This is a genomic window from Pseudomonas sp. GM21 (assembly GCF_000282215.1).
In the GTDB taxonomy this organism is placed as follows: Bacteria; Pseudomonadota; Gammaproteobacteria; order Pseudomonadales; family Pseudomonadaceae; genus Aquipseudomonas.
The window spans coordinates 1-40,603 of the sequence record NZ_AKJS01000188.1; the positions used below are offsets into that span (position 1 = coordinate 1).

Genomic DNA, 40,603 nt, shown 5'->3' on the forward strand with positions numbered 1-40,603 from the left:
TCGGCGGCTGCCACGGCGCCGCCGTTCGAGCTGGCGCGTTTCCTGCAAGTCCCCTGAAAATCGCCATAAATCTAGCATGTGCGACGCCCTCAGACGCTGATGGGGGCCGCCGCATGCGATTTATCCAGATGGTCGCAAAGCCTTTTCAGGCTTGGGCTGGCCCTGTGACGAACAAGAGGGGAAAAGATGAAGGCAGTTATTCTGGCGGGTGGTCTGGGCACGCGTATCAGCGAAGAGTCACACCTCAAACCCAAGCCAATGATCGAGATCGGTGGCAAGCCAATTCTCTGGCACATCATGAAGCAATATTCCGCCCACGGGATTCACGACTTCGTGATTTGCCTTGGCTACAAGGGCTACGCAATCAAGGACTTCTTCGCCAACTACTTCCTGCACACCTCCGACGTCACATTCGACATGTCCAACAACCGCATGGACGTTCACCAGAACTACAGCGAGCCGTGGCGCGTGACCCTGATTGACACCGGTGAAGACACCATGACCGGTGGCCGCCTGCGTCGTGCCGCGCGTTATGTCGAAGGCGAGCGGGCGTTCTGCTTCACCTACGGCGACGGTGTTTCGGACCTGAACATTGGCGCCCTGGTGGACTTCCACCTGACCCACGGCAAGCTCGCGACCGTGACTGCCGTGCAGCCACCCGGACGTTATGGTGCTCTGGAGCGCGACGGTGACAGCGTCAAAGGGTTCGTTGAGAAGCCACGCGGTGACGGTGGCTGGATCAATGGCGGCTTCTTCGTGCTGTCGCCCAAAGTGCTGCCATACATTGCCGACGACCAGACTTCCTGGGAAGCCGAGCCTTTGGCCGCACTGGCCAAAGAGCAACAGTTACAAGCGTTCCAGCACGACGGCTTCTGGCACCCGATGGACACCCTGCGTGACAAAAACCACCTTGAGCACCTGTGGCAGAGTGGGGAGGCCCCATGGAAGCAATGGGACTGAGCCCTGCGTTCTGGCGCGGCAAGCGGGTTCTGCTGACCGGCCATACCGGCTTCAAGGGCAGTTGGTTGACGTTGTGGCTGCAGAGCCTCGGTGCCGAGGTCAGCGGGTTTTCGCTGGACCCGTCCACCGAGCCGAGCCTGTTCGAATTGGCGCAGGTTCACGAAGGCATCAACGATCAGCGCGGCGATCTGCGTGATCTGGGCGCGCTGCTGGAATTGATCGCCGAGACCCAACCGGAAATCGTCCTGCACCTCGCGGCCCAGCCGTTGGTGCGTGAAGGGTATCGCGACCCGCTGGGGACTTACTCCAGCAACGTCATGGGCACCCTCAATCTGCTTGAAGCGATCCGTCAGGTCGGTGGCGTGCGCGCCTGCGTGCTGGTGACCACCGACAAGGTCTACGCCAATCAGGAATGGCTGTGGCCGTACCGCGAAAACGAAGCCCTCGGTGGTCACGATCCCTACAGCAGCAGCAAAGCCTGCTGCGAGTTGCTGGCGCAGTCTTACGCGGCGTCGTTCTTCCCGGCTGAAAAGTACGCCGAACACGGGCTGGCCCTGGCCACGGCCCGCGCCGGCAATGTGCTGGGCGGCGGTGATTTTGCCCCTGAACGTTTGATTCCCGATGTGCTCAAGGCCTGGTCCGCCGACGAACCGGTGACCCTGCGCTACCCACAAGCCGTGCGCCCCTGGCAACACGCGCTGGAGCCGCTAGCCGGTTACCTGCAACTGGCGGCCGGCCTGTATGAACAAGGTCCGAAGTTTGCCGGTGCGTGGAATTTCGGCCCGAGTGAAGCGGACATGTGCAGCGTCGGCGAAGTCGTTGAATTGCTCGCCAACCGCTGGCCGCAAGCCCGTGGCTTGCGCATTGAACCGAGTGAGTTGCATGAGGCAGGGCTGTTGCGCCTGGACAGCAGCCGCGCCCGTCAATTGTTGGCCTGGCAACCGCGCTGGTCGTTGCAGCAGTGCCTGACCCAGACACTGGACTGGCACCTGGCCTGGCAAAATGGCGACGACATGCGCGCCTTCACGTTGGGCCAGTTGAACCAATACCGAGGCGCGCTGTGAGTGAGTTTCTGTTAAAGCCATTACCGTTGGCCGGCCTGTTCAGCGTGCAGCACAAACGCTTCGAGGATGAGCGCGGACACTTCGCCCGGCTGTTCTGCGAAGGCAGCCTGAGCGCGTTCGGTCAGCCATTTCATATCCGTCAGATCAATCATTCCTGCACCCGTGAGCGGGGCAGTGTGCGTGGCCTGCATTATCAAACTGCAAGTGCACCGGAAGCCAAGTTGATCACCTGCCTGCGCGGCGAAGTCTGGGATGTGGCGGTGGATTTGCGCCCGGATTCCGAGACCTTCCTGCACTGGCACGCCGAGCATCTGCGCGCCGGTGATGGTCGCAGCCTGCTGATCCCGGCCGGTTTCGCCCATGGCTTCCAGACCCTGACGGACGATGCCGAATTGCTCTACCTGCACAGTGCCGATTACACGCCTGCGCACGAGGGTGGGTTGAGCGTGAACGATCCACGGCTGGCGATTGCCTGGCCGTTGCCTGTCAATAATCTGTCGGTGCGCGATTCCAGCCATCCCTTGCTCGATCAACACTTCGCTGGAGTGCGTGTATGAACTGCCGTGGTTGCGGGACTTCTCTGGACTTGCCACTGATCGACCTCGGCACCTCGCCGCCGTCGAACGCTTACGTGCGCGCCGATCAGCTGGAGCAAGCCGAGCAATGGGTGCCGCTCAAGGTGGCGGTGTGTCAGCAGTGCTGGCTAGTGCAAACCGAGGATTACACCCGAGCCGACAGCTTGTTCGACGCCGAGTACGCCTACTTCAGTTCGTTCTCCAGCACCTGGCTGGCCCACGCCGAACGCTATGTCGCCGAGATGACCGAGCGCTTCGGTCTGACGACGGACAGCCGAGTGGTGGAAATTGCCGCCAACGACGGTTACCTGTTGCAGTACGTCGCCGGGCGCGGTATCCCGTGCCTGGGCGTCGAGCCGACTCGCAGCACCGCACAGGCGGCGCGGGACAAAGGCCTGGAGATTCGCGAACTGTTCTTCGGTCGCGACACTGCAGCGCAACTGGTCAGCGAAGGCTGGTCGGCGGACCTGATGGCCGCCAACAACGTGTTGGCCCACGTACCCGACATCAATGATTTTCTCGGCGGTTTTGCAACCTTGCTCAAACCGACTGGCGTGGCGACGTTCGAGTTTCCACAACTGCTGACGCTGATGGCCGGCCAGCAGTTCGACACGCTCTATCACGAACACTATTCCTACTTGTCGCTGACCGCCGTGCAAACCTTGTGCGAGCGCAATGGGCTGCACGTATTCGATGTCAGTCAGCTGCCGACCCATGGCGGTTCGCTGCGGGTTTTCGTCCAGCGTGCCGATGGCGTGCGTCGCGACGTGCAGCCAGCGGTTGCACAACAACTGCAAGCCGAACTCGCCGCCGGGGTGAAAACCGCCGAGTACTACGCGACCCTCGCGCCCGCCGCTGAACGCATCAAGCACGAATTGTTGCGCTTCCTGTTGCAGGCCAAGGCCGATGGCAAGCGCGTGGTCGGCTACGGTGCTGCTGCCAAGGGCAATACCTTGCTCAATTACGCCGGGGTCAAACCGGACCTGCTGGCCTGGGTAGCCGATGCCAACCCGCACAAGCAGGGCAAGTACCTGCCGGGCAGCCGCATTCCGATTATGTCGCCGGCGCAGATCGACATTGAGCAGCCCGATTACGTCTTGGTGCTGCCATGGAACCTGCTGCACGAAGTCAGTCAGCAATTGGCTCAGGTGCGTCAGTGGGATGGCCGTTTCGTGATCGCCGTGCCTGAGTTGACCATCCTGTGAAAGTCCTCGTGACCGGTGCCACCGGGTTTGTCGGCCGTCATTTGGTTGAAGCGTTGCTTGCCCGTGGTTGCGAAGTCCGGGCCGTGGCGCGTAATGCCGAGACCGCCGCGAATTTGCCGTGGATCAATGCGGTGGAGTTCATTGCTGCGGATATTCACGCTGACGATTTGAATATCGCGGCACTGACCGATGGTGTCGACGCGCTGGTGCATCTGGCTTGGCCAGGGTTGCCGAACTATCAGGCATTGTTTCACTTCGAGCACAACCTGATGGCTAATTACCGGTTCATCAAGGGCGCGGTCGAGGCGGGCGTCTCGCAAGTCCTGGTGACCGGTACCTGTTTCGAATACGGCCTGCAGAGCGGTCCGCTCAGCGAGCAAACAGCGCCGCAGCCGAGCAATCCCTACGGGTTGGCAAAAAACACGCTGCGTCTGTTTCTGCAAAATCTGCAGCGGGTTCAACCCTTCACCCTGCAATGGGCGCGGTTGTTTTACCTGCACGGCGAGGGGCAAAACCCGAACAGTTTGCTGGCGGCACTGGACCGGGCAATCGATGCCGGCGATGACAACTTCAACATGTCGGCCGGCGAGCAGTTGCGTGATTACCTGGCGATTGAAACGGCGGCCGGTTACCTCGCAACAATCGTGCAACAGCGCGAATTCGATGGCGTGATCAATTGTTCCAGTGGCCAGCCGGTTTCGGTGCGGGCGCTGGTCGAGCAGCGCCTGCGTGAGCGCGGCGCGTCGATCCATTTGAACCTCGGTCATTACCCATACCCGACTCACGAGCCAATGGCGTTCTGGGGCGTGGCGGATCGTTTGCAACAGCTATTGGGAGCAGAGCATGAGGCATGAGTTGTATCGGGCCGCCGGCCTGCCGGTGTTGCAAAACCGCACCTTTGCCGATGCCGCATCAGCCAGGGCTTCGGCGTGTGCCGACATGGTCCTGGTGCAGGATGAAAAGAGCGGGTTGATCTTCAACCAGGCTTTCGATGCCAACAAGCTTAGCTATGACGCCGACTACCAGAACGAGCAGGCGCATTCCGGTCAGTTCCAGAGGCACCTGGGTGATGTCGAGGGCATCATTGCCCGTCACTTCAAGGGCCAGGAGCTGATCGAAGTCGGCTGCGGCAAGGGCTACTTTCTCGAACTGCTCAAGGGCCTGGGCTACGCCATCACCGGCATCGACCCGGCCTATGAAGGCGACAACGCCGACGTGATCAAGGCGCCGTTCACTCGCGGCCTCGGTCTTGCTGCGGATGCCATCGTGCTGCGCCATGTGCTGGAACACATTCAGGATCCGGTGAGCTTCCTCGCCGAGATCGCGGACGCCAATCAGGGCGGGCAGATCTACATCGAAGTGCCGTGCTTCGACTGGATCCTCGAACACCGTGCCTGGTTCGATCTGTTCTACGAGCACGTCAATTATTTCCGTCTCGATGACCTGCGCCGGATGTTCGGCACCGTTCACGAGGCCGGCCACCTGTTCGGCGGCCAGTACCTGTACATCGTTGCAGACCTTGCGACCTTGCGCCTGACCCCGGAACACCCGGTGCCACGCCTGGACCTGCCTGAAGGTTTCACCGCGAGCCTTGCGCGTGCGGTGCAGATTATCCAGGACGCACCCGAGCAAGGTTCTGCGATCTGGGGAGCGTCGTCCAAAGGCGTGATCTATTCGCTGTTCCTGCAACGGGCCTGTGTGGCGGTAGACCGCGTGGTGGATATCAACCCGGCCAAACAGGGCCGGTATCTGCCGCTCAGTGGCGTGCGTGTTTCCTCGCCGCAAGAGGCCATGGACGCACTGCCCGAAGGCGCCAACCTGTTCGTGATGAATTCCAACTACCTCGAAGAAATCAAGCGGATGACCGATGGACGCTACGTCTATCACGCCGTCGACAGCGCTTCGTTCCAGTGACTATTGAGATTAGAAAAATGACTGACAACACCATCAATAAAGCCTTCGAAGCCGAATGTGCAGAACAAATCGCAGCTCAGGGCGACGACCAGAAACTCACCGGCCTGGCCCAGGATTTCTTCAATCAGTCGGCCAAGCACAAGTACAGCTACCACTTCTCGTGGATGGGCCGTCCGATCATTCAGCTGCCGCAAGACATGATGGCGATGCAGGAAATCATCTGGCAGGTCAAACCAGACCTGGTGATCGAATGCGGCATCGCCCACGGCGGCTCGATCATCTACTACGCCTCCTTGCTGGAGTTGCAAGGCCACGGTGAAGTGCTGGGCATCGACCTCGACATTCGCCCGCACAACCGCGAAGCCATCGAAAGCCACCCGATGAGCAAGCGCATCAAAATGATTGAAGGTTCGAGCATCGACGCGGGCATTGCTGCGCAAGTGCGCGCTGCCGCCGAAGGCAAGAAAGTCATCCTGGTTCTCGATTCCAACCACACCCACGATCACGTGCTCGAAGAGCTGCGCCTGTACGCACCACTGGTGTCGGTGGACAGCTACTGCGTGGTCATGGACACCGTGGTTGAGGACATGCCGGCCGATTTCTTCCCGGATCGTCCATGGGGCCCGGGCGACAACCCGAAGACCGCCGTATGGAAATACCTGGAAGAAAACGCTGACTTCGAAATCGACCGTCAGTTGCAGAACAAGCTGCTGATCACCGTGGCGCCGGACGGCTACCTGCGTCGCGTTCGTTAAGCAACAACATCATTGTTGAGTTCATCGGGCGTTAGCCGGTAGTGGGGAAGAAAATGCAAGGCAAGTACGGTACTGAAAGCGGATTACCACTGAACGAGTTGTTGACGGTGGTGCTGGTCACCCATAACCGTCCGGCCTTTGTGCGCCGGGCAGTCAAGTTTTACAGCGCCTTGCCTTGCAGGATTGTGCTGCTGGACTCTTCCTCCCAGGTCACCGATGGCATCGATGGCGTGTTCCCTTCGGTCGACTATCGGCATGTACCGCAGTTCGGCTATCAGGGCCTGCGGGCCAAGCTTGACTACGGCGTGCAACAGGTCTCCACGCCGTACATGGTGTTCGCCGCCGATGATGACTTCATAGTGCATGACGCGATCCAGGCTTCAGTTTCGTTCCTGGAGTCGAACCCGGATTACGGCATGTGCCACGGCTACTGCCTGATGTACCTGGCGTTGGCGAACAGCGTGAGTTACTACCGTCGGGACAAGAAGGTCTGTGAAGACTATTCGTCCGAGCGTGCTCAGGACCGGGTCATCGACTTCATGCAGCAGTACATTCCCCCGTTCTATGCCGTCCACCGTGTCGAGTTGTTGCGCGACTGGTACGCGGTCATGCCGGAGGACACCAGTTTCGAATGGCAGGAAATCGGCCATGCGTATTACATGCTGGCAAGGTCCAAGGCGCGAATGCTGCCCATTCCTTACGTTGTGCGTGAAGCCAATTACTTGGCTTCGGAGCACAAGACAGAGGTCTATATCACCGTCAGCGCCCGCGATGCCAAATCGGTGGCGGAGCGTGAGGAATTTGCCGAGTTGCTTTCTACATTACCAAGTGCGCAAACCGGACTGGAGCCGGCGCAGGGCAGGCAGCTGGCTCTGGACAGTTTTGAGGCCATGGCAGAGTGCCTGCGCTCCGGTTGCTCGTTGACCGCCGAACCGATTATCGAGTCGCGCTGGACCAACGTACAGGAGGGGCCGGATCGCCGCTTCGGGCCCTTGCAGTACGTTGAATTGCCATTCTACAACCAGTCGTTTTTTGATTTGCTGAGTCAGTATGAGTTCCTGTTGCATGCCATGCCCGCCGGCCGCCTTCAGCTTCAAAGGCTCGAAGGAATTTGGGCGGGCCAGGAAGACAAGATGCGGCCACGCAACAACGACACCGCCGAAAGCGTCATCGATCGGCTGTGGCGCGCATTTGACAGCAACCCATTCAACCGAAAAGTGGTCAAGCGTCTGGCGCAGCAGATGGAACTTCTGGATGCAGCCGACGAGGCGCGGAACATGTTCGCATGGGGCGAGCGCCTGGACGCAGTATCGACTCTAGGTCATGAAGAGGTGTTCGGAGCCATGCGCTCCGGACGCCTGCTCAAGTGGTTGGCAGCGCGCACGCCGGACGCCGACGAACTCGCCGCGACTTCGCGTCACCTGGCAGAACATAACGGAGGCCCGCAATTTGGCATTCTGATTTTGGATCTCGACAACGACGCGGCCAAGCTACAGATCACCCTCGATAGCCTGCTGGAAGGTCACAGTCATGCCTTCAGAATCGCGGTATTTACCACGGGCGAGCCGTCGGTGGCGACGACGGTGCATAACACCCTGCACTTTGTTCGCGTGACCCAGGCAAACTATGCCGACAAACTCAATCAGGTCGCGCGTCAATCGGCATGCGACTGGTTGATGCTGACCAACGCCGGTGATGAGTTCACCGTCGGCGGTCTGTTGCGCGCCGGTCTGGAGTTGCACGCCGCGCCCGACTGCCGAGCGGTGGCTGCAGACGAGATTCATCGCGATGCCTATGGTGCACTGGTTGACGTGTTCCGTCCCGGCTTCAACTTCGATTTGTTGCAAAGCCTGCCCGCATTGATGGCCCGGCACTGGCTGGTCCGCAAGGACGTATTGCTGGAGGCGGGCGGTTATCAAGCTGACTTCAGCAAGGCGCTCGAGTTCGACCTGTTGCTGCGCATCATTGAACAGGGCGGCCTGGCCTGGCTGGCTCATCTGGACGAACCGCTGCTGATCGCCCCTGCACCCGTGCTGGAGGAAAATGCCCACGAGCGACAGACGTTGATCCGTCATCTCGCAACCCGTGGCTACAAGGCGCAAGTCACTTCGGACGAGCCGGGTACTTACCGCATCGACTACCGTCACACTGAGCGTCCGCTGGTGTCGATCATCGTGCCGAGCCAGGACAATCTGGCGCAGTTGCAACGTTGCGTGACCGCCATTGTGCAACGCACCCGCTACACCCGTTACGAAGTGCTGATCGCCGATAACGCGAGCCTGTCCGCCGATATCCTGCAGTGGCTGGACGGGCTGGGGCAGCCGGGCGACAGGGTCCGCGTTCTGCGGGTACCCGAACGCCTCAGCGCGTCGGCCTTGTACAACGAAGCCAGCCAACAGGCCCAGGGTGAATACCTGGTGCTGTTGGCGGCAGACAGTGAAGTGGTTAACCCGAACTGGCTCGAATCCCTGCTCAACCAGGGCCAGCGCCCGGAAGTCGGCGTTGTCGGTGCCAAACTGCAGGACCGTGACGGCAACGTCACCCAGGCCGGGCTGATTCTGGGCATGAACGACGGCGTCGGTTCGGCCTTTGTCGGTGAGCCGAAAGATGCCAAGGGCTACCTTAATCGTTTGGTGCTGGAACAAAACTACTCAGCCGTATCGGCCGTGTGCCTGATGATCCGCAAAGCATTGTTCGACGACTTGGGCGGGCTGGACGAAGGCGTATTCGCCGATGCCTTCAGCGATGTGGATCTGTGCCTGAAGGTCGGTCAAGCGGGATATCTGGTGGTGTGGACGCCACAGGTTCAGGTCATTCACCCCGGCACCATGCCAGAAGCACCCCAGGCCCTTCAGGCCTTGCGTGATAAATGGCCCGGGCCATTCCAGCACGATCTGGCGTACAACAAGAACCTCGCCCTGACCGGCAAGGGTTTCACCCTTGGCAACGCGTCCAGCGTGGATTGGGCGCGGTTGCTGGCTTAAGTTGCCTGATCGGCAAAAGGACTCATCACATGTACAACGGCAAAATGATGTTCAAGGACGCTCATGCGTGCTCGCTGGTTGGGCGTTGTGTCGAGTCTCGGCCATGATGCCCTACCGGATTCCTTACGGTCGGCAAAACATTGATCAGACCGATATTGACGCGGTCATGGAAGTGCTCAACTCGCCCTGGCTGACTCAGGGGCCGACGATTGAGCGCTTCGAAAAAGCCTTGGCCAACCACTGTCAGGCCGAGTACGCCATCGCCGTGTGCAACGCCACGGCGGCGCTGCACATTGCCTGTCTGGTCGCCGGGCTCGGGCCGGGAGACTGGCTCTGGACCAGTCCCAACACCTTCGTCGCGTCGGCCAACTGCGGTCGTTACTGTGGTGCCGAGGTCGACTTTGTCGACATCGATCCGCGAACGCTCAACATGGACGCACGGTTGCTGGCAGAGAAACTCGAAATGGCCGAAGCCGCGGGCAAATTGCCTAAAGTGGTGGTAGCGGTGGCGTTCGCCGGGCAGAGTTGCGACATGCGAGCCATCTCGGCGTTGTCCGAGCGCTACGGCTTTACGCTGATCGAGGACGCTTCGCACGCAGTGGGCGCCTCGTATCTGGGGCGGCCGGTCGGTTGTGGCCAATACGCCGACATGACGATTTTCAGCTTTCACCCGGTCAAGATCATTACCACTGCCGAAGGTGGCATGGTACTGACCAATCGCCCGGAGTTCGCCGAGCGTTTGCGGCGTCTGCGCAGTCATGGCATTACCGGTGATCCGGCGCAGATGAACGTGCCGGAGACGGGGTTGTGGTACTACCAACAGCTGGAGCTGGGCTTCAACTACCGCATGACCGATCTACACGCGGCGCTGGGGTTGTCGCAAATGGCGCGCCTGGATACGTTTGTCGCCAAGCGTCGTCAATTGGCCGCGCGCTATGAAACACTGCTGGCTGGTATCGCGGTGACATTGCCGGTGGCTCAGCCCGGTGCCGAGTCTGCCTGGCACCTGTTTGTGGTCCGGTTGCAGTTGTCACAGATCACGCTCAACCAGACTCAGGTGTTCGAAGCGCTGAGAGCGGCCGGGCTGGGCGTGAACCTGCACTATATTCCGGTGCATTTGCAGCCGTATTATCGTGAGCAAGGTTTCAAGGACGGCGACTTTCCTCAGGCCGAACGTTATTTTTCCGAGGCCATCAGCTTGCCGCTGTATCCCGACCTGACGGACGCAGAGCAAGAGGAAGTGGTGGCGCATTTGAGGCGAATTCTGGGTTGAACAGCATGATTTATCCTCGCGTGTCGGAATGTGGGCTGTGAGCAGCGTCGCCATCATTCCTGCGCGTGGCGGCAGCAAGCGCATACCCCGCAAGAACCTCAAGCCGTTCGACGGCGTGCCGATGATCGTTCGCTCGATTCGTACGGCGCTGGATTCGGCGCTGTTCGATCAAGTGATCGTCAGCACCGACGATGACGAAATCGCCGAGGTCGCGTGCCAACACGGCGCTCATGTGCCGTTCATGCGTCCGGCATCGTTGGCGGATGATTTCACCGGCACGGCGGCGGTGATGGTTCATGCCTTGCGCGAACTGCCGGCGTTCGATTATGCCTGCTGCATCTACGCCACCGCGCCGCTGTTGCAGGCGCGGTATCTGCGTGAAGGACTGGAGGTGCTGGAGCGCCATCCGGACAAGTCGTTCGCGTTTTCGGTGGCCGGTTTCGGCTTCCCGGTTCAGCGCGCATTGACCGTCGACGAAGAGGGTGCCTTGACCTCGCTTTACCCGGAATTTCGCAACACCCGTTCACAGGATCTGGCCGAAGCGTTTCAGGACGCCGGCCAGTTCTATTGGGGGCGTAGCGAGGCCTGGTTGCGCGGGGATGTACTGTTTTCCCCAGTGAGCCTGCCGGTGATCCTGCCCCGGCATCTGGTGCAGGACATCGACACCCTCGAAGACTGGACGCGCGCTGAATATTTGTACGCTGCGTTGAAAGCCGGTGGTGAATTGCAATGAGAGTGCTGATTCGTTCCGACGCTTCGCCGACCATTGGCAGCGGCCATATCGCACGCTTGTTGCCACTGGCCAGGATTTTACGCAAGCAGGGTTCGCACGTGGCGTTTGCCTGTCGCCTGCTGCCGGGACATCGACTGGATGTCCTGGCGAGCGAAGGCTTCGAAACGTTTGCGCTGCCGGCTCGTTATGCCGATGAAGACCCGCAACAAGCCATCGAGTCGATGCTGCCGTGGCAAGCGGATATAGACGCGTTGGCACAGGCGCTGGAACACCAGCCGGCGTTCGACTGGATCATCGTCGACCACTATGGCCTCGACCATCACTGGCAGAGCGCAGCCCGGCGCTGGGCACCCCGGATCGCTGCGGTGGATGACCTCGCGACGCGTACCTACAACGTTGATTTGCTGCTCAATCAGAACCTGTCCGGTACGCCTGAGGCTTACACCTCGTTGCTGCCGCCGGACTGCCAGACCTTGCTCGGCCCGCGTTTTGCGATGTTGCGAGATGAGTTCTGCTGCCCGGCCATCGAGATCAGGCCGCAGGCCAAGCGGGTGCTGGTGAACTTCGGTGGCTTCGATGCCGCGATGCAGACCCACCACGCGATGTTGGCGCTGAAGGATTTCCATCACCTGGAGGTCGATTTTGTTGCCGGTGCCGATAACCCGGCCTGGGAGCAGATGCAGGCGCTGGCGGCGACTCGTGCGAACTGGCGCTTGCACAGTTTTGTCAGCGACTTCTATCGGTTGATGACCCAGGCCGATCTGTTTGTCGGTGCTGGCGGCGGCACCAGTTGGGAGCGGGCGGCCCTGGGGTTGCCGACGATTTGCATTGCGGTGGCGAATAATCAGCAGGCCAATGGCGAAGTGATGGCGACGGCGGGAGCGCATGTCTATCTGGGGCCTCGTGAGCAGGTCAGCGTTGAGCAACTGCGCCAGGCCGTGGGTTTTGTCTCGGACAATCAGGGCTTGCGCCAGGGTCTTGCCGAACGCTCTCGGCAATTGGTCGATGGCCGAGGCGCGCAGCGCGTGGCCGCCGCATTGGCCGGTGCCGTTTTACACATGCGCCCGGCGACCCAGGCCGATGCGCAATTGTTGTACGAGGGACGCAACGCCGAGGCCGTACGACGCTGGTCGCTGGAGACCCGCGTCATTGACTGGCCCGCCCATCAAAACTGGCTGACCGCCAGCTTGAGTAATGACTATCGCTTGCTGTTGATCGCCGAGGCGGATGACGGTCCGGTGGGTGTGGTGCGTTATGACCTGCGCGGCTTTGAAGCCGAAGTGTCGATTTATCTGTTTGAAGGCCGTTTCGGTCTGGGCTGGGGCAGGGCGCTGCTGGCTCGGGGCGAGGCGTTCGTATCCGCCCACTGGCCACAACTGACGGCCATTACCGCTCAGGTGCTACCGACGAACCAGCCGTCGCTGAAGGTCTTTCGCGAAGCCGGTTTCACCCAGAGTGCCTGCGCGTTCACGCGCGTATTGAAGGATCACCGCAATGACTAGTTTCAAGATCGGCAACTGCTTGATCGGTGCTGACGCGCCGCCCTTCATCATCGCCGAGATGAGTGGCAACCATAATCAGTCCCTGGACATGGCACTGCGGATCGTCGAAGCGGCGGCCAAGGCCGGCGCTCATGCCTTGAAATTGCAAACCTACACCGCTGACACCATGACCCTGGACCTGTCCGAAGGCGCGTTCTTCATCAAGGATCCCAACAGCCTGTGGGCTGGAACGTCGTTGTACGCGTTGTACGAGAAGGCCCATACACCGTGGGAATGGCATGCGCCGATTTTCGCCCGGGCCAAAGAACTGGGGATGCTGGCTTTTTCCACGCCGTTTGATGACACCGCCGTCGACTTCCTCGAAAGCCTCGACGTGCCAGCCTACAAAATCGCCAGTTTCGAGAACACTGACCTGCCGCTGATTCGCCGGGTTGCCGCCACGGGCAAGCCATTGATTATCTCCACCGGCATGGCCAGCATTGCCGAACTCGATGAAACCGTACGCGCCGCCCGTGAGGCCGGTTGCCAGGACCTGGTGCTGCTCAAGTGCACCAGCACTTATCCCGCGACTCCGGCCAACAGCAACGTGCGCACGATTCCCCATCTGCGCGAATTGTTTGGTTGCCAGGTTGGTTTGTCCGATCACTCCATGGGTGTCGGGGTTTCCGTGGCGGCGGTGGCGCTGGGGGCTACGGTCGTGGAGAAGCATTTCACCCTCGACCGTGCCGCGGGTGGCGTAGACGCCAGCTTCTCACTGGAACCGGCCGAGCTCGAAAGCCTGGTGATCGAAACAGAACGGGCCTGGCAGGCAATGGGCCAGGTGCATTACGGGGTCACTGACGCCGAGCGCAAATCGCTGGTGTACCGTCGCTCGCTCTATGTCACCCAGGACATGGCCGCCGGTGAACCTTTTACCCCGGCCAATCTGCGCGCCATTCGTCCGGGCCTCGGGTTGGCCCCCAAACACGCTGAAACCCTTCTGGGCCGCCATGCCCGCCACGCCATCGTGCGTGGAACCCCTCTGGATTGGTCGCTGGTCGAGTAACACCTTATCGGGTTGATTCGGCAAAATAGAGTGACCTGCGAGTCATAACGCGCATCTTCACTGTATTGTATTAATCGGGAAGGTGGCGCCCGGCCTGTTTCTGGTCCAGTGATAGCCTTTTATTCTTCCCGCCGTCGTCGCTAAAGGCGACGTTTTTCTTTGTTTGTCGGCGCCCCTCGAATCATTGCGAGCGGTGGTATTGGGCTGTTTATTATTGGGAAGCCGTAATGATTGGCATAAAAAGCATTGCGAGCTACGTTCCTGTAGCCGGCATAGACAATTACGCACAAGGTGCAAAATTCGAAAAGGATGAAGAATTCATCCTCGGCAAAATCGGCTCGGCCTTCCTGCCGCGCAAAGGCGCCGGGCAGGAAACGTCGGACCTGTGTGTCGAAGCCGCTAACGCGCTGTTCGCCAACAACCCTGATCTGAAACGTGAAGCCATCGACGTGCTGATCGTGGTCACCCAAAACGGTGACGAAGAAGGCCTGCCACACACCGCTGCCATCGTTCAGGACAAACTCGGCCTGCCAACCACCGTGGCGGCGTTCGATATTTCCCTGGGTTGCTCTGGCTACGTCTATGGGATCTACGCGATCAAGGGCTTCATGGAAGCCGCCGGCCTGAAGAATGGCCTGCTGATTACTGCCGATCCGTACTCCAAGATCGTCGACCCGGAAGACCGCAACACCACCATGCTGTTCGGCGATGCCGCCACGGCGACCTGGATGGGTGAAAACGCACCCTGGCAGTTGGGCAAAGCCAAGTTCGGCACCGACGGTTCCGGTGCGCCGCACCTGAAGGTGACCGATGGCGTGTTCTTCATGAACGGTCGTCAGGTGTTCAACTTTGCATTGCTCAAAGTCCCGGCGCATTTGCATGAGCTGCTGGCCGATTCGCAGCTGACGGCTGACGACATCGATGCCTTCTGCATCCACCAGGGCAGCGCGGCGATTGTCGATGCCGTGGCACGTCGCTTCGAAGGCGACCCGGAGAAGTTCATCAAGGACATGGTCGAGACCGGTAATACCGTGTCGTCGAGCATTCCGTTGCTGCTGGAAAAACACGTTCTGGATTCCAGCTGGAGGCGTGTTGCGCTGAGTGGTTTCGGCGTTGGATTGTCGTGGGGTTCGGCGATTCTCTATCGCCCCTGACCGGAACTTTGTGGCATAAAAAATAGCGCTCAGGGTGTAATCTTGAGCGCTATTTTTTTATAGGGTGAGCGAGGCGATATGAGCGACAGCTTTGACCACAATGCTCAGGTGATAGAGCGACGCTGGCCGGCGCTGTTTGCGCGGTTGATGACCGAAGGCAGCCTGCAAGAGCAAGTTGAACTGGTGGAAGGTTTGGGGTCGACCCTGAGCATTGCCGGCATTCAGATTACCAGTCGGCACGACCGCACGCGTGAAGCGCAACTGCAGGCCGCCAGCCTGCCATCGGCCAGTCCAATCGTGCATGTCTATGGCACAGGGTTGGGGGACTTGCAGTGCGTCTTGCTAGAAGGCACCGATCTTCAGCGTGTGTACGTGCATATCCTCAACGGAGCTATTTTCCTGTTGACGCTGCAGTTACTCGATCAGCGTCACTGGCTAAGCGACCCACGGGTCGAATTGAGGTACGCCGGTGATTCGCCGGACATCCACTTCCCGTTTTTTGCATTGCCCTCCGAGATGCTGTTGGCTGATGACTTCAATGCCAAAATCCGCGACCGGCTGATCAGTGAAGTGCACCTTGCTTTCAATAATCGCGAGTTCGATCCGCAGTGCCCGCAAATCATCCAGCGGCTGGAAGAGAGTGTTGAGCTTGTCCGCCACGACGCCGATGTCGCCGAGTTGTTTGCGACATGTCCGGGGCGGGAAGTGTATGTGATTGCCACGGGGCCTACCCTGGAACAGCATTTCGAGCAACTTCGGACTGTGCGCACACAGGAACCGAGACCCTTGTTCATCTGCGTCGATACTGCTTATCGACCCTTGCGCGAGCATGGCATTAAGCCCGACCTGGTGGTTAGTATCGATCAGCGCATCAGTTTCAGGCATTTACCGCCCGAGGACACTGGCGATATCCCTCTGGTCTATCTGCCCTTGAGTGACCCTCAGGTCCTGGCGGCCTGGCAGGGACCTCGTTACGTCGGGTATTCCGCCAGCCCGGTCTATGCCGCTATGCGCCAGCAAATCAGCAAGGCTGAACTGTATGTCGGTGGCAGTGTGATCCATCCGGCGGTGGATCTGGCTGTGAAGTTGGGCGCGGACCGGATAACGCTGTTCGGTGCCGACTTTGCGTTTCCCATGAACAAAACACATGCCGGCTGGGGCGACGGCGACCTCGGGCCAGGGGTGAACCAGGCCAGGCATTGGGTAATCGACGGGAACAACCAGCGCGTGCGCACGCAGCTGAATTTTCGCAGTTATCTGTGTGAGCTGGAGCGCTACATTGCCGGGCATCCACAGGTGCGTTTTTTTAACAGCAGTCGAGCCGGCGCGATGATTGTGGGTACGACATTCAATCAGGAGTTCGTGCGGTGAGCGAGTTTGCACAATGTGTCATCGATTGCCGTCAATGCGCCGGACTGTTTCGTCTTGGGCGGGATGTTGAGGCGGCGCTAAATATGGTCGATATCTTCGAAAAATCCCAAGCGCTGTTTAGTCAGACGCCTCAAGCGATCCAGCAGCAGTGGGCGCAATTGCTCCTGTCGATGTTCGCTGCTCAAGAAGCACAGGACTGGCTGGGGCTGGCGGATTCGATGGAGTATGAGTTGATCGATTTGCTGGAAGCGGATCAGTCTCATCGCTAAGCGGCCATCTGCTGGCCAGCACGATTTATTCGTTCGTGTTGCGAGCAGTTTTCTGACGTCATTTTTCTCTCGTTGGTGTTATGCAAGCCTTTGTTTTCGTAGGGGGTGGCAGTGTGATGGCATTTTTTTTCAAAAAAGCCCTCAAGCAACCTGCAATCGCGACGATAACAATTACGAAGGTTCTCTAGGCCATACCCGGCGGTTGCCAGGGCCGGAAGCCAGTACCCAACCAACGAGGAATTCACCATGCCATTAGGCGTAAACACCAACGTTGCATCCCTGTCTGTTCAAAAGCAACTGGGCAAGGCAACTGACGCGCTGTCTACCTCCATGACTCGTCTGTCTTCCGGTCTGAAAATCAACAGCGCTAAAGACGACGCCGCCGGCCTGCAGATCGCTACCCGTATGACCAGCCAGATTCGTGGTCAGACCGTAGCCATCAAAAACGCCAACGACGGTATCTCGATGGCTCAGACCGCTGAAGGCGCGATGCAGGAGACCACCAACATTCTGCAGCGTATGCGTGAACTGGCTGTTCAGGCACGTAACGGTACCAACATCACCGCTGACCGTACTGCAACCAACGCCGAATTCGCTCAGTTGTCCGATGAGCTGACTCGTATTGCTCAGAGCACCAACCTGAACGGCAAAAACCTGCTGGACGGTTCTGCTGGCACCATGGTCCTGCAAGTCGGTTCCAACACCGGCGCCGCTAACCAGATTTCCCTGGTCCTGAGCAGCAGCTTCGCCGCCTCCAGCTTGAACGTTGGCACCGGTGCCGTTGCTCTGACTGGTGCTACCAGTGCTACCGCTTTCACGAACATCGACGCTGCAATCACCGCGATCGACACCGCTCTGAACACCGTGAACGCCACTCGTGCCAACCTGGGTGCTTCGCAAAACCGTCTGGCCAGCACCATCTCCAACCTGCAGAACGTCAACGAAAACGCCACCGCTGCACTGGGTCGCGTACAAGACACTGACTTCGCTTCTGAAACTGCCAACCTGACCAAACAGCAAACTCTGCAACAAGCTTCCACCGCTGTTCTGGCTCAAGCCAACCAGTTGCCTTCCGCTGTACTGAAACTGCTTCAGTAATTTCGGATGAGTTTTGGCGGGGGAGTGCGCTGGTCGTGCTCTCTCGCTTTTTGCTTTAGGAGGTGATGGAAATGGACGTGAGCGTAAAGCTGAACTTGTCATATCTGGCCGCTCAGCCTGCGAGCGCAGTTGGCGCTCAACCGGCTGGCGTTCCCCGCCGCGCAAGCGATACCGTTCAAGCGGTGGCAGAAAGTAAAGACTCGGATTCGACCAAGCTGAAACTGGCCGTGCAGGAGATCGAGAAATTTGTTCAGTCGATCAAGCGCAATCTAGAATTCTCGATAGATGAGACTTCCGGCAAAGTGGTGGTGAAGGTGATTGCTACGGAGTCCGGTGAAGTGGTGCGACAAATCCCTTCCGAAGAAGCCCTGACGCTGGCGGAGAGTTTGGCGACGGCGAGCAACGTGTTGTTTCACGCCAAAGCCTGACTGCTGGCATGAATCGTGGTTGTGCGTTGAAGTGACGGCGTAATCGGTCAAAAGACCGGCGGCAGACATAAAGGGAGATGTACATGGCAAGTCCAATTACACCAGGTTTGGGCCTTGGGTCCGGCATCGATATCAACTCGATCGTCACAGCGTTGGTCAACAGCGATAAATCGGCCAAGCAGACCCAGATCACGACCCAGACCAAGCTCACTACATCGAAAATTTCTGGTGTGGGCACACTCAAAAGTGCTCTGGCTGCCTATCAGACCGCCATGACCAAGCTCAGTAGCGCAACTAGCCCTGCGTTCAGCGGTTTTGCGGCCACTTCGTCGGCAACGTCAATCCTGACGGCGACCTCTGACAACACCGCCGTAAACGGTACTTACACCATTAAGGTCAACAACCTGGCTACGGGTTCCAAAGTTGCCAGCGCTTCCTTTGCAGGTGGGGCGACCAGTGCCATTCCGACTGGGACTTTGAGCATCAGTCAAAATGGCACTGCCTATAGCGTTGCGATACCGACCGGTGCGACCTTGCAGTCCACTCGTGACGCGATCAACTCAACGCTCAATGCCCAAGGCATTTCGGCCAACATTGTCACAGACAGCAATGGTTCGCGTCTGGTGATCGGGTCGACCACGACCGGCAGCGGCTCGGATCTTGTTGTCAGTGGCATTGCCGGTCTTGCCATCGACGGCAAGCAGTTGATGGGGACTATTCCTGATCCTGCGAACCCGGGGGCAACTCTGCCTGATCCGAACAGCGCCGGTACCATTGGAGCGCTGGCTACTGATGCGAGCCTGACAATCGATGGTCTGGCAGTGACCAGCAAAACCAACACCATCAACTCGTCAGTGAGCGGCTTGAGCATGACCCTGGTGGCAGCGGGCACTTCGACGGTGACCGTGGCGACCAACACGACGGGGTTGCAGACTTCGATACAAGCCTTTGTCGATGCCTACAACACGTTGGTGAAAACGATCAGCTCGCTGACTCAGGCCACTCCCGATGCTGATGGCAAGCTAACCGTTTCCGCTGCAATGACCGGTGACTCCATGCCGCGTTCGTTGCTTGCCGATATCCGCAAGGAGTTGACCACCCCAGGCCCAGGTGGGCAGTTGTCGGTGCTGGCGCAGTTAGGTATCACCACCGATCAGAAAGCCGGCACGTTGAACTTTGACTCTGCAAAATTCACTACGGCAATGACCAACAAGTCGCTGGGTGGTCAGGTTCAAACGCTTTTTACCGGTACGAACAGCACGAATGGCCTTTTGGCCCGGATGAGCGCGGCAATCAAACCCTACTCCCAGACCGGTGGCATTCTTGATCAGCGCACCACCAGTCTGAACAAGCAGAAAAGCGATCTGAGCACTCAGCAGGTGGCATTGGACTTGCGCGTGACCACACTGACAGCGACGCTGACAGCCAAGTACAACGCCATGGATCTGCTGGTCGGGCAGATGAAAGCGACGGCGACTAACATCACCTCGTTCTTCGATAGCTTGAATGCACAGGCCTCCAAAAGCTAATCGATGAGCCCATGACAAAAACCCGGCTGCGATTTTAAACGCGCCGGGTTTTTGTCTTCTGTTTTAAAGTTTTTTGACTCTATGACGATATATTGGTTAGGCGAGCCCTAGAGTTGTGATGAGGTAAGAACATGAATCCGATGATGGCCCTTCGGCAATATCAGAAAGTTGGAGCGCAAGCTCAAGTCTCCGAAGCCAGTCCGTACCGCTTGGTACAGATGCTGATGGAAGGTGGGCTGGATCGTATCGCCCAGGCCAAAGGCGCCATGGAGCGTAAAGATATTCCGAACAAGGGTGTTCTGATCGGCAAGGCCATTGGCATTATTGGCGGTTTGCGCGAAGGTCTGGACCTTGAGAACAAGGCGCAAGAAGTAGAGAGACTGGATAATCTCTATATCTACATGATGAAGCGTCTGGCAGAGGCGAACATCAAGACCGATCCAGTGATTCTTGACGAAGTCTCCGACTTGCTTCGCACCGTAAAAGACGGCTGGGATGGCATTGCCGCGCCGGGTCCGCAATTTTAAGGGGGTCACCATGAGTCTTGTATTGCAGCGAATCGAACACACCCGTGAAGCGTTGGTCGGTGCATTGGCCGAACGCAACTGGGAGGCCATCGGCGAGTTGGACCTGGCGTGCCGTTCCTGCATGGAAGATGTCTTGAGTGAAGCGTCGGTGGACGAGGCCGCGTTGCGCGACAATCTGGAGGGGTTGCTGGGGGTGTACAAGCAGCTTCTGGAAGCCGCAACGGGGGCGAGGCAAGCGATAGTTGATGAGATGTCGCAGATCCATCAAGCACAGAACGCGGCAAAGGTTTACCATCTGTTCGGTTAATTAATCCTCAGTTAATCCAATGATAGTGCGCCATAAATTTGACTGTGCACGGTTTTTTGACTTAACTAGTGGCTGGTTCCAGATTTCAGGCCTCTGCGGGCATAAAGTGCCTGCAAGCGTCTAGCTTGCCCCATTATTTTTGGGCATTGAGTTGACTAGGGAAGTTGCTATTGCATGTGGCGTGAAACCAAAATTCTGCTGATTGATGACGATAGCGTCCGCCGCCGCGATTTGGCGGTGATTTTAAATTTTCTCGGTGAAGAAAATTTACCCTGTGGTAGCCATGACTGGCAGCAGGCTGTCGGCTCTTTGTCATCAAGTCGTGAAGTGATCTGTGTCCTCATCGGGACGGTCAATGCTCCTGGCGCACTTACGGGCTTGTTAAAGACACTCGCTACCTGGGATGAGTTCCTTCCGGTTTTGTTGATGGGCGATAATTCTTCCGTTGACTTGCCTGAAGACCAGCGTCGTCGAGTGCTGTCGACTCTCGAAATGCCGCCCAGCTACAGCAAGTTGCTCGACTCCCTGCACCGTGCCCAGGTTTATCGCGAGATGTACGACCAGGCCCGCGAGCGCGGTCGCCACCGTGAGCCCAATCTGTTCCGCAGCCTCGTCGGCACCAGCCGGGCGATTCAACACGTCCGTCAAATGATGCAGCAGGTGGCCGACACTGACGCCAGCGTGCTGATCCTGGGCGAGTCCGGCACTGGCAAGGAAGTGGTTGCGCGCAACTTGCACTATCACTCCAAGCGTCGTGACGCGCCGTTCGTTCCGGTCAACTGCGGGGCGATCCCGGCCGAGTTGCTGGAAAGCGAATTGTTCGGCCACGAGAAGGGCGCCTTCACCGGGGCGATCACCAGCCGTGCCGGGCGTTTCGAGCTGGCCAACGGCGGCACCCTGTTTCTTGATGAAATCGGTGACATGCCGCTGCCGATGCAGGTCAAGTTGCTGCGTGTCCTTCAGGAGCGCACCTTCGAGCGCGTGGGCAGCAACAAGACCCAAAGCGTCGACGTGCGCATCATTGCCGCGACCCACAAGAATCTCGAAAGCATGATCGAGATCGGCACGTTCCGCGAAGACTTGTATTATCGCCTGAACGTGTTCCCGATCGAGATGGCACCCCTGCGTGAACGTGTCGAAGACATCCCGTTGCTGATGAACGAGTTGATCTCGCGCATGGAGCATGAGAAACGCGGTTCGATCCGTTTCAACTCCGCCGCGATCATGTCGCTGTGCCGTCACGGTTGGCCGGGCAACGTTCGCGAACTCGCCAACCTGGTGGAGCGCATGGCGATCATGCACCCGTACGGGGTGATCGGTGTGGTCGAGTTACCGAAGAAATTCCGCTACGTCGATGACGAAGATGAGCAGTTGGTCGACAGCCTGCGCAGTGATCTTGAAGAGCGGGTGGCCATCAATGGTCATTCCACGGACTTCACCACCACTGCCATGCTGCCCCCGGAAGGCCTGGATCTGAAGGACTACCTTGGTGGTCTGGAGCAGGGCCTGATTCAGCAGGCGCTCGATGATGCCAATGGCATTGTGGCGCGCGCTGCTGAACGCCTGCGGATTCGTCGCACCACGCTGGTGGAAAAAATGCGCAAATACGGCATGAGCCGTCGCGACGGTGATGAACAGGCAGATGATTGACGCCTGTTTTTCAAGTCCTTCATTTTTGGGCGGTTTTTTTTAGGCACGGGTATTGCTAAGTCCTCGCAACGTTCCGTTTAACTGACGGTCAGCCAAGCGAGAGAGCACAATGCCCCAAGCCGCCCAGTTGTCTCCTGTCCCTGACGCTTCGGGACAGCCTTCGTCCGTAGAGCAGGCAAGCCGGCTTGGCCTTGAACAGGCGTTTGCGCTGTTCAATCAGATGTCGAGTCAATTGACCGACTCCTACAGCCTGCTTGAAGCCCGGGTCACTGAGCTCAAGGGCGAGTTGGCGGTAGTCAGTGCTCAGCGCATGCAAGAGCTGGCGGAAAAAGAGCGCCTGGCCAATCGTCTGCAAAATCTCCTGGATCTATTGCCCGGCGGCGTCATCGTTATTGATGCCCAAGGCATTGTGCGCGAAGCCAACCCGGCGGCGTGCGAATTGCTCGGCCTGCCGCTGGAAGGTGAGCTCTGGCGCCAGGTCATCGCCCGTTGCTTTGCACCTCGCAAAGACGACGGCCACGAAGTCTCACTCAGGGACGGTCGGCGTCTGTCGATCGCCACTCGTTCGCTGGACGCTGAGCCGGGGCAGTTGGTGCTGCTGACCGACCTGACTGAAACCCGTCACCTGCAAGATCAACTGGCCCGTCACGAGCGCTTGTCTTCCCTCGGTCGAATGGTTGCCTCGCTGGCTCATCAAATTCGCACACCGTTATCAGCCGCTTTGCTTTACGCCAGTCACTTGACTGAGCAAGAGCTGCCGGTCGCGACGCAGCAGCGTTTTGCCGGTCGCCTGAAAGAGCGCTTGCATGAGCTGGAGCATCAGGTTCGCGACATGCTGGTGTTCGCTCGCGGCGAGCTGCCGCTGACCGACCGCCTCACGCCCAAACAGCTGATGCAATCACTGCAGGCGGCGGCACTGACGCATGTTCAAGAGCTGCCCGTCCGTTGGCAGTGCGACAGTCACGCTGGCGAGTTGCTGTGTAATCGCGACACGTTGATCGGGGCGATCCTCAATCTGGTCGAGAATGCGATTCAGGCGAGTGCCGGCGATGTCCGGTTGAAGGTTCACTTTTACACCCGTGAAAACACCCTGCGCGTGTGCGTCAGCGACAGCGGCAGTGGCATCGACAGCCATGTGCTGGCGCGTCTGGGTGAGCCGTTTTTCACCACCAAGACCACAGGAACCGGCCTGGGTCTGACCGTGGTCAAGGCGGTGGCGCGTGCGCATCAGGGAGAATTGCAGCTGCGCTCGCGACCAGGTCGCGGCACGTGTGCACAGGTGACTCTGCCGCTTTTTTCGGCTGAAAAGCCCAGTGCCCAGGAAGCGGAATGAAAGGCATGGCCATCAAGGTTTTACTGGTCGAGGATGACCGCGCGCTACGCGAAGCATTGGCCGATACGCTGATGCTGGCGGGGCACGATTTCAAGGCGGTCGGTTCGGCAGAAGATGCGTTGGCGGCGGTGGCGGTCGAGGCGTTCAGTCTGGTAATCAGTGACGTCAATATGCCGGGCATGGACGGGCACCAGTTGCTCGGAGTGCTGCGCGCGCGTCAACCGCAATTGCCGGTGTTGCTGATGACGGCCCATGGCGCCGTCGAACGGGCGGTCGATGCAATGCGCCAAGGGGCGGCGGATTATCTGGTCAAGCCATTCGAGCCCAAGGCATTGCTTGATTTGGTGGCGCGTCACGCGTTGGGCAATCTCGGTACGGTCGAAGGCGATGGGCCTGTCGCGTTCGAACCGGCCAGCGCGCAGTTGCTGGACTTGGCCGCGAGAGTGGCGCGCAGTGATTCCACGGTATTGATCTCGGGCGAATCCGGTACCGGCAAGGAAGTCTTGGCGCGCTACATTCACCAGCATTCCCATCGCGCCAGTCAGCCGTTTATTGCGATCAACTGCGCAGCGATCCCCGACAACATGCTTGAAGCCACGTTGTTCGGTCACGAAAAAGGTTCGTTCACGGGCGCCATTTCGGCGCAGGCCGGCAAGTTCGAACAAGCCGACGGCGGCACGATTCTGCTCGACGAAATTTCCGAAATGCCCCTCGGCCTTCAGGCCAAGTTGCTGCGCGTTTTGCAGGAGCGTGAAGTCGAGCGGGTGGGTGCCCGTAAAACCATCACGCTGGACATTCGGGTCGTGGCCACCACCAACCGCGATCTGGCCGGCGAAGTGGCGGCGGGGCGTTTTCGTGAAGACCTTTACTATCGGCTGTCGGTGTTTCCGCTGGCCTGGTGTCCACTGCGCGAGCGCACTGCCGACATCCTGCCGCTGGCCGAGCGACTGTTGGCCAAACACGTCAATAAAATGAAGCATGCAGACGCACGACTGTCGCCCGAGGCGAGGGCGTGCCTGATCGGTTACCCATGGCCGGGCAATGTGCGTGAGCTGGACAATGCCATTCAGCGGGCCTTGATCCTGCAGCAGGGAGGGGTGATCCAGCCCCAGGATTTTTGCCTGTCCGGGCCGGTTGCGTGTGCGCCGCTTCCGGCATCGGTAGCTGCGCCGGTACGAGCAGTGGAAGTTGACGCGCAATCGACTGGCGCTTTGGGTGATGACCTGCGGCGCCGCGAATTCCAGATGATTATCGATACCTTGCGATCCGAGCGTGGTCGTCGCAAGGAGGCTGCCGAGCGACTGGGTATCAGCCCGCGCACGTTGCGCTACAAGCTGGCGCAGATGCGTGACGCCGGAATGGATGTGGAAGCGTATTTGTTTGCCACCTGAAAGCAGGCTCGCTCCCACAAGTGTTTTGCGATGATTCCAAATGCCTTTTGTTCAGAGCCATCACGGAGCTGGCACCCTTGTTGCTAACACCTCACTACCCGCCGAGTGAGTGTCAAAAAATTGCGGGTCGCCAACGAGAGTAGATCATGAGCCAAGGTATTGAATTTAATCGGTTGATGCTGGATATGCGCTCCATGCAAATGGATGCCATGTCTGCGCCTAAATCGACTGCCGCAGTCCCTGAACTGGGTGGCAGCAGCTTTTCCGACATGCTCGGTCAAGCCGTCAATAAAGTGAACGACACTCAGCAGGCATCCACTCAGTTGGCCAGTGCTTTCGAGATCGGCAAGAGCGGCGTCGACCTGACGGACGTCATGATCTCCTCGCAGAAGGCCAGTGTCTCTTTCCAGGCGTTGACGCAAGTGCGCAACAAGCTGGTTCAGGCTTACCAAGACATCATGCAGATGCCGGTTTAAGGACGAATTGAGTCATGGCAGAAGCAGTCGCCGATAACGTTCCGGCCAAGGTCACTCCAATTGACGGCAAACCGCCGCTGTTCGGGTTGTCCTTCCTGGAAAACCTCTCCGAGATGACCATGTTGCGTCAGGTAGGCCTGTTGGTCGGCCTGGCTGCAAGCGTGGCGATTGGCTTTGCCGTGGTGCTGTGGTCTCAGCAGCCGGACTACCGGCCTCTGTACGGCAGCCTTGCCGGTATGGACGCCAAACAGGTCATGGATACCCTGGCCTCCGCCGATATTCCTTATACCGTCGAACCGAACTCTGGCGCCTTGCTGGTCAAGGCCGATGATTTGTCCCGTGCGCGATTGAAACTCGCGGCGGCTGGTGTCACTCCCAGCGACGGCAACATCGGTTTTGAAATCCTCGACAAGGACCAGGGCCTCGGGACCAGCCAGTTCATGGAAGCGACCCGTTATCGTCGCGGCCTCGAAGGCGAACTGGCACGTACCATTTCCAGCCTGAACAACGTCAAGGGCGCCCGCGTGCACCTGGCGATTCCGAAAAGTTCGGTGTTCGTGCGTGATGAACGCAAGCCAAGCGCTTCGGTTCTGGTTGAACTGTATTCCGGTCGTTCGCTGGAGCCGGGTCAAGTGGTGGCGATCATCAACCTGGTCGCGACCAGTGTTCCTGAGCTGAGCAAATCGCAGATCACCGTCGTCGACCAGAAGGGCAACCTGCTGTCGGATCAGGCGGAAAACTCCGAACTGACCATGGCCGGCAAGCAATTCGATTACAGCCGCCGCATGGAGACCATGCTCACCCAGCGCGTGCATAACATTCTGCAACCGGTGCTGGGTAACGATCGCTATAAAGCCGAAGTGTCTGCCGACGTCGATTTCAGCGCTGTCGAGTCGACCTCCGAGCAGTTCAACCCGGATCAACCGGCGTTGCGCAGCGAGCAGTCGGTCAACGAACAACGCACCGCCAGCAACGGCCCGCAAGGTGTGCCGGGTGCCCTGAGCAACCAGCCGCCGTCGCCAGCCTCTGCACCGCAAACCACTGGCGGCACGACCGCCTCGGCCGGCATGGTGCAACCGGGCCAGCCGTTGATCGATGCCAACGGCCAGCAAATCATGGACCCCGCCACCGGTCAGCCAATGCTGGCGCCGTACCCGGCAGACAAGCGTCAACAATCCACCAAGAACTTCGAACTCGACCGCTCCATCAGCCACACCAAGCAACAACAGGGCCGGTTGAATCGCCTGTCAGTGTCGGTGGTGGTGGACGATCAGGTCAAAGTTAACGCGGCCAACGGTGAAACCACCCGCGCACCGTGGACCGCCGATGAATTGGCACGGTTCACACGCCTGGTACAGGACGCGGTCGGTTTCGATGCCAGCCGTGGCGACAGCGTCAGTGTGATCAACATGCCGTTCTCCGCGGAACGCGGTGAAGTGATTGCCGATATTCCGTTCTACTCGCAGCCGTGGTTCTGGGACATCGTCAAGCAATTGCTGGGCGTCTTGTTCATCCTGGTGTTGGTGTTCGGCGTGCTGCGTCCGGTACTCAACAACATCACCGGTGGCGGCAAAGAGAAACAGCTGGTCGGCAGCGACGCCGAGTTGGGTGGCATGGGCGGCCTGGACGGCGAACTGGCCAACGATCGCGTCAGCCTCGGCGGCCCGCAAAGCATCCTGCTGCCAAGCCCGAGCGAAGGCTATGACGCACAGTTGAATGCAATCAAGAGTCTGGTGGCAGAAGACCCGGGTCGTGTGGCCCAGGTCGTGAAAGAGTGGATTAACGCAGATGAGTGATAACCGAGCCGTTGCCGCCAAACTGTCCAAGGTCGACAAAGCCGCGATTCTGCTGCTGTCCCTCGGTTCGACCGATGCTGCCCAGGTATTGCGTCACATGGGGCCTAAAGAGGTCCAGCGCGTGGGTGTCGCGATGGCCCAGATGGGCAACGTGCACCGCGAGCAAGTCGAGCAGGTGATGAGCGAGTTCGTCGACATCGTCGGCGACCAGACCAGCTTGGGCGTCGGCTCCGACGACTACGTGCGCAAAATGCTCACCCAGGCCTTGGGCGAAGACAAGGCCAACGGCCTGATCGACCGCATCCTGCTGGGAGGCAACACCAGTGGCCTTGACAGCCTGAAATGGATGGAGCCGCGCGCCGTTGCCGACGTGATCCGTTACGAGCACCCACAGATCCAGGCGATCGTGGTGGCGTACCTCGACCCGGATCAAGCCGGTGAAGTGCTCGGTAACTTCGACCACAAGGTACGACTGGACATCATTCTGCGAGTGTCCTCGCTGAACACCGTCCAGCCAGCGGCCCTTAAAGAGCTCAATCAGATTCTCGAGAAGCAGTTCTCCGGCAACTCGAATGCCTCGCGCACCACCCTGGGTGGCATCAAGCGCGCGGCCGACATCATGAACTTCCTCGACAGCTCAATCGAAGGTCAGCTGATGGACTCGATCCGCGAAGTCGACGAAGACCTGTCCGGTCAGATCGAAGACCTCATGTTCGTGTTCAACAACCTGTCCGATGTCGACGACCGCGGGATTCAGGCGTTGCTGCGCGAAGTGTCCTCCGATGTGCTGGTGCTGGCCCTCAAGGGTTCGGACGAAGGCGTCAAGGAAAAGATCTTCAAGAACATGTCCAAACGGGCGGCCGAATTGTTGCGCGACGACCTCGAGGCCAAGGGCCCGGTGCGCGTCAGCGACGTGGAAACCGCGCAGAAAGAAATCCTCACCATTGCCCGCCGTATGGCCGAAGCCGGAGAAATCGTTCTCGGCGGGAAGGGCGGCGAAGAGATGATCTAAGGTCACTATGTCGTCTAAACATGATGAGTCCCAGACCGACCTGATTCGTGGCAAGCAGGTTGCCGCTTTCGACGTCTGGGCGCTGCCCAGTTTCGATCCGTTTGTCCCGGAGCCCGAGCCAGAACCTGAGCCCGAGCCGCCGGAAATGGAAGAAGTGCCGCTGGACGAAGTCCAGCCACTGACCCTTGAAGAGCTCGAAGCGATTCGCCAGGAGGCCTACAACGAAGGCTTTGCAGTGGGCGAGAAAGAAGGTTTTCACAGCACCACGCTCAAGGTTCGTCAGGAAGCCGAAGCGGCGCTGACACCGAAGATTGCCGGTCTTGAGCAGTTGATGGTCAACCTGTTCGAGCCTATCGCCGAGCAGGACACCTTCATTGAAAAGTCCATGGTCGACCTCGTGCAGCACATCACCAAACAAGTGATTCAGCGCGAACTGGCCATCGACTCCACGCAGATTGAACACGTCATGCGTGAAGCACTCAAGCTCCTGCCGTTGGGTGCAGGCAATGTGCGCTTGTACATCAATCCGCAGGACTTCGAACAAGTCAAAGCGCTGCGTGAACGCCATGAAGAAACCTGGCGCATCGTCGAAGACGAATCGTTGTTGCCCGGTGGTTGCCGGGTTGAAACGGAACACAGTCGCATCGACGCCACCGTCGAAACCCGCGTCGCCCAGGTCATGGCCAAGCTGCTCGATCAGTTGCACGATCAGGCGTTGCACCCGTCTGCACCGGATTTGAGCCTGCAGGTGCCTGTCGACGAAAAGCCTGCTGTCGAGCGGGATCGGGACAACTCCGATGCGTCTTGATCGCACCAGCTTCGCCAAGCGCCTGAGCGGTTACGCCGAGGCTACGGAACTGGCCGGTGCGCCGATCCTGGAAGGCCGCTTGCTGCGCATGGTCGGCCTGACCCTCGAAGCCGAAGGCCTGCGCGCTGCCATGGGCAGCCGCTGCATGGTCATCAACGACGACAGCTATCATCCGGTGCAGGTTGAAGCCGAGGTCATGGGCTTCTCCGGCAGCAAAGTCTTCCTGATGCCCGTCGGCAGCGTGGCCGGCATTGCACCGGGTGCCCGTGTGGTTCCGTTGGCCGATACCGGCCGCTTGCCAATGGGCATGAGCATGTTGGGGCGGGTGCTTGATGGCGCCGGCCGTGCGCTGGACGGCAAAGGCGGGATGAAAGCCGAAGACTGGGTGCCGATGGACGGCCCCACCATTAACCCGCTCAAGCGCGAACCGATCAGCGAACCGCTGGACGTGGGCATTCGTACCATCAACGGTTTGTTGACGGTCGGTCGCGGCCAGCGGCTCGGGCTGTTCGCCGGTACTGGTGTGGGTAAATCGGTGCTGCTGGGCATGATGACTCGATTCACCGAGGCCGACATTATCGTCGTCGGGCTGATCGGTGAACGGGGTCGCGAAGTCAAAGAATTCATCGAGCACATCCTCGGTGAAGAAGGGCTCAAGCGTTCCGTGGTCGTGGCCTCGCCGGCGGACGATGCGCCGCTGATGCGTCTGCGTGCGGCGATGTACTGCACGCGCATTGCCGAGTATTTCCGCGACAAGGGCAAAAACGTCCTGCTGCTCATGGATTCCCTGACCCGTTTTGCCCAGGCCCAGCGGGAAATCGCCCTGGCCATTGGCGAACCGCCCGCCACCAAAGGTTACCCGCCGTCGGTATTTGCCAAGCTGCCAAAGCTGGTGGAGCGGGCCGGTAACGCCGAGAAGGGCGGTGGTTCGATCACGGCGTTCTACACCGTGTTGTCCGAAGGCGACGATCAGCAGGACCCGATTGCCGATGCCGCGCGCGGCGTACTCGACGGTCACATCGTGTTGTCCCGCCGATTGGCTGAAGAGGGGCATTACCCGGCCATCGATATCGAAGCGTCCATCAGCCGAGTCATGCCATCGGTGGTCAGCCCAGAACACATGACCCGCGCGCAAATGTTCAAACAGTACTGGTCACGCTATCAGCAGAGTCGCGACTTGATCAGTGTCGGTGCTTATGTGCCGGGTGGCGATCGTGAAACCGACACCGCGATTTCCCTCCAGCCAGCCATGGTCACTTACCTGCGTCAGGGTTTGAACGACAACATCGGCATGGGCGCCAGCGTTAACCATCTCGCGTCCATTTTTGCCCCGGCAGCGGGCGGTTAACCCGCCATGGCTGTAAGTCGAGCCGCGCGCCTGGCGCCGGTGGTGGAAATGGCCGAAAAGGCCGAGAAAACCGCCGTCCTTCGCCTCGGGCATTTTCAGGGGCAGGTGCGTGTGGCAGAAAGCAAGCTCGCCGACCTTGAAGCCTTCCGCCTCGAATACCAGGAACAATGGATCGTGCGCGGTAGCAGTGGCGTTTCCGGTCAGTGGTTGCTGGGGTATCAGGGTTTTCTGGCGCAATTGGGCACTGCCATCGATCAGCAGCGACAGAGCCTGAACTGGCACCAGAACAACCTGAACAAAGCGCGCGACACCTGGCAACAAGCGTTCGCCCGTGTCGAAGGTTTGCGAAAACTGGTACAGCGTTACCGGGATGAGGCACAGCAGCTGGAAGACAAGCGCGAACAGAAATTGCTGGATGAATTGTCGCAGCGCTTGCCCAGACATGATCCGTATTGAACAATCGTTGCGCCTTGCTCCCCTTTCTCCCTAGTGCTAAACCTTGTGCAGCACGTTAGCCCATGACAAGGAAGCCGTTTAATGACAGTCACAGCAGAACTATCCCGGGATGGGAAAATACTTACGATTTCGATAAAGGGGCGATTTGATTTCGCCAAGCATCTTGCATTTCGTGAGTCTTACGAGCGCAAAGACGGCAAGATGCCGAAATCGGTGGTCGTCGACTTGAAAGACGCAACCTACCTCGATAGCTCGGCGCTGGGCATGTTGCTCCTGCTGCGGGATCATTCGGGCGGAGACAGGTCCGATATTCGTGTGGTCAATAGCAGTTCAGATGTGCGGAAAATCCTCGCTATCTCCAATTTCGACAAGCTGTTCGACATCAGTTGACGGGCATGCAGTCACTCGAACCCCTGACCATACTCATCGCCGAAGACAGTGCGGCCGATCGCATGCTGCTGTCGCGCATCGTCCGCCGCCAGGGCCATGAAGTGCTGACCGCCGCCGATGGTGCCGAGGCGGTCGAAACCTTTCGCCAGCAACGACCGCACCTGGTGTTGATGGACGCCATGATGCCGGTGATGGACGGTTTCGAGGCTGCGCGACAGATCAAGCTGCTGGCCGGGGAAACCCTGGTGCCGATCATCTTCCTGACCTCGCTCAGTGAAAGCGAAGCGCTGGCCCGGTGCCTGGAGGCTGGCGGTGACGACTTTCTGGCGAAGCCCTACAACCCGGTAATTCTGGCGGCCAAGATCAAGGCGATGGATCGCTTGCGCCGCTTGCAAAGCACTGTGCTGCAGCAGCGTGACCTGATCGCCAGGCATCACGAGTATTTGCTCAATGAGCAGCGGGTGGCCAAGGCCGTGTTCGACAAGGTCGCGCATTCCGGCTGCCTGAGTGCGCCGAATATTCGCTACCTGCAATCGCCTTATGCGCTGTTCAATGGTGATCTGTTGTTGGCCGCTTTCACCCCGGCTGGCGATATGCATGTGCTGTTGGGGGATTTCACCGGCCATGGGTTACCAGCGGCCGTGGGGGCCATGCCACTGGCCGAAGTCTTCTACGGCATGACGGCCAAGGGCTACGGCCTGGCGGAAACCCTGCGGGAGATGAACGCCAAGCTCAAGCGCATCTTGCCGGTCGACATGTTTTGCTGCGCCACCTTGCTGTGTCTGAGCTTTCAGCGACGCTCGGTGGAGGTCTGGAATGGCGGAATGCCGGACGGCTATTTGCACAGCATCGCTACAGGTGAGCGCAAGCCGCTGACAGCGCGTCACTTGCCGCTGGGCGTTCTGAGCTCGCAGACCTTCGATGACCGCACCGAAGTGTTCCCGATGGCCGTTGGGGATCGAGTGTTCCTGCTGTCCGACGGGGTGATCGATACCTGCGATGGTCACGAGCAATTGTTTGGCGTTGAGCGGTTGCGGCAGGTGTTTGCGGCCAACCGTCAGCCTGACGCACTCTTCGAAGAAATCGAACAGGCTCTGCGGGATTTTGGCGGCGAAGCCCGCGATGACGTGAGCATGGTCGAGATCAGACTGCTGGAGGCGGCGCAACTGAGTCCTCCTGCGTTGGTGTACTCCGACAGCGGCCAGTCCTGTCCGCTGGACTGGTCAGCGAGTTTTGAGTTCCGCGCCGCGACCCTCAAACGTTTCAATCCGCTGCCCTACCTGTTGCAGTTGCTGCTTGAGGTTCACGGGTTGCGGGCTCAGAGCGGCGCGCTCTACAGTGTGCTCGCCGAGCTGTATTCCAATGCGCTGGAGCACGGCGTGCTGGGTCTGGATTCAAGCCTCAAGCGCGATGCATCGGGTTTTGCGCGCTATTATCTTCAGCGCAATGAGCGCCTGGATGCACTGCAGGACGGTTATGTGCGAGTGCATTTGCAGGTCTCGCCAGAAGGCAAGGGCGGTTGCCTGACTGTTCGGGTTGAAGACAGTGGCAAGGGGTTTGACGTGGCTCGGGTACAGGATCGGCCGCTTGATGGTGCCCGCCTGTCGGGCCGTGGCATCAGCCTTATCCGCCAGTTGAGCCGTAATGCGAGCTGGTCTGACAATGGGCGCAGTGCGTGCGTGGAGTTTTTCTGGGAGGCTCTGGCATAATTCACGCATTCTTGATCAAGGAGTGAGCAAGTGGTTGACACACATCTGGACCCAAGCGTGCTGATCGCGTTGCAGGAAGTGATGGAGGATGAGTATCCAGAGCTGCTGGATGTATTTCTTCGTGATTCCGAAGAGCGTTTGCTGACGCTGCGAACGGCTGATAATGCCTTGCTGCTGATGAATACAGCCCATAGTTTCAAGGGCAGTAGCAGTAATATGGGCGCCGTTCGCCTGGCTGAGTTGTGCCATGAGCTTGAACAGCGCGCCAGGCAAAAAAGCCTCGCCGGCATTGATAAACTATTGGGAGAAATCGACGGTGAATTTGCCATCGTCCGACCGCTTTATGAGGCGGAAAGACAGCGCTCTCTCTCCGAATAATCCGACCACTTGGCGCTTTTAGCGCCGGTTGGTCATGCTGGCCCGTCCCTTGCATTTAACTCGCTCAACTGTACCTACGATCCCAGTGCAGCGGAGACCGTTTAATGCCCGTTACCCCCAATTCAATTTCTCAGGCCAGCCCGGCGGCCAAGACCGTCGCCACGTCCGCCAATACCCCGGCGGTGGCTGCTGAGCCCGGGGATAAAGCCTCCAGCTTTGCTGAGGTTTATGCCAATCAGTCTCAGGGCAAACCTGCTGTGGACGCGGATAAATCCGCCACGCCGGCGACTGATACCGCGGCGCAAGGCACGGCAAATTCCGACGTCAACAGCGATACCGCTGCCGTCCTGGAGCTTTTGGTTGCCGATAGCGGCAATTCCTTGCCCGCCGAAAAACCGGCGCCGATCGAGGATGCGCTCACCGGCAATGTCGCACCGGTTGCCAGCGAGACGCCGGTGGTCGACACCCTCCCAATCGATCCGTCCCTTGATCCTGCCTTGATGGCGGTCGTGCAGCCATTGGTCACGGTTCCTGTCGAGCACGCCGTGCCCGTTGTTGACACTGTGCAACCGCAGGTCGCGGTGCCGGTCGCGGCGCCTGTGGCTGCCACTCCTGCGCAAGCCGCCGCAATCATCGTCAGCGACTTCGATCCTGAAGCCGATCCACTCGACGCACTGCCAGCCGTGCGTCTGGCCATGGAGCAAAGTGGTCACATTTCCGCTTCCAGCCAGGCCCGGCCCATAGCAACTCCGACCCAAACCCAAGCCCAAGCCCAAGCCCCGGCCCCGGCTGACAGTGAACCGACCTTGACGCAGAGCTTTGCCGCCGGCATGGCGGGCATGGTTGATCTGCAAACCGATAAAGACAGCACCAGCCAAGGCGGCGAGAAAGCGTTCAGTGGTCTGATCGATGACGGCCTTAAAGACCTGAAAAGCGCCAGCAGTGATACCCGTGTCGATGACTTCGCCAACCGTCTGGCGGCATTGACTCAAGCGGCCACCCCTAAAACGGCTAACACGTTGCCGGTGAATCAGCCGATTGCCATGCATCAGAGTGGCTGGACCGAAGAGGTGGTCAACCGCGTCATGTACCTCTCCAGCGCCAACCTCAAGGCGGCCGATATTCAGTTGCAACCCGCCGAGTTGGGTCGCCTCGATATTCGGGTGAATATGGTTCCGGACCAGCAGACCCAAGTCACCTTCATAAGCGCCCATCCAGGCGTTCGCGAAGCGCTGGACAGTCAAATGCATCGCTTGCGTGACATGTTCACGCAGCAGGGCATGGGGCAGGTCGACGTCAACGTGTCCGATCAGTCTCGTGGCTGGCAAGGTCAGGGGCAGGATCAAACTCAGCAGGGGCAGGGCGGTCGCTCCAATGCCGCTGGTGGTCGCGTCGACTCGATGGAAGAAGACCTCGCGACTGCTGTGACTGAAGCCGCCGTCGACACCACCAGCGTGATCGGCTCCAGCGCCGTCGATTACTACGCCTGATAAAAACGCTATCCCCTGTGGGAGCGAGCCTGCTCGCGATGAGGCAGTAACATTCAACATTTTCGTTGACTGTTACACCGCTATCGCGAGCAGGCTCGCTCCCACATTTGTTTTTGTGGTCTCCCTGAAACCCCCGCCCAGCGCCCTCCCGACACTTCTGGCATAACACTTGCTCTTGCCTTGCCGTGCGACTGTGAAAACCCGAATAGTGACGGATTATTGGCATGGCGAAGAGCGAAGCAGCAGTAAAAGAGCCCGCAACCAAAGGCAAGATCAAGCTGATCATTTTGATCGTGGTGGCCTTGCTGCTGGCGATCGGCATGTCCGTGGGGGCGACCTGGTTCTTCATGCACAACGCCCAGAGCAAACCTGCCGCTGCGGAAACCGCAGTGGTCGGCAAGCTGCCCGCGATTTTTGAGCCGATGGCACCGGCCTTCGTCGCCAACTACAACCAGAATGGCCGTCAGCGCTACATGCAGGTGAGTATCACCATGCAGGGTCGCGATCAGGCCGAACTGGAGGCGCTCAAAGTGCACATGCCGGTGATCCGCAACAACCTGGTCATGTTGTTTTCCGGCCAGGATTTCACCGCCCTGGCCACGCCGGTTGGCCAGGAGATGTTGCGTCAGAAGGCCACGGCCAGCGTTCAGGAAGTGGCACAGAAAGAGCTCGGCAAAGTGGTGATCGAACAGTTGCTTTTCACTAATTTCGTACTGCAGTAGGAACACGACATGGCCGTGCAGGACCTGCTGTCCCAGGATGAGATCGATGCGCTGTTGCATGGCGTCGACGATGGTCTGGTACAGACCGATAACGTTGCTGAACCCGGCAGCGTCAAAAGCTACGACCTGACCAGCCAGGATCGCATCGTCCGCGGACGCATGCCGACCCTGGAAATGATCAACGAGCGTTTCGCCCGTTACACCCGCATCAGCATGTTCAACATGCTGCGTCGCTCGGCGGACGTTGCCGTCGGTGGTGTGCAGGTGATGAAGTTTGGCGAGTACGTGCACTCGCTGTACGTACCGACCAGCCTCAATCTGGTGAAGATCAAGCCATTGCGCGGTACCGCGCTGTTCATCCTCGACGCCAAGCTGGTGTTCAAGCTGGTGGACAACTTCTTCGGCGGCGACGGCCGTCACGCCAAGATCGAGGGGCGTGAATTCACCCCCACCGAACTGCGCGTGGTGCGCATGGTGCTGGAGCAGGCCTTCATCGATTTGAAGGAAGCCTGGCAGGCGATCATGGAAGTGAACTTCGAGTACATCAACTCGGAAGTGAACCCGGCGATGGCCAACATCGTCGGCCCGAGCGAAGCTGTTGTGGTGTCCACGTTCCACATCGAACTCGATGGCGGTGGCGGCGACCTGCACGTGACCATGCCGTACTCGATGATCGAGCCGGTGCGTGAAATGCTCGATGCCGGTTTCCAGTCGGACCTCGACGACCAGGACGAGCGCTGGGTCAACGCCCTGCGTCAGGACGTGCTGGATGTCGACGTGCCGATCGGTGCCACGGTTGCCCGTCGTCAGTTGCGCTTGCGCGACATCCTGCACATGCAGCCCGGGGACATTATCCCGGTCGAGATGCCGGAAGAAATGATCATGCGCGCCAATGGCGTGCCTGCCTTCAAGGTCAAGATGGGCTCGCACAAAGGCAACCTCGCGTTGCAGGTGATCGAGCCGATCGAGCGCCGTTGACCAGCGCTCAAACCCCTTTGTTTCAACAGACTGCTACTCACTGAATTTTTGCCCGCCGAGGACAAATGATGAACGACGATATGAACGCCCAGGACGACCAGGCGCTGGCTGATGAATGGGCTGCGGCCCTGGAAGAAACCGGAGACGCCGGTCAGGACGATATCGACGCCTTGCTGGCGGCCGATAGCGCTGGCTCGTCGTCCAACCGTCTGCCGATGGAAGAGTTTGGCGGCGTGGCGAAGAGCAACGATCCGGTCAGCCTGGAAGGTCCGAACCTGGACGTGATCCTCGATATCCCGGTATCGATTTCCATGGAAGTGGGCAGCACTGACATCAACATCCGTAACCTGCTGCAACTCAACCAGGGTTCGGTGATCGAGCTGGATCGTCTGGCCGGTGAGCCGCTGGACGTACTGGTCAACGGCACGCTGATCGCTCACGGCGAAGTGGTTGTGGTCAACGAGAAGTTCGGCATCCGCCTGACCGACGTGATCAGCCCGAGCGAACGCATCAAGAAGCTGCGCTAAGTGAAAAAGGTTCTGGGGTTTGTGCTGGCGATGCCGTTCAGCGTGCTCGCTGCCGAGCCGGTAGCGACCGCTGCTGCGGCTGCCGCGCCGGCGGTCAGCAGCGGGGTGGCTGGGCAATTGACGCAATTGGTGTTCGGCCTGCTGCTGGTGCTGGGGTTGATCTTCTTCCTCGCGTGGATGTTGCGTCGGGTCCAGCAGGCCGGGCCGGCCGGCAAAGGGCAGGTGATCGAACTGATCGGTTCCCGTGCGCTGGGGCCTCGCGACCGTTTGATGCTGGTGCAAGTCGGCAACGAGCAGATCCTGCTCGGCCTCAGTCCTGGCACCATCACTGCGCTGCACGTGCTCAAGGAGCCGGTGCAGGTGCCGGGCGCAAGTGAAAAAGCGACTCCGGAGTTTGCCCAGCGTCTATTGGAGATGCTCGGCAAGGATCAGAAGGATAAGAAGTAATGGGTGCGTTACGCATCGTCTTGACGCTGGCCCTGATGCTGGCCGCGCCGCTGGCGTTCGCCGCCGATCCGTTGTCGATCCCGGCGATCACCCTGGGCACCAATGCCGATGGTGCTCAGGAATATTCGGTCAGCCTGCAAATCCTGCTGATCATGACCGCGCTGAGCTTCATCCCGGCGTTTGTCATGCTGATGACCAGCTTCACTCGGATCATCATTGTCTTCTCGATTTTGCGTCAGGCCCTGGGTTTGCAGCAGACGCCATCGAACCAGATCCTCACGGGTATGGCGCTGTTTCTGACGCTTTTCATCATGGCGCCGGTGTTTGACCGAGTGAATCAGGACGCGTTGCAACCGTATCTGGCGGAAAAACTCACCGCTCAAGATGCCGTGGCCAAGGCTCAGGTGCCGATCAAGGACTTCATGCTGGCACAAACACGCAGCAGCGATCTTGAGCTGTTCATGCGCCTGTCCAAGCGTACCGATATCGCCTCGCCGGATCAGGCGCCGCTGACCATTCTGGTGCCGGCGTTTGTCACCTCCGAGCTTAAAACCGCGTTTCAGATCGGCTTCATGATCTTCATTCCGTTCCTGATCATCGACCTGGTCGTCGCCAGTGTGCTGATGGCGATGGGGATGATGATGCTCTCGCCACTGATCATTTCCCTGCCGTTCAAGATCATGCTGTTCGTGCTGGTGGATGGCTGGGCGTTGATCATCGGTACCTTGGCGAGCAGCTTTGGCGGTGTATCACCATGACGCCGGAAGTGGCGGTAGACATCTTCCGCGAAGCGCTGTGGCTGACCACCATGATGGTCGCCGTGCTGGTGATTCCCAGCCTGCTGGTCGGCCTGTTGGTGGCGATGTTCCAGGCCGCCACGCAGATCAACGAACAGACCCTGAGCTTCCTGCCGCGCTTGCTCGTCATGTTGGTGACGCTGATTGTTGCCGGCCCGTGGCTGGTGCAGACCTTCATGGAATACATCCTGCAGCTGTACGGCAGTATTCCTCAGGTCATCGGCTAAACCATGCCGTCGTTGCTTCAGCTGACCGATCTCCAAATCAGTACCTGGGTGGCGACGTTCATGTTGCCGCTGTTTCGTATCGGCTCGTTGTTGATGGTCATGCCAGTGTTCGGCACGTCCCTGGTGCCCACGCGTGTGCGCTTGTATTTTGCGCTGGCAATCACCGTGGTGATTGCGCCGGGTCTGCCGCCGATGCCGCCGGTCAATGCGCTGGACTTGAGCGGGCTGCTGCTGATTGCCGAGCAGATCCTGATTGGCGCGTTGCTGGGTTTTTCCTTACAGTTGTTCTTTCAGGCCTTCGTGATCGCCGGGCAGATCGTCTCCATTCAGATGGGCATGGGCTTCGCTTCGATGGTCGACCCCACCAACGGCGTGTCCGTGGCGGTGATCGGGCAGTTCTTCACCATGCTCGTGACGCTGTTGTTCCTGTCCATGAATGGCCACCTGGTGGTCTTCGAAGTGCTGACAGAAAGCTTCACGACAATACCGGTCGGTAGTGGTTTGCTGGTCAATCATTTCTGGGAGCTGGCCGGCAAGCTCGGTTGGGTGCTGGGTGCCGCGTTATTGTTGGTGCTGCCCGCAATCACAGCGCTGCTGGTGGTCAACATTGCGTTTGGCGTGATGACCCGGGCGGCGCCGCAACTGAACATTTTCTCTATCGGTTTCCCGCTGACGTTGGTGCTCGGGCTGTTCATCGTCTGGGTCGGGCTGGCGGACATCATCAATCAGTATCAACCGCTGGCCACCGAGGCCTTGCAGTTTTTACGCGAACTGGCACGGGCGCGCTGAGTCATGGCTGAGAGCGAAAGCGGTCAGGACAAAACAGAAGACCCCACGGAGAAACGCAAAAAAGACTCCCGGGACAAGGGTGAGGTTGCGCGCTCCAAGGAGCTCAACACCCTGGCGATCATGCTCGCGGGTGCTGGCGCCTTGCTGATTTTCGGCGGTGCCCTGGCGCAGGAGATGATGGAGCTCATGCGCATGAACTTCACGCTCTCGCGGGAAGTGATTATGGATCAGCGCAATATGGGCAGTTTCCTGCTGCATTCGGGGCAGATTGCGCTGGTGGCGATTCAGCCGGTGATGATCACCTTGCTGCTGGCCGCGTTGATCGGTCCGATTTCTCTCGGTGGCTGGCTGTTCGCAGCGGGCTCGATGGCGCCGAAATTCAGTCGCATGAACCCCGGTGCGGGGCTCAAACGAATGTTCTCGACCAAGGCCCTTGTCGAACTGCTCAAGGCTCTGGCAAAGTTTCTGATCGTGTTGTTCGTGGCGCTGGCGGTGTTGTCTGCTGACATCGACGACCTGTTGCGCATCGCGCACGAGCCATTGGAAATGGCGATCATTCACAGCCTGCAAGTCGTAGGCTGGAGCGCTTTGTGGATGGCCTGCGGGCTCATGATCATCGCCGCTGTCGACGTGCCGGTGCAGCTGTGGGAGAGCCACAAGAAACTGCTGATGACCAAGCAGGAAGTGCGCGACGAGCATAAGGATCAGGAAGGGCGGCCAGAGGTCAAACAGCGAATTCGCCAGTTGCAGCGCGAGATGTCGCAACGGCGGATGATGGCGGCAATCCCCGAGGCCGACGTGGTCATCACCAACCCGACGCACTATGCCGTCGCCCTCAAATACGACCCCGACAAAGGTAGCGCGCCGGTGCTGCTGGCCAAGGGTAATGACTTTCTGGCCTTGAAAATCCGGGAAATCGCCGTGGCCAACGACGTGCTGCTGCTCGAATCGCCAGCGCTGGCGCGTTCGATCTATTACTCCACTGAGCTGGAACAGGAAATTCCCGGTGGCTTGTATCTGGCCGTTGCCCAGGTATTGGCCTACGTCTACCAGGTCCGCCAGCACCGCGCGGGCAAAGGCAAACCGCCTGAACCACTCAAGGATGACCTGCCGATTCCGCCGGACTTGCGCCGCGACGCCTGATTCACCCCTGTAGCAGCTGCCGAGCCTGCGAGGCTGCGTCCGG

General features: G+C 59.2%; 41 protein-coding genes. All 41 read left to right on the plus strand.

Annotated elements, in window-relative coordinates; all coding sequences use genetic code 11:
- Positions 1 to 186 precede the first annotated feature (186 nt).
- The 41 genes from rfbF (at position 187) to flhB (ending at position 40,560) form a co-directional block, all read left to right on the plus strand.
- Entirely contained in the window at positions 187 to 960 is a 774-nt protein-coding gene (rfbF, locus tag PMI22_RS02770) for a glucose-1-phosphate cytidylyltransferase (RefSeq protein WP_007948876.1), read from the plus strand.
- On the plus strand, positions 942 to 2,024 hold the full coding sequence (gene rfbG, locus PMI22_RS02765) for a CDP-glucose 4,6-dehydratase (protein WP_007948877.1): 1,083 nt from the start codon (positions 942 to 944) through the stop codon (positions 2,022 to 2,024). The genes rfbF and rfbG overlap by 19 nt, the downstream gene beginning before the upstream one ends.
- Complete coding sequence (locus PMI22_RS02760) at positions 2,021 to 2,581, plus strand: dTDP-4-dehydrorhamnose 3,5-epimerase family protein (RefSeq protein WP_007948878.1); 561 nt, start codon at positions 2,021 to 2,023, stop codon at positions 2,579 to 2,581. Before rfbG ends, PMI22_RS02760 begins: the two co-directional genes overlap by 4 nt.
- Positions 2,578 to 3,804, plus strand: coding sequence for a class I SAM-dependent methyltransferase (locus PMI22_RS02755; RefSeq protein WP_007948879.1), 1,227 nt, complete (start codon positions 2,578 to 2,580; stop codon positions 3,802 to 3,804). Before PMI22_RS02760 ends, PMI22_RS02755 begins: the two co-directional genes overlap by 4 nt.
- Complete coding sequence (locus PMI22_RS02750) at positions 3,801 to 4,658, plus strand: NAD-dependent epimerase/dehydratase family protein (RefSeq protein WP_007948880.1); 858 nt, start codon at positions 3,801 to 3,803, stop codon at positions 4,656 to 4,658. Before PMI22_RS02755 ends, PMI22_RS02750 begins: the two co-directional genes overlap by 4 nt.
- Positions 4,648 to 5,718 carry a class I SAM-dependent methyltransferase gene (locus PMI22_RS02745; protein ID WP_007948881.1) on the plus strand — a complete coding sequence of 357 codons (1,071 nt, stop codon included), beginning with the start codon at positions 4,648 to 4,650 and terminating at the stop codon, positions 5,716 to 5,718. The genes PMI22_RS02750 and PMI22_RS02745 overlap by 11 nt, the downstream gene beginning before the upstream one ends.
- Positions 5,719 to 5,735: 17 nt before the next feature.
- Positions 5,736 to 6,473, plus strand: coding sequence for a cephalosporin hydroxylase family protein (locus PMI22_RS02740; RefSeq protein ID WP_007948882.1), 738 nt, complete (start codon positions 5,736 to 5,738; stop codon positions 6,471 to 6,473).
- Between the two features lie 53 nt (positions 6,474 to 6,526).
- On the plus strand, positions 6,527 to 9,457 hold the full coding sequence (locus PMI22_RS02735) for a TIGR00180 family glycosyltransferase (RefSeq protein WP_007948883.1): 2,931 nt from the start codon (positions 6,527 to 6,529) through the stop codon (positions 9,455 to 9,457).
- Positions 9,458 to 9,560: 103 nt separating this feature from the next.
- Positions 9,561 to 10,730 carry a UDP-4-amino-4,6-dideoxy-N-acetyl-beta-L-altrosamine transaminase gene (gene pseC, locus PMI22_RS02730; protein WP_007948884.1) on the plus strand — a complete coding sequence of 390 codons (1,170 nt, stop codon included), beginning with the start codon at positions 9,561 to 9,563 and terminating at the stop codon, positions 10,728 to 10,730.
- Positions 10,731 to 10,767: 37 nt separating this feature from the next.
- Positions 10,768 to 11,463: a pseudaminic acid cytidylyltransferase gene (gene pseF, locus PMI22_RS02725; protein WP_033049751.1), complete on the plus strand. Its 696-nt coding sequence runs from the start codon at positions 10,768 to 10,770 to the stop codon at positions 11,461 to 11,463.
- Entirely contained in the window at positions 11,460 to 12,965 is a 1,506-nt protein-coding gene (gene pseG / locus PMI22_RS02720) for a UDP-2,4-diacetamido-2,4,6-trideoxy-beta-L-altropyranose hydrolase (RefSeq protein WP_007948887.1), read from the plus strand. The genes pseF and pseG overlap by 4 nt, the downstream gene beginning before the upstream one ends.
- Positions 12,958 to 14,010 (plus strand): pseudaminic acid synthase, encoded by a 1,053-nt coding sequence (gene pseI / locus PMI22_RS02715; protein ID WP_007948889.1) that lies wholly within the window; start codon positions 12,958 to 12,960, stop codon positions 14,008 to 14,010. Before pseG ends, pseI begins: the two co-directional genes overlap by 8 nt.
- A 227-nt stretch (positions 14,011 to 14,237) precedes the next feature.
- On the plus strand, positions 14,238 to 15,164 hold the full coding sequence (locus tag PMI22_RS02710; protein WP_007948890.1) for a ketoacyl-ACP synthase III: 927 nt from the start codon (positions 14,238 to 14,240) through the stop codon (positions 15,162 to 15,164).
- 78 nt (positions 15,165 to 15,242) lie between these two features.
- Positions 15,243 to 16,535 (plus strand): motility associated factor glycosyltransferase family protein, encoded by a 1,293-nt coding sequence (locus PMI22_RS02705; RefSeq protein ID WP_007948891.1) that lies wholly within the window; start codon positions 15,243 to 15,245, stop codon positions 16,533 to 16,535.
- Complete coding sequence (locus PMI22_RS02700; RefSeq protein ID WP_007948892.1) at positions 16,532 to 16,804, plus strand: hypothetical protein; 273 nt, start codon at positions 16,532 to 16,534, stop codon at positions 16,802 to 16,804. Before PMI22_RS02705 ends, PMI22_RS02700 begins: the two co-directional genes overlap by 4 nt.
- 246 nt (positions 16,805 to 17,050) lie before the next feature.
- Positions 17,051 to 17,902, plus strand: coding sequence for a flagellin domain-containing protein (locus tag PMI22_RS02695; RefSeq protein ID WP_007948893.1), 852 nt, complete (start codon positions 17,051 to 17,053; stop codon positions 17,900 to 17,902).
- A gap of 71 nt (positions 17,903 to 17,973) precedes the next feature.
- On the plus strand, positions 17,974 to 18,330 hold the full coding sequence (locus tag PMI22_RS02690) for a flagellar protein FlaG (RefSeq protein WP_007948894.1): 357 nt from the start codon (positions 17,974 to 17,976) through the stop codon (positions 18,328 to 18,330).
- 83 nt (positions 18,331 to 18,413) lie between these two features.
- Positions 18,414 to 19,859, plus strand: a complete 1,446-nt coding sequence (gene fliD, locus PMI22_RS02685; protein WP_007948895.1) for a flagellar filament capping protein FliD — start codon at positions 18,414 to 18,416, stop codon at positions 19,857 to 19,859.
- A gap of 131 nt (positions 19,860 to 19,990) precedes the next feature.
- A complete protein-coding gene (fliS, locus tag PMI22_RS02680) occupies positions 19,991 to 20,386 on the plus strand; it encodes a flagellar export chaperone FliS (protein ID WP_007948896.1) in 396 nt (131 codons plus the stop codon).
- 10 nt (positions 20,387 to 20,396) lie between these two features.
- On the plus strand, positions 20,397 to 20,693 hold the full coding sequence (locus tag PMI22_RS02675; protein WP_007948897.1) for a hypothetical protein: 297 nt from the start codon (positions 20,397 to 20,399) through the stop codon (positions 20,691 to 20,693).
- Positions 20,694 to 20,867: 174 nt separating this feature from the next.
- Entirely contained in the window at positions 20,868 to 22,343 is a 1,476-nt protein-coding gene (locus PMI22_RS02670) for a sigma-54 dependent transcriptional regulator (protein WP_007948898.1), read from the plus strand.
- A gap of 109 nt (positions 22,344 to 22,452) precedes the next feature.
- Positions 22,453 to 23,676: a sensor histidine kinase gene (locus PMI22_RS02665; RefSeq protein ID WP_007948899.1), complete on the plus strand. Its 1,224-nt coding sequence runs from the start codon at positions 22,453 to 22,455 to the stop codon at positions 23,674 to 23,676.
- A gap of 5 nt (positions 23,677 to 23,681) precedes the next feature.
- Positions 23,682 to 25,067 (plus strand): sigma-54-dependent transcriptional regulator, encoded by a 1,386-nt coding sequence (locus PMI22_RS02660; protein ID WP_033049752.1) that lies wholly within the window; start codon positions 23,682 to 23,684, stop codon positions 25,065 to 25,067.
- 146 nt (positions 25,068 to 25,213) lie between these two features.
- A complete protein-coding gene (gene fliE, locus PMI22_RS02655) occupies positions 25,214 to 25,543 on the plus strand; it encodes a flagellar hook-basal body complex protein FliE (protein WP_007948901.1) in 330 nt (109 codons plus the stop codon).
- A 14-nt stretch (positions 25,544 to 25,557) separates the two neighbouring features.
- A complete protein-coding gene (gene fliF / locus PMI22_RS02650) occupies positions 25,558 to 27,339 on the plus strand; it encodes a flagellar basal-body MS-ring/collar protein FliF (RefSeq protein ID WP_007948902.1) in 1,782 nt (593 codons plus the stop codon).
- Complete coding sequence (gene fliG / locus PMI22_RS02645) at positions 27,332 to 28,351, plus strand: flagellar motor switch protein FliG (protein WP_007948903.1); 1,020 nt, start codon at positions 27,332 to 27,334, stop codon at positions 28,349 to 28,351. The genes fliF and fliG overlap by 8 nt, the downstream gene beginning before the upstream one ends.
- A 7-nt stretch (positions 28,352 to 28,358) precedes the next feature.
- On the plus strand, positions 28,359 to 29,159 hold the full coding sequence (gene fliH, locus PMI22_RS02640) for a flagellar assembly protein FliH (protein ID WP_007948904.1): 801 nt from the start codon (positions 28,359 to 28,361) through the stop codon (positions 29,157 to 29,159).
- Entirely contained in the window at positions 29,149 to 30,507 is a 1,359-nt protein-coding gene (gene fliI, locus PMI22_RS02635; RefSeq protein WP_007948905.1) for a flagellar protein export ATPase FliI, read from the plus strand. Before fliH ends, fliI begins: the two co-directional genes overlap by 11 nt.
- A gap of 6 nt (positions 30,508 to 30,513) precedes the next feature.
- Positions 30,514 to 30,963: a flagellar export protein FliJ gene (gene fliJ / locus PMI22_RS02630; RefSeq protein WP_007948906.1), complete on the plus strand. Its 450-nt coding sequence runs from the start codon at positions 30,514 to 30,516 to the stop codon at positions 30,961 to 30,963.
- An 81-nt stretch (positions 30,964 to 31,044) separates the two neighbouring features.
- Positions 31,045 to 31,353 carry an STAS domain-containing protein gene (locus PMI22_RS02625; protein ID WP_007948907.1) on the plus strand — a complete coding sequence of 103 codons (309 nt, stop codon included), beginning with the start codon at positions 31,045 to 31,047 and terminating at the stop codon, positions 31,351 to 31,353.
- A 5-nt stretch (positions 31,354 to 31,358) separates the two neighbouring features.
- Entirely contained in the window at positions 31,359 to 33,062 is a 1,704-nt protein-coding gene (locus PMI22_RS02620; RefSeq protein ID WP_007948908.1) for an ATP-binding SpoIIE family protein phosphatase, read from the plus strand.
- A 30-nt stretch (positions 33,063 to 33,092) separates the two neighbouring features.
- Positions 33,093 to 33,440: an Hpt domain-containing protein gene (locus PMI22_RS02615; RefSeq protein ID WP_007948909.1), complete on the plus strand. Its 348-nt coding sequence runs from the start codon at positions 33,093 to 33,095 to the stop codon at positions 33,438 to 33,440.
- Between the two features lie 104 nt (positions 33,441 to 33,544).
- A complete protein-coding gene (locus PMI22_RS02610) occupies positions 33,545 to 34,930 on the plus strand; it encodes a flagellar hook-length control protein FliK (RefSeq protein WP_007948911.1) in 1,386 nt (461 codons plus the stop codon).
- A 224-nt stretch (positions 34,931 to 35,154) separates the two neighbouring features.
- The gene (fliL, locus tag PMI22_RS02605; RefSeq protein WP_007948913.1) at positions 35,155 to 35,652 is read left to right on the plus strand and encodes a flagellar basal body-associated protein FliL; all 498 of its coding nucleotides are present in this window, start codon (positions 35,155 to 35,157) and stop codon (positions 35,650 to 35,652) included.
- A gap of 9 nt (positions 35,653 to 35,661) precedes the next feature.
- Positions 35,662 to 36,630: a flagellar motor switch protein FliM gene (gene fliM / locus PMI22_RS02600; protein WP_007948914.1), complete on the plus strand. Its 969-nt coding sequence runs from the start codon at positions 35,662 to 35,664 to the stop codon at positions 36,628 to 36,630.
- Positions 36,631 to 36,698: 68 nt separating this feature from the next.
- A complete protein-coding gene (gene fliN, locus PMI22_RS02595; RefSeq protein ID WP_007948915.1) occupies positions 36,699 to 37,157 on the plus strand; it encodes a flagellar motor switch protein FliN in 459 nt (152 codons plus the stop codon).
- Positions 37,158 to 37,604 carry a flagellar biosynthetic protein FliO gene (gene fliO, locus PMI22_RS02590; RefSeq protein WP_007948916.1) on the plus strand — a complete coding sequence of 149 codons (447 nt, stop codon included), beginning with the start codon at positions 37,158 to 37,160 and terminating at the stop codon, positions 37,602 to 37,604.
- Entirely contained in the window at positions 37,604 to 38,362 is a 759-nt protein-coding gene (gene fliP / locus PMI22_RS02585; RefSeq protein WP_007948917.1) for a flagellar type III secretion system pore protein FliP, read from the plus strand. Before fliO ends, fliP begins: the two co-directional genes overlap by 1 nt.
- Positions 38,359 to 38,628: a flagellar biosynthesis protein FliQ gene (fliQ, locus tag PMI22_RS02580; RefSeq protein WP_007948918.1), complete on the plus strand. Its 270-nt coding sequence runs from the start codon at positions 38,359 to 38,361 to the stop codon at positions 38,626 to 38,628. Before fliP ends, fliQ begins: the two co-directional genes overlap by 4 nt.
- Positions 38,629 to 38,631: 3 nt before the next feature.
- Positions 38,632 to 39,417: a flagellar biosynthetic protein FliR gene (gene fliR / locus PMI22_RS02575; protein WP_007948919.1), complete on the plus strand. Its 786-nt coding sequence runs from the start codon at positions 38,632 to 38,634 to the stop codon at positions 39,415 to 39,417.
- Positions 39,418 to 39,420: 3 nt separating this feature from the next.
- On the plus strand, positions 39,421 to 40,560 hold the full coding sequence (gene flhB / locus PMI22_RS02570; RefSeq protein WP_007948920.1) for a flagellar biosynthesis protein FlhB: 1,140 nt from the start codon (positions 39,421 to 39,423) through the stop codon (positions 40,558 to 40,560).
- Positions 40,561 to 40,603: the final 43 nt, after the last annotated feature.

What these genes read in the sequence shown, in the direction of transcription:
- fliE (WP_007948901.1), top strand. Translation starts at nt 25,214, where the DNA reads ATGAGCCAAGGTATTGAATTTAATCGGTTGATGCTGGATATGCGCTCC.
- fliL (WP_007948913.1), top strand. Translation starts at nt 35,155, where the DNA reads ATGGCGAAGAGCGAAGCAGCAGTAAAAGAGCCCGCAACCAAAGGCAAG.
- pseC (WP_007948884.1), top strand. Translation starts at nt 9,561, where the DNA reads ATGATGCCCTACCGGATTCCTTACGGTCGGCAAAACATTGATCAGACC.
- pseI (WP_007948889.1), top strand. Translation starts at nt 12,958, where the DNA reads ATGACTAGTTTCAAGATCGGCAACTGCTTGATCGGTGCTGACGCGCCG.
- fliG (WP_007948903.1), top strand. Translation starts at nt 27,332, where the DNA reads ATGAGTGATAACCGAGCCGTTGCCGCCAAACTGTCCAAGGTCGACAAA.
- rfbG (WP_007948877.1), top strand. Translation starts at nt 942, where the DNA reads ATGGAAGCAATGGGACTGAGCCCTGCGTTCTGGCGCGGCAAGCGGGTT.
- PMI22_RS02710 (WP_007948890.1), top strand. Translation starts at nt 14,238, where the DNA reads ATGATTGGCATAAAAAGCATTGCGAGCTACGTTCCTGTAGCCGGCATA.
- pseG (WP_007948887.1), top strand. Translation starts at nt 11,460, where the DNA reads ATGAGAGTGCTGATTCGTTCCGACGCTTCGCCGACCATTGGCAGCGGC.
- fliN (WP_007948915.1), top strand. Translation starts at nt 36,699, where the DNA reads ATGAACGACGATATGAACGCCCAGGACGACCAGGCGCTGGCTGATGAA.
- fliJ (WP_007948906.1), top strand. Translation starts at nt 30,514, where the DNA reads ATGGCTGTAAGTCGAGCCGCGCGCCTGGCGCCGGTGGTGGAAATGGCC.
- fliP (WP_007948917.1), top strand. Translation starts at nt 37,604, where the DNA reads ATGGGTGCGTTACGCATCGTCTTGACGCTGGCCCTGATGCTGGCCGCG.
- fliF (WP_007948902.1), top strand. Translation starts at nt 25,558, where the DNA reads ATGGCAGAAGCAGTCGCCGATAACGTTCCGGCCAAGGTCACTCCAATT.
- PMI22_RS02690 (WP_007948894.1), top strand. Translation starts at nt 17,974, where the DNA reads ATGGACGTGAGCGTAAAGCTGAACTTGTCATATCTGGCCGCTCAGCCT.
- PMI22_RS02620 (WP_007948908.1), top strand. Translation starts at nt 31,359, where the DNA reads ATGCAGTCACTCGAACCCCTGACCATACTCATCGCCGAAGACAGTGCG.
- flhB (WP_007948920.1), top strand. Translation starts at nt 39,421, where the DNA reads ATGGCTGAGAGCGAAAGCGGTCAGGACAAAACAGAAGACCCCACGGAG.
- PMI22_RS02740 (WP_007948882.1), top strand. Translation starts at nt 5,736, where the DNA reads ATGACTGACAACACCATCAATAAAGCCTTCGAAGCCGAATGTGCAGAA.
- PMI22_RS02695 (WP_007948893.1), top strand. Translation starts at nt 17,051, where the DNA reads ATGCCATTAGGCGTAAACACCAACGTTGCATCCCTGTCTGTTCAAAAG.
- PMI22_RS02625 (WP_007948907.1), top strand. Translation starts at nt 31,045, where the DNA reads ATGACAGTCACAGCAGAACTATCCCGGGATGGGAAAATACTTACGATT.
- fliH (WP_007948904.1), top strand. Translation starts at nt 28,359, where the DNA reads ATGTCGTCTAAACATGATGAGTCCCAGACCGACCTGATTCGTGGCAAG.
- PMI22_RS02610 (WP_007948911.1), top strand. Translation starts at nt 33,545, where the DNA reads ATGCCCGTTACCCCCAATTCAATTTCTCAGGCCAGCCCGGCGGCCAAG.
- PMI22_RS02705 (WP_007948891.1), top strand. Translation starts at nt 15,243, where the DNA reads ATGAGCGACAGCTTTGACCACAATGCTCAGGTGATAGAGCGACGCTGG.
- PMI22_RS02735 (WP_007948883.1), top strand. Translation starts at nt 6,527, where the DNA reads ATGCAAGGCAAGTACGGTACTGAAAGCGGATTACCACTGAACGAGTTG.
- fliM (WP_007948914.1), top strand. Translation starts at nt 35,662, where the DNA reads ATGGCCGTGCAGGACCTGCTGTCCCAGGATGAGATCGATGCGCTGTTG.
- fliR (WP_007948919.1), top strand. Translation starts at nt 38,632, where the DNA reads ATGCCGTCGTTGCTTCAGCTGACCGATCTCCAAATCAGTACCTGGGTG.
- PMI22_RS02665 (WP_007948899.1), top strand. Translation starts at nt 22,453, where the DNA reads ATGCCCCAAGCCGCCCAGTTGTCTCCTGTCCCTGACGCTTCGGGACAG.
- PMI22_RS02660 (WP_033049752.1), top strand. Translation starts at nt 23,682, where the DNA reads ATGGCCATCAAGGTTTTACTGGTCGAGGATGACCGCGCGCTACGCGAA.
- PMI22_RS02745 (WP_007948881.1), top strand. Translation starts at nt 4,648, where the DNA reads ATGAGGCATGAGTTGTATCGGGCCGCCGGCCTGCCGGTGTTGCAAAAC.
- fliD (WP_007948895.1), top strand. Translation starts at nt 18,414, where the DNA reads ATGGCAAGTCCAATTACACCAGGTTTGGGCCTTGGGTCCGGCATCGAT.
- PMI22_RS02755 (WP_007948879.1), top strand. Translation starts at nt 2,578, where the DNA reads ATGAACTGCCGTGGTTGCGGGACTTCTCTGGACTTGCCACTGATCGAC.
- fliQ (WP_007948918.1), top strand. Translation starts at nt 38,359, where the DNA reads ATGACGCCGGAAGTGGCGGTAGACATCTTCCGCGAAGCGCTGTGGCTG.
- PMI22_RS02670 (WP_007948898.1), top strand. Translation starts at nt 20,868, where the DNA reads ATGTGGCGTGAAACCAAAATTCTGCTGATTGATGACGATAGCGTCCGC.
- fliI (WP_007948905.1), top strand. Translation starts at nt 29,149, where the DNA reads ATGCGTCTTGATCGCACCAGCTTCGCCAAGCGCCTGAGCGGTTACGCC.
- PMI22_RS02675 (WP_007948897.1), top strand. Translation starts at nt 20,397, where the DNA reads ATGAGTCTTGTATTGCAGCGAATCGAACACACCCGTGAAGCGTTGGTC.
- rfbF (WP_007948876.1), top strand. Translation starts at nt 187, where the DNA reads ATGAAGGCAGTTATTCTGGCGGGTGGTCTGGGCACGCGTATCAGCGAA.
- fliS (WP_007948896.1), top strand. Translation starts at nt 19,991, where the DNA reads ATGAATCCGATGATGGCCCTTCGGCAATATCAGAAAGTTGGAGCGCAA.